This window comes from Marinobacterium profundum (assembly GCF_001528745.1).
Lineage (GTDB): Bacteria > Pseudomonadota > Gammaproteobacteria > Pseudomonadales > Balneatricaceae > Marinobacterium_A > Marinobacterium_A profundum.
On the sequence record NZ_BCNS01000125.1, the window covers coordinates 1 to 53326 of the forward strand.

The window sequence follows — 53326 nt, forward strand, 5'->3', positions numbered from 1 at the left end:
ATTGGCCTGCGACCAATGATGAAGCATCCCTGCTTCATGTTATTAACCCGGGTTAATAACCCAGCCTTACCTGCGATGGTATACGGCCTGCAATTCAACTCAGCTAGTCGCGCCTGGTGAATTCGATTTTCATGCTGGAGGAAGCGTTGGCCGACAATCCGACGCCCATGAACCCGACCTTGCCCTCGGAACTGACCTGGGCGGCGATTTCCACCTTGTTAATCTTGTAGTTTCCGGACACGTCATCGACCTTTTCCAGCATGGATTTGACCGTATCGATGAATCCGGTCAGGCTTTTTTCGATGGCGCTGGAGCTGGCTTCCACGGCTTCCACGGCTTGCGCGGAAGCCGAGACACGGTCTCCTCTCGCCCGCGTGGGCCGAATGCCGTCGATTGTTTGTACATCGGTTATATCGAAAATGACCAGCTTTTTTTCTGACATTACGGTTCTCCTCGAGTTGTCGATACGGATGAGCCCCAGGCTTGAAACCCCGCCCAGAATACCGGTGATTGGAATGGGCACTGAATATCGTACCGGTGACTGTGTAGCCATGTTTTCTGCTGACGCAGGTCCACCAGGGCATCGTCGAAACAGGACTGTTCGTCGGGCGATATGCTGGCTTCTATCGTTTCGATTCTATGCAGCGCCTGTTCGGCGTCGAGCTGGCGCAACCAGTGGCTGGCCCGGTATATCGCCTGCTCGGGCGCGTGTTGGTCCGCGATCAGCCGATGGAACTCGGACATCAACAACAGGGTTGCCAGGTCGTCCACCCGCCAGCAGGGCGCGATGACCTGATGCACCCCGGCCGATTGCAGCAGTGCTGGAAATCCGAAAGGTTCATCGGAATTACTGCGCTGGCTCAGGCCCGACTCGCAGGATGACAGGACTATGAGCTGCCGCTTGATCTGCCCGCTGTCATAGAGCTCCGACAAGGCAATCTTCCCGTCGGCTAGTGCCAGCCACGAACTGAAAGGATTCGCGGGATCGAAAACGCCATGGGTCGATAGCTGGATTCCGCCGGGTTGCGCCAAAGCCTGCCGAAACCTGGCCGTTGTGGCGGCTTGCCCGATATGGGTTGGCCAACCGCTGCCGGGAAGGCCTTCCAGTCTCGCCAGCGGCAAATCCTGCTGCGGGTCGAGGAACATGTCCAGTTGACTGACGGTTCGAGTCACGGTTGCCATCGGCCGGGTGAAAGCAGTGAGCGTATGCGCGATGGTCACCCGCTCGAACAGTTCCGACAGGTATTTGCCGTTGGACAGTCGCGCGTGGGCGAGCGGCAGGGACCGAAAGCATCGGTGGGGAATAAGTACCAGCTCATCTCCGCCAGCGGCGATATCGGGAACGGCCTGGGCCAGCATATTGCCCAACCAGTCGAGCATCAGCTCGCTGACCGCCTGCGCGCTGTTGAGCACCAGTTCCGGTGGCGCGCCCACCTGCAACGCAGCGGATTGCAGACGCGAATCGAGGGCCCAGTCGCTCAGTTGTTCCCAGTGATTGTAGACCCCTGCGCGAAAACGATCGTAGATCGGGCCATCGATCCAGTGACAGTTGGCGCCCTTTTCCGACAGTGAAATCACCGCGATGCCGGATGAACTGCAAAACAGACTGACGAGGTGTTTTTCCCGCCCGGATTCGAGCCACTTCCGCGCCTTTTCGATCGGTTGCCGTTGCGCCGCAGATGAAATCAGGTTCTTCGTCATCTCCTGGTTCGAAAGCTCATTCGGACCGAGCTCCCCAATCATTCGGTAAAGTCTGAACAGGCGGCCTTTCGCGGCTTCGGCGATCGCCAGGCAATGCTCGGCGGGGCATTTGGCCTTCACATAGGCTTCCAGTTGCAAATAATCCAGGCGGCTCCATTCGAACAACATGGATTGCCAAACCGACGGATGGGAATGGCCTCTGGTGATCAGGTCCTGCAATGCGGCTACGGCCGCGTCGGATTTCGCGACCGCGGCTTCGTAATCACGTCGGGCCAGGGTGATACGCATTTCCATGGCCGCGGTCCGCAGGTAGGACAGCGGATCGAGTGTCGGCATCATTGGTCCCTGGCGAGCTCGAGTTCGGCTTCCGCCTCGTCAACCCTGTCAAGTTGCAGCAAGATATTCGCCCGGTTGGTATGAAGCATGGGATTCAGGGAATCTACCTCGTATTCAGCGGACTGCGGTTTGACCTCCAGGGCCTTGTCGATATATTTCAGCGCCTGCTCGAGCTTGTGCAGTTCGCGCATGGCATTGGAATAACAGTTCCAGAATATACACTGCACATGTCGGGATTTGGCATCGATGTGAGGCTCCAGCTGTTCCAGTATTCCGAGTGCAGCTACCGATTTGCGAGCTTCCGTTAAACGAGCTGCCTTTTCGTACAGCAGGTCTAACCGGACCTCCTCGTCTATCGAGTCCAGGTCCAACAGCGAATTTAGCACCTCCAGCGCATCGTCCGGGCGCGATATGGACGACAGGTAGTATTGATAGCGCATGCCTACATTGAGTTGCGCGTCCTTGTCCTCCAATACCCTGGCTGCCCGGTAAGCCGCCTCGATCTCTTCATGGACTTTACCTGCCGCGCCGATTCCCAGTTGAAGGCCGACGGACTGCTGTATCGCGTAATCCAGCATCCTGGCGAGCAAGTCCTGCAGTCGATCGATATCCTTCAGGTTGTTGGCCTCGCGCTTGAGCTCCAGCGCCCGGATATAGCCCTTGAGGGCATCGGGCAGATGCAGATCCTGCGGCCTTCCCGAGCACTGACCCAGGGCCAGCCACAGGTCCGCCTCGGTATCGGGATCGATAGCGACCTCCGTGTTTTCCAGGATCCGGATTCCCCTGCGGGCGATTTTTTTGCCCTTTCTCAGATCTTTGGCACTGGGTTGCTGGTGCCCGGTCACGGACATCGAAAAGCGAGTGAGGAAGCCGATCAAGCCTCGCAAGGCCTGCCGCGCGGCGTCTGAACCGGGTTGGAGTTCGCAAACCCGAAAGACGAATTCCAGCCCGTAGTCCAGCGCATCGGCGGTAATCATGCCGTCGTCCTGCAAATTGGCCCAGTGGCCAGAAAATTCCGTCAACGCCGCATCCAGAATGTCTTCCGCTGCATCGGAAAACAGCCCGCGCGCTTCGGAGATATAATCTTCGAGGGACCATTGCGTGTAGTCGCCGCCCAGTTTTATCGTCTCGTCCGGCAGTGTTTCGTCGGCAGTTACATCTAGCAGCCGGTAGAGGATTTCGCGTAATTGATAGCCCGCTGTGTCCTGGCGGCCGACGGGCCCGACGTCGGCCTCGATACGCTCCTGCAGCGCCTGTACCATCGGATGTTGCAGGTCCCGGGCCAAAGCCTCGTGGAGATAGTCTTTCGCGGCCGCATTGTCGCCCTGATAGCGCGATGCAATCACCGCCTGGTTCCAGTAGAGGTAGGCGATGTCGTCGTCGATGGTAATTGCCTGGTTCAGCTCCGCTACCATGCGCTTGAGACATTCTGGCGGCGGCAGGACTTGCAGCCGATCCGCCAGGTAGATGCGAAATTCGGTGGCACTGCCCAGGCACAGTGCGGCGTGGTGCTTCAGTAATTCGCTATCCGATTCGGCGCGGTAGAGATCGAGGCGATGGAATGCCTGGCGATACATTTTGGCATTTCGCAGGTGCTCAACGCCCGGAGGGAGTTGATGGTTTTCCATGTCCGTTTCTCCGACTGATCCATTGTAAGTATAGGAATAAAAAATGACTCTTTTCCTAAAATCCAGTGGTATTAGATAGGCGTTAAAACAGGTATGGAGTCCGCTGTTGCCGCACTCTATGCACATCTCAATATCGATGTAGAAGACGCGTTTGAGGCGTTGCGCCTAAGGCCGATTTGTTCTGCACATCCATGTGCTTCACCCCTTCGGGGTTTGCACGTTCAATCGCTCCCGGCGATTGAATGAGGCAGTTTTTGGGCACTTTTTAGGCTACAAATCGGCAGAATTGCCGGTTTACACAGCGCTAGCTGCCCACCGGGCAAGCTACAGGGATGTAGCTTGTGAATAGTAGTTCTCTTAGAGCACATAAAATGACCCCTCTTTACCGAAGAGAAGTCGGCGATTCCGCCCGTAGTAGATCAGTGTTAAGTCCGACAGGCTGCTAGAAAAGGTGCCCTACCCAGTGATGCTGGCGGTTGAAGCTTTGTGTAAATACCATTGAGCTGCCGCATACCGCAGCAGAAATTTCGTTGGATTTTGCATCTACTTTGAACTGCCCCAACGCTATGCCGTCCTCACAGGCCCAGGCATTGACCATATGAATGGCGCCATGGTGTCTGGCTCGGGAGCCGCGCACAGTTTTTCCATCGATGGCCACGACACCTGATAGCGGCGTATCTATCAGAATATCCTGAACCCAGGTCGTGAAAAACTCGCGGAACTGCGCAGGATCGAGCAGGGAGAACACCCTGTTGAAGGTGTCGTGTGATGGAATGCCGCCGGGGAGCCGCAAATACTGGCGAAACCAGTCCTCACGCTCGTGGGCGAAGAATTCGATGCCGTTCCAATCATCGGCCCCGCATAGCAGGGCGCAGGTGGTCATGAAAACGACTTCACCCAGGTCGTGGGTGCACTTGGCGGACTGGCGCGGGTCTTTGAGCTGCATGATACGGTCGAGTAAGGGTATGTTGGACATGGGCAAAAGTCCGCAAGCATCACGCTTTCACACGGTTGATGCAAGCTACGACTCGTGCAGCTGTATAAAAAACATTCATGCGTTTGCCCTGACCCCCTAATGTCCTTACCGGGCGTCACGGTGGCTTAGCGTACAAAAAATTCCGTTCCGTGAGGGCTACCCCTATTCGCGGCAGGTCGCCCCGACAGCACCCTCTCCCAGGCCCGTCGGGCCAGGAAGCTCGAAATGCGCCCCGCCGATCTGAAAACTGATGTCAGCCCCCGCGACCAGTTGGTCAAGCACGGATTTCGGGAAGAAAGCATAAGCACTTCTATCCGCCCTGCCCTGCTCGGTCGCTGTCTGGCCCCCGATCCGAAAGTCTGAAACGCCATCTGCCGGTTCGATAGCCACGACGAGCTCGCGGCTTTCCGTGCAGCCAAGCGTTATCACCTGGCCGGCCGTATATGCCACTGATGCGGCCGCCTGTCCCGTGGCAGGCCAGCTATCCACCAGCGACCACTCGTCCCCTTGCGCGCTGTTCTTCTTGCTTGCTCCCGCAAGTCTGCAGTCTTCACGCTGCGCCGCCAGGTGCTCGGCTGCGGCGGTCAGATCAATGATCCCCAAAGGGATGACGCCGTTTGAATCCTCCCATTCCAGTGTGATCTTGCCTGCGCCTTCGAGTGCGGTGACAAAGGCCTCGCCGTCCTGGAATGGCTCCAATGCGATCATGTCACCGGAGCGCATGAGGCCCACCCCAAAGCGCTTTCCGCCGACGTGATTAACTATCCTGCCGCCGCTCACATCTATCGCAGCGAGTGGCTTCAACAGATCGCCTGTGAGGGCCATGCCGGCAATCCGATTATCTCCGGATTGATAGCAGTAAATGTTCGCGCGCGTGGCGCCTGACATGCCCGAAACGTTCAGGCGACCACCGGCCTCGACTGAGCTCCAGCGCCATGTCTCCGCCCTGGCTGTCGCCGGCGTTTCGACCTGGACGTCGCCTCGTAACGCGGCGATGCGTTTGGCATCCAGCTGGGCAATTCTCTGTGCACATGGCGACGCGCCGTCGGCCCACCCCGTTAGCGGCGGGGCGGCCTCGTCATAGCTTTTGGTGTTGGTCTGGTCGTTGTAACGTTCTGGCACCGCGCGCCAGAACTGCATCACCACCGCACGCCGCCCCTGAGATGCGGGCGTTTCGTGAATCACGCACGTGGCCACCACATCCGGCGGCGTCCCCCGAAATGGCGCCTCCAGTGGCATGCCAGAGCGGATCAAGGGCAGTGTCTTTGCTCCGGTAGCGAGCAACGCGCCAGCCGACGCGCCAAGGTCGAGACTCCACACACTGTAGTCCAGGTTCGCCACAAAATTTTCATCGAACCCCAAACCCTGTGATGGGCCATAGAATCCGGTCAACCCGGCTGCAATACTGCTGTTGTCACTGAAAACGAAAAACCGCCCCAGCTCGCTGTCCACTTGGCGCGGAAGCTCTCCGGCCTCACTATCCGTGGGGCGTATCTCGGGAGGCACGGGAAAGCCGGCGTTCACAATGGCATCGATCAACTCTGATATGCCGCTCACACGCGCGCTTCCCGATTGCGCAGCTGATATCACGCCGACGAGCCCCTTTCGAGGATGCACGACAGGCGCCCCGACACTCATCGGATTGAGCACGCCGCTTCGCAGGGTAAAGCCCCGGCCTGATTGTCCGGTCACCTCGGCTGGGTCCAAGGGGCTTTCCCATCCGCCGAGGGCGCCCTGAGTCACAAACTGTACTTGTCGCCCATCTGTCTTCGGATCGAAAACTCCTACCAAGGGTTGCGCGGTGAGCCGCATATCTGAGAATTTGGCCATGATCTCGTCGTTTGGAATACTGACCGCAATCACGGAAAGACCCTCCACGCCGGCCACAGGCCCTCCTTGTCCCGGCAGCACGGGATGGCACGCGCCTTTGTCCCAAGCGCGAAGGCAAATGCCGTCTGTGGTGGTCAACGTAGAGGATGTCAGGTAGAGAGTCCGTCCCGGTTCGCCACCAATGCTTGTGGCAGTGGCCATCGGCTCGCCTCCGGGCCCTTCAACCATGGCGCCGAAGACACTGAGTTCAGTCTGCGCGGTTACCGCTTGTGCCGTAACCAAAGCCAAAACAAGTGCGAGAAATTTCATCGAACCGCCTCCAGCTCGGTGCCGTTCCAACGCCAGTCGATCCAGCATTCAAGCGCGCCCCCGGGGCATGACGGGCGCAGCGCGAGCGTACGCAGCGCGGACTTGCCAAAGGCCCGCTGCAGGATCTGCGGCTTGTGTCCCAAGAGCTGTTGACCCTTCTGTGTTTGAGTAAAGAACACCTCGATCGTGCACATGTTGATGCCACAACGCCCTGCCCCACGCCCTTTGGAAGCGTCGGCACATGACACACCCGCCCAGTCAAGCATGATGTCGGGCTTGTCGTCCCCATCGAGCTGACCGGTTAGTTCAGCTCCTTCCGCGATCTGATAGTCGCCGGCGCATGCCTGTGCAATTAGCGCACCGGTCAGTACGGTCTTGCTGACCGAGTTGCCGCCGACATTGCCGGCTTGGCTGCGACTTACGGGAGCGCAGCGTTCTAATGCCGCATCTATGGCTATGGATGATCCTTTTAGCGGAACGCGCATCGTGGGCTGCCTTACTGGAGTCACATCTGCTATCCGCCCTTTCTTGAGCGCTGCGATCAAATCGGCGGTGGGCGCACCGCTCCAGAGACCATCGGGCGGCGCGTGCTCTCCGGTCACGGTAAAGCTCTGACCGTCAACGACGATCGCGAAACTGTCTTGGCGGTTTGCACCTGGCACGGCAGGATACCCATGGGCAAAGATCAGCGGGTTCCCGTCGACGCAGGTCAGCGCAAGCGATCTGGCACCATCGACCGATACGCCAAACGCAGTCGGACTCTCCAATACCGTATGGCTAGTTGTGGAGAAGTTCCAATCCGCCATCGCGAGTTTCGCGCAGAGCAGAGAGAAAACGAGAAATATCATCCGCAAATACATGTACGTGCTTCCAAAATTTGAAATCGGGTAAAGCGCCCCATTCAGAGGAGAGAACAGGTCTAGCCTTTTGCCTCTCTGATAATCAAGGGAGAGAACACGGTCAGGCCAGAAACTTGCCGATCTCGATGATGGTCTGTGGGTCATTGGCCACTCGCGAATGCTCGCCGGCAATCCTGATTTTATTGACCGCACCTTTGAAGTCGCGAGCAGAAGAGGTAGGCACTGTACCGTCACCGTGCCCTCCATAATCCCTTTTGTTGGTCCAGTAGTCACCGGTAGTGTCACCTCGACTGCCGACCCGTTGGTAGGTAATCGAATCAAGGGTCGGGTCTTCGCTGTCGGACCAGATCACCAGGGATTTGGACGGGACACCCGGTATCGTGAACCCAAGACTGTTTTCCTTGAAGTCCATCGCATTCTGGACATCGTTATGCCATTGCTGAGGAAAGCCGAACCGCCCCCCAAAATAAGTTTCTTGCATGGTGCCGATCCAGCGGTTGTGGCGACCAGAACGGCCTTGATACCAGATGAATTCAAGTGTGAGCCAATCGATAGCGTATTTATCCGGCATCAACTCCCACGCAGCGGGAAAGCTGCGCGCGGCCTCTTTGAGACGGCGCTCAATATCGCGGGAGTCACCGGGGCGGCGGAAATAGTGTTTCCAGGCACTTTCAAGAATCAGGCTTTCCCAGAAGGACGTCATTTGGATGTCCGGATGCAGGACAAAATGCGCTTTGGCTGCACCATAATTTGGCGAGGCAATATAGATTGTCCGATCGATTGGCGCACCCAGTTTATGCGCCATACGTGTCACGAAGCCGCCCATCGAGTGGCAGACCACATCCGCCTTGGTCCACTTTGGATTGGCGGCCACCTTGGCACGAATTTCAGCAGCAAAGGCGGCGCCGCTGACCCGGTTGGACTTGCGCCAGTCGTAGGGAAAAATGAAAAAGTTCCTGTTAATCTCATATCCCAGCCGCTTTATCCCTTCGATCAATGGCGTATAGGCGCCAGGAAACAGGCCGATGGCGTCCACTGTGGATTGTGAAGTCAGGCCATTGACCATTTCTGACAGGATTCCGGCCCGATCCGTCATCAAGGGCAAATCGGGTGGCCAGAATGGCTTGACCGTGAGCTCGCGACCATTGCGCCAGACCTTTTTCGCCAACTGGGAGCCAAGGATTCCGGGCACAAAGAAAAGCGGCGTGTCAGCCAATTCAGGAGTGCCAGATGACGGAGGGGATTTACGGGGAGTGCTTGTAATTGGTTCTTCTGGGGTGCGCATGTTACTCGGAGTCACCTCAGCAGCCGTGCCATCTGCACGACCTTCGCCCGGCGCTTTGAAAGGATCTTCGGCCCGTCTACCCGCACCGGAGTCATCGTTAAAATCGTTCACGAATATTTGCTGCTCGCGATTGTTTCCTTTGGGCAATTCGACGTAGTCGCCTTCTTCGGGTTGCTTGGCGGCTTTTAGCTCTTCGTCGGTCATCAGGGCTTCAATCCCGGCTTCAACTTCGCTGGCCTCGGCCGTCTGTCCCAAATTGATCAGGACCGTGCGGTATCGCACCATCAACGCAGAAATGCCGAACTCTTTTGGCGTGTCCGACTCATCAGCAAGCTCGATCGCAGCCTTTAAATAACCTGCGGCTGCCTCAGGTTGGCCTTTGCTCAAGACATCTTCGGCATTCTGGCGCAATTCATTGACCTTATGAAAAATATCTTCGGAGTTCATAGTTTTACTCAATATCTTGTAAAAAATACGAAACGAAAACGACGTTCCATGCACGGTGCAGGAAGCATAACAAGCCACGCTACTGCCCTACCTGCGACGGAATACGGACTACAATTCAACTCAGGCAGCGTCAGGGATGCAGAAGTACAGGGAGAGACGCATCCAGAGACTCTCCTACATTTTTCAATATAGGTTAATAATTAATCAGATGTAGATTGAGAATCAAAAAACACAGAGCGTGGCGATCGGCCTGCCCCATGGGCCTGCTCACGACCACGCAGCCGCCCCGACGCGGGATCTCGATACGGGTGCTGTAAGTAAGATCCCGAGCAGCCTGCGGCTCTATGCGTAAAAGCAGAACCCCCCGGATGGACAGGGACAAATCGCGGGCTTACTCTTGACGAATACTCCGGGTGACGGCGACCGCTGGAACGCGGATATCGAAGATGCCGTGCTGCGATACGTCAAAGCCGAGGGCTTGCCCCACGACGATCCCAACATCGAGATACTGCTCTCGCTTTTCCCCGACGCGGATTGGGAAATCGGCGCACTGCGCCCACTGAGCCCCACCGAACAGCAACAGATCCTGCAACACATGCAGACCATATTGGATGCCCCTGACGCACACAGCTATCGAGCAGCATTCGCGGAAGCCTTCATGGATATGGGCGTTCGCTTCATGGTTTCAACCTTTGATGTGCTCAGCCACGGCGACGAGCAGCAGCTACAGGGTGTTCTCGAGTGCGAGAAAATCCTGGCGGACTGGTTGTTCGGCGAACGCATGACAGAGCGGGCGGACGAAGACGAACGACGCGCCCTGGTCGCCCGGCAGATTGTCGATCTTGACGACGAACTCAAACCGATGTGGCGCGCGGCTGCTCACGCAATGGCCAAGCTGCCGGACGAGCATCCGCTGCGCGACGTCGATGAAATTCGCAATATTCTGAATGCCTGTCTGCAGGATTCCAGCGCGCAACAGGACATCGAACGCGAAATATTCACGCGCTGTGACTTGGTCGAACTTGATCTGGCGGACGAAGCACAATGTGAACAGCATTTGCAGCGGTGTTTCGAGCTGTTAGCCGATTTTGATGACGAGGAATCGAACCTGCGCTTGCGTACATCGCATGTCTGGTTCTCGTATTTGAGTCATCAGCTCCTGGCGGCAGCAGAGGCCGGCGACGATGGACGGCGCGATCGATTCACAGGTCGAGTTGAGGCTGCGCTTGACGACATGCGCGCCTCGGCTTTGGACCAGGACCTTAAAATGCCACTCTTCGCGCTGGCCGCTGCCTACTCCTGGACTCTTCCTCGCCGCTCCGCCGAGTTGTTCGCCGAGATCCGCGGCAAGCTCGAAAAGGGCAGCGGGTGTTACCATCGACTTGGAGTCTTCGAAGGGGTGCAATGGCTGCGCTGCGACGAGCCCGCCCACGCCATCGACGCACTACTCCCTGCCATGCCGCTGCTGGAGGCCGATTACCTTAGCGCCTCCTGATTACTTATGAGCCTCAGCCACTATATAGCCCAGTATCATGCTCTAATCTTAGTGAACAGGCAGGTACGGCATGATGCGGTAACCAAAGCAGGTTAGTTTTCGCTTTGATACGAGAAATTTAAACAGAAGCTACTTCGTAACCTGTTGAATTTACTAAAGCTAAACTGGCTGGAACATGGCTGAGCTTTGTGGGTAATCAGGTAGCGCGTTATTCGCATCCGAAATAAAAGCCAACGGAAAACGGCTGCGGGATGCGGCCGTAAGCCTTGTGATCTCGCTCGGGCAACTCGATCGATGGGCGGAGGCATTCGAGTACGCCGAGCACTCGAAGAGTTTGCGCCTGCGCTATCGCTCCGCGCTACAGACCTCTTCGGACCGCGAACGACTGCAGGCGCTAGAGCGGGAAATGTACAGACTGCGCCGAGGGGTGCCGAGTGACTCAAGCGACAACTCGCCCCTAGCCATGGTGCTCAATCCTGTATCCAGCGAGGTCACCCGTTACAGTCTGCTGCTGGAAGAGTATCGCCAGTTGCTAAGCGGGGTGCCGGATGCAGAATTGCAGCGAGTCGGCGTACAGCAGGTCGCCGCTCGGCTTCGACCGGACGAAGCGGTACTGTCCGTCGTCGCCGGGCATGAACAATGCCTGGTTATGCTAGTCACAGCTTCGGATTCAGACTCTCCCGCTGTCGGGACCCTGCTGGATGACTGGAATCTCGCAACAGACGCACAGATCAATGACGGCGTCTGTTCCGGATGGCTTTACAGTCTCGCCATTCTGGACCCAGCCTTTGATCGGGCCCCGGCGCTGGACAGCTTCATCGAGAAGTTCGACGCGGCTTTGGCTCCTCGCATAAAAGCGTCGATCGAGGAACACGGAATTCGCCGGCTGACGGTAATCCCGCACGACTTCATGCGCCTGGCGCCATTCTGGGCACTGCCCTGTCTGCGGGACTTGCAGGTGACGCTGGAGATCTGTGCGGCGACCTTTCTCGATCAAGGCGCCAACCTGGCGGCGCGCATCTCCAATGCCGCAGTGGTCAGCGATCCGCTGCTGGACTTGCCCGCGGCGCTGGCTGATACATCCGCTGTTATCGATGCCTTGTCGGCTTTTGGCCTCCCCATAGATCGACTACAGGGTCTAAAGGCCGATCGCAGCAATTTGCAGAGGGTCTTGAAGCAGACCGACTGGCTGCACTATTCGGGGCACGGTCACATACCGCTTACCGACCCGCTGGAAGCCTCATTACTGCTGAATCCAGCCTGGGGTTCGTCGAAACCCGAATCCGCCGACGAATTCTGGTCTATCAGTACGGCGGCCAGCGATGATCCCCCGGTTATGATAGACGGCAAAGGCCGAATCCAGATCGCCGGTATCGGCGTGCTGGAGGAACTGGGCGATGCGGCCTGTCGCGAACGCTTTCTCCACTGCGACGATGGCCGCACGCTCTGGGGTACGGCCGACGAGGCTAAGCGCGGCTGCGTCGCTGATCGCTATTGCGCGGCACAGCTGTTGAGCGATGCCGACGAGCACATGCCGAAGGTCGCCAATCTTGCCACTTGCAGCCTTGGCGCCAGTGGCTTTACCGATGTCGAGGAATGGCAGGGCCTGGTTGCTGCGTTTCATCTCGCAGGTGTAAACTCAATTATCGCCGGCCTCTGGCCGGTCTCGGACGTCGCCGCGGCTGTATTTGTGCAGCTTTTCTACCAGGAAATGCGCGAGTATTCGCGCGACAACGCAGACGGCTCCGTCGATGTCGATCTCTGCGCCGCGTTGAGCGAGGCTTCACATAAAATGAGCACGCTATCGCGCGATTTGAGTGCTAGCCTGCTGCAAAGGGCGGCCCGGCGCGAACGCGCCGCATCTCCCCGCGAAGCGCTGCAGCTTGAGCTGATCGCGGTGCGCATGCGAGAGGCAGACGAGTATCCGTTCACATCCGCTTATCAGCACGCGGCCTTTTATCTGCTTGGGCAATCCCGGGTTACACTGCCGAGGAGACCTTTATGATACCAATCGGCGAAGTTTTGGACCGTCTGAGCGAAAACCTGGATGCGCAGGAATCCTTTATTGTTCCGAATACCGATACGCTGGTCGACGACGATATAGTCGGCCTTGCCGCTTGCTTCGCGTTAGCGGCCGATATCGACGGGGTGGAAATCTGGCGCGACGGGAAACCACGAGGCAGCTTGGCCAGGTCAGACTTCGTTGCAATACCCGGGGTTGCGAACCTGCTCGTCGGCAACAGTTTTCAGGTTCGCGGCATCGGAGCTGCCGACGGACTCCACCTGCCCGGGGATTTGAACGAAGCTCTGATCGAGTTGTGCTGTCCGGAAGACGCTTGCGATCACCATATTTACGCGCGCCGATACAATCCCGACGACGCTCCAGACTGCCCCCATCACCCCGGTAAAAAAGTAGTTCCCTGCGATGGAAGCTGACCCTTGAATGTCGCGAGCTTCCTGACAGACGGCATCGAACGGCTCGGGCTGCGTTTCGTTCGTGTTAACCTGCTTCCCACCGGAACCCTGACGCTCTTCGTCATCGCCCTGGTGAATAGCGGTGCGCCCGGAACCGCGCCTGACTGGCATCGTTTGATGCGGGCGATGCAGGCACTGGACACATTGAACTCCGCCGCTATCGGCTTGCTCATCGTTATCGTGGCGCTGGCTCTCGAGGCCCTGCAAACCCCTATAGTGCGCATGTTTGAAGGTTATTGGGGTGCCGGCAGACTGGCGGGCTACCTGGGCGGGATACGGGCCAGGCATTGGCGGAAAAAACGCGAAAAACTCAGGAAGTTAAGTTACTCCGAGAATCCGGCCGATAAGCATTCGATACTCCATGCGGATCAAAAGCTGCAAGCAGAATTTCCGTCGCACGACCGCGTTCTGCCCACTCGGCTGGGTAATATACTTCGCGCCGCGGAAGACAGCGCCGGCCAAAGATACGGCCTGCAGACTGTTGCCCTGTGGCCGCGACTTTACCCCTTCATCGGCGTAACCCTGCAGGCCGCACTCGGCGACGTGCGCGATCGGCTGGACATGGCGCTGCGCTGGGTCTTCTATCTGCTGATCGGTGCCATCGTCAGCGCGGCACTACTGGCTCAACATCATTACTGGTTGACGCTCCCCGCCGCCCTAAGCCTGCTCGCTCTGGGTGCCTACCTTAGCGCCTGTTTGGCCGCAAAGAGTTACGGCGTATTGCTGGCCACGGCCTTCGATCTGCATCGGTTTGATATGCTGCGCGCGATGCGGTTACCCTTACCGCAGAACGAGTCGGAAGAAAAAACGACTGGCCAGGCACTTTCGGCCTTTCTCACGGGACAAAAGAACAGCCACGGCCTGCCCTACACCACCGATACCGGTGCTAAACCTGCGAACGAAAACACCGCTCTAAGTGGCGGGGACGATTAGACAATGATTTTGCTGAACGCATCCGACCGGCCACAAATATTATTCATGATTTCAATGCATCAAGATTCGGCACGGCTCCAGCTACCGGAGCCGGTCGTCAAGCGCCTGGAGAATGAATGAACAACCGGTTTCAGCATTACCTGCTTATCCTCCTCCTGGGGCTTTTCCCGCTTGGCGCCCTGGCCGCTACGGCACCCGTTGGCCTGCTGGACGGCATGACCTTTGTCGGCCTCAACGGCGAGGCCGGCAAGGAACTTGACCCGGATGAATACGAAGAGATCACCTTCCAGCACGGCCTGTTCACCTCGGTATCCTGCGAGCCCTATCATTTCGAGAGTGCCGAATATGCGACCACCGTAGTGGACAATGCCATTCACTTCACCGCCGTCACCGAAAGCCCGACCCACGGCACCATCAGCTGGCAGGGCGTGGTGGAGGGCAACACTGCCGAGGTCACCTTTGTATGGACCAAGCAACGCTGGTACTGGGATACCCGCCGGGAATACTGGTTCAGCGGCACCTTGAAGGAATAAGCATGCCCTCCCGGGACGGCATATGACAGGCTCGCATCATCAGCCGGCCGGGAATACTCGACTGAGCCGTACCCTCAGGTTCGCCCTGTTGCTCGGCATTGTTATCGCGCTGAATATGGGCGGCAACTGGCTGGCCCGGCAGCTCGACCTGCAGCTGTTTCCCCGGCACGAGGCGCTGATCAGCATCATGGTGCTGGCGGCGGCCTGCCTCTATATCGCCCTGATGGCCATTCCCTTCATGCCCGGTATAGAAATAGGCCTGGCACTGATGATGCTGTTGGGCAGCAAGGGCGCCCTGCTGGTCTATCTGTGTACCCTTGTTGCCCTATCGTTAAGCTTTCTGATCGGCAGGATAATCCCTCCCCCCAGAATTTACCGGCTGCTGAGTTGGCTGCATCTTCATAGAGCCGGCGCTCGGGTCAACCAGCTTGCACCTCTGAACCGGCAACAGCGACTGGCACTGCTTGGGGAGCAACTTCCCAGGGGCATAGCGCCATTGCTGTTAAAATACCGCTACCTGACTGTTGCCGTCGCCCTTAACCTGCCCGGCAATGCCCTGATTGGCGGGGGCGGCGGCATCGGCCTGGCAGTGGGCATGAGCAGGCTCATTCCTTTTCACGGATTTATCACCCTGATCGCCCTGGCCGTGGCCCCGGTACCGATCTGGTTTTTCTTTTTCGGTGGTTAAACATACGGGTGCCAGCACAGTCAGGAGGCACCATGCGGTTAATTGGGCCATGCCTGCGACCTTATTATTCAGGAAATAAAGGTATTATTTTTTTAGTTTCACTACTTGGGTATTGGTTAACCGCTTTCCGTTATAACGGATTACTGCCTCGATATGCTGATGTGATTGCTTTGGTAGTGCATCAGTTTTTAATTGAACGATGAACCTGTCTGTACCTGCCTTTGAAATACTCTGCGATATTGGAATTGAGACTTCCGCATAATCCTGTCCCTGGTACGGGAAGGTGACCTGTGTTTCATATTTCATACTGGAGCTGTCTTCACCCGCAAGCAGTTGATCAACGCCTGAGCCCTCGGATAGCACGTAGACTGCCGACGCGGTATTGAAAGATTGCAGGCCACCCCGCGGTTTATCCTGCCCATAAAATGCAAGTTGCAACTCAACCAGCTGCGATTCCTGTGCCAGTGCATTGCGCACAAGAAAATCCAGGGTTAGGCCGGAAGTGTCTGTCGGTTTTATAAGTCGAAAGTCGTCAATGGAAACCTCTGGTTCTGGCGGGGTCATGCGGGGCGAGAAAAGAAGGATTCCACCGAGAGCCGAGCTGTATAGCAGCCACAAGACGACCAGCCAACGTACCCATACGGAATAAGACTGAAAAAATGGAATCAGATCAACGAAATCTTTCATGATATTATTCCTGCAGTCTGTCGGACTTGACCGATCGTAGCGAGGGAAAGTCCGTTTTGAGGCAGTTTTTGAGCTCTTTTGAGACGAATAGTGGTTCTATTTAACGAAAAATAGCGCGGAAAATGACCAAAATCGGCTTTTCCGCAGCAGATTAGCGTTAAGTTCGGCAGGCTGCTAGCCTAGTCGCCTTTTGGTTTCAGCTATAATCTCTTTCAGACGGGGATATTCGTGGTTTTTCTGCTGCAGTTTCTGGAATGTATAAAGCGCCTGATCGATCCGGTCGAGATTCAAATATGTCAGGCCAAGATTAAACGCAGCTTGTTGGTCTTGAGGGTCTTGGCGTAGCGCCTCACTTAGCAAAATCTCAGCCTGATCGAACCGCTCCTGCATAAAACGCACAGCACCGAGATGGCTCCGTACAAGCGTTGCGCCCGGGTCCAACTCTAAGGCCTGTTGCAAGTTAATCACTGCCGTATTGAAGTCTTCGGACTGGATGTCCAGCAAAGCCATTTGAAACAGGGCTCCAGTATTCTTATGTTGTGCCAGTGACAAAGCGTACTGTTTCCGCGCGGTTACGAAATCACCGGCCCGCGAGGCACGGTTACCGAGATCCAGGTAATACTGCCAGGGCTGATAAAGTGGATCATCAGTGGGCGCATATATATCGCCTTTCCCAGAGCTTGCCGTCACCTTCCCTCCACGGAGCTCACCAACGGACATCAGGTTTGGTGCGCTGCAAGCCGCAGGATAAACTTTCACCTCTGGGCCAAAATTGCCGGCGGCGGCAAAAAACATGGTGTCGCTATGCTGAGTGATCGCCTCACAGAGGTTTTCGAATTCTTTTGTATCGCCACGAAACCCCAAGCTGAGGTTGACGAGTTTGGCGCCTTGCTCCACGACCCAGTCTATAGCCTGGATCACCGCGTCGACGCTGGGTACGCCATATTGATCCGTCACCCTGGCGCTGATAAGCGCTGGATACTCAAATTTTTCCCCTAACAACCCCTGTATTTCAGGGTCAGCATGTAACCTGAGCGTTTGAAGAGCAACCAGGGTGCCATGACCGATGTTGTCTGCCGGATCAGTACCGGCGAAAGACTTCATCGCCACCACTAGATTGCGCAGCTGCGGATGATCAGCTAGAACTCCCGAATCGATGATACCAATGCGAACGGCATCAGCAGAGGGAGTTGGCAATAACTGCGGTACCCCCGGAATCAGCAGTGCATGCCCGGTTACCGGGTTATAGACCTCTTCCAGCGAGGGTGAACCTCCGAGTAAAAAGGCGTTTCGTGCGTCGCCCGAATTTTGCGCGGCCATAACTCCTCCTGCAAAAAATTAGCAAGACCCACTGAAAAATGTCCGTTTTAATCCCTTGTTATAACGGCCGGATAATTTTCACTTAAATTTATTCTCAAGTGTTCCTTTTGGGTTAGGATGTAGGTTAACAAAGTATAAATAAAAATAACTATTCCCAACATTTCGAGAAACTCTTCGCATGTATAAAATATAGAATAAAGAACCCCCTTAGTACCATGTAACTCTGCATGCCATCCCCCAAGCATTTCAAAACCAATAGCACCTAAAACAAACAACCCACCAGACACAAGAAATAACTTCATAATTTTTTAGGCAACACTAATAAAAATTTAAAATATGAAATTAAAAAAACAACCAAAAAAACACCGTAAGGAATAACCCATGCATAATATAACAAACCTGAAGCCCCAAAAAAATCTCTAGTCGGAGTTCCTAAATTCTCATGAATAGATGATATTTCATCTATAGATAAGAATAAAAATATAAACGACAATACTCCCCACAAAAAATAAGGCTCATGTTTATTTCTATGAATAATAGAAATAAACAAAAGTAAGATACTGGCAAAAACCAATGCTATTGACGAGTAAAGTGTTGGAATGTTCTTTTCGGCATTAAAATCAAATAGACTAACCAAACCATAAACATGGTCATGTTCAAAGTATATTCTAGAAATTATCCCCATAACATTCGCCATTAGTAAAAAACTAATAACAAAAACGAACAAACGTAATATTTTTTCGGGTGTTATATCAATAGTCATTATGTAAACCCATTTATGGCATTTTGACTGCAAACGATTTGTATCCTGGCCTCGAGGCCAAATTGCCTGATCCAGTATTGCCTGATGAATTTTCGTCAAAAACGGGGGCAATCGCACACTGGATCTACAAACACGGGTAGACGCCTGAAAAACACGCTACCGCCCTTCCGATAACGGAATACTGCCTCGCAGCCTGTCGGACTTAACACTGATCTACGCGGCTCGGGCATCCTGCACCACGAACCACGAACCATGACGAAAAAACAGCAGCAGGGAGAGACACACCCAGAGACTCCCCCTGCATTGTCTAAATGTAGATTAAAAAATGATCAAAAATAAACCAAAACTCGAAAAACAACCCCGAGCCTGGCGGTCCACCTGCCTGACCAGGCGCTGCGCCACTGGATCAACGGCAGCGGCCAGGGCGGAAAAGGCGATGGGCAGATTGATCCCGGTATGTGGATCACCCAGGCGGTCGATCTTCTCCCGGTGCTGGTCGGCGAGGTTTTTCGAGGTGCCCTATACTCAAATGACACTAGCAGCCTTTCCCTCGCGACGACCGGCCAAGCCCGACAGGCAGCCAGGGAACCCAACTTGGGTTCGACTATCGATTTTTTGTATGAGGTGATCCCAATGCCCCCTCCCTTTTCACAACTCAACCAAGACGAATTCTCTGAACTACTGGCGCAGTTCAGCTTCACCCGGCGTATTAATATGGTGCACGTCCATCATACCTGGCGGCCGAACCATGCTCAGTATCGGGGGCATGCCTCTATAGAAGGCATGTGGCGCCATCACACTCAGACCAATGGCTGGCGGGATATCGCGCAACATGTGTCCATTGGTCCCGAAGGAGCCATCTGGCTGGGCCGCAACTTCAACCTGTCACCGGCGAGCGCTGCGGGGCATAACGGGTCGCTGGATAGCGGCCCTTTTATGATTGAAGTTATTGGTGATTTCGACCTCGGCCAGGATCAGCTGATGGGGTCGCAGCGATCAGCCCTGATCCATGTTATTGCAGCCGTACAAGGGCATTTTAATTTGCCCAGCACGGCCATCATGTTTCATAACATGATGTCGACGAAGAGTTGCCCCGGGACCTCAGTCGTATTTGACGAACTGGTGGGCGAAGTCCAAGCCAAGCAGGCCAGCGCACTGCGCAATAGGCAGATGACAGAGCAGCAGCGGCGTATTGCCGAAGCCTTAACGCAACTTAACAGGGAAGTACCCGCGCCCCGTGGCGACGAATCTCTTGCCGAGCATGACCCCCAGGGTGAGTTTGAACGGGGTGGTTTTGGGTCTTCTTCCGGCCTGAGCAGCGATATAATCGACAGCCTGCGACCGCATGTCATCAACCTGCGCGGAGGGCAATTCTCAAACGACGGCAGCATGACAACCACGCCCCAGGAGGTCGATACGCTCATCGACCAGCATCTAGAGGCGGCTCTCGCTCAGGCCCAGGCACAACAGCAGCCCCTGCGAATTATGCTGTATGCCCACGGTGGGCTGGTGGACGAGAATGCTGGCCTGATGCAAGCCTATAAGCGTCTTGCCTGGTGGAAAAAGAATCATATTTATCCGATCAGCTTTGTCTGGGAGTCCGGCCTTTTTGAAACCATTACCGATCGACTGAAAAAAGCATTGGGCCAAGGTGAGAGGGCCATCGACTTTTTTGCCCCCACCGACTTTATTATTGAGAAATCGGCTCGGGCACTGAAGGTGGACAACATCTGGCGAGGCATGAAGAGTGCGGCAGAAGCCGCCAGTGCCGATGATGGTGGTGCCTTCTACACCGCAAAAAAACTGCAGGGATTTTGTGCTCGGCACGCTAATAACGTTGAATTGCACGCCGTGGGTCACAGCGCCGGATCCATCTTTCACGCCTATTTGCTAACTGCCTGTCAACGTCTTGGTCTGCCAGCCTTTCGCTCGCTACAATTACTGGCCCCTGCCGCTAATATCGACCTCTTCAAGAGTCATATTGTGCCTTTGCTTGGGCACAAACACGGCGTTGACAAGCTCACCCTGTTTACCATGACTCGCCACTATGAGAAGGCGGACCATTGCGCTCATATTTATCGAAAATCCCTGCTCTACCTGGTCTCTGCAGCCCTTGAGACACGGGTAAATACGCCAATTTCAGGTCTGGATGAATCTTTGCGTGCTGATGCCGAAACCGTTGATTTATTCGGCCTGGGGGGCCGCCCAGGGCGCGCGGATATCCACTGGGCCGTATCCAGCACCACGGCGTCCACTTCACACGGTGGATTTGATGATGACACGGCAACCCTGGCCAGCGTGGTACGTAACATTCGGGGTTTAAGCCAAACGGACCCTGTCGTGGATTACCCATTGAAAGATGATGGCAACGCGAAGCGAGGCGCAACAGCCGGCAACCGCTACGCCCTGTGTATTGGTATTAATCAATACTCACGCAAACCCTTGGCTGGCTGCGTGGCAGATGCCCAGGCCTGGGGTACCTGGCTGGGGAGCCACGGCTTTGAAGTCAGCTTTCTACTGGATCAGGAAGCCAGGGCGGCTGCCATTGTGGATGGCATCGATAAATTGCTGTCGAAGGCGACGGCTGAGGATGTGGTGGTCATCCAGTTTGCCGGCCACGGTACTCAGATCGCTGATAATTCTGGCGATGAAGCGGATCAACTTGATGAGGCCTGGGTGCCGGTTGATTTTGAGTCCGGTAACTTCATTATTGATGACATGCTGGGAGACCTGTTCGATCGTCATCGTGACCGAGGCGTAGAACTCGTGCTGTTCACTGATTGCTGCCACTCCGGTACTAGCACCCGTGCCGCATTTGACGCCCAGGCACCAGAGAATCAGAGTAATAGTCGTTTTCTTGACGTCGAACCCGAGCTGCAGAGACAATTCAATCAAAAGCACGCTGCCAGAACACTCGCAACGACCCGAAATGATGCTGTTGGCTGGGAGATTCACTATGCCGCCTGTCAGGATCACCAGTCCGCCTATGAAGAGAACGGACAGGGCAATTTCACCCGGGCCAGCCTTAACATTCTGCAGGCCATAACCGATAACCAGATGACGTACGGTATGCTGGCCGACAACATCATCAAAAGCTTCAGCAACAACCATCTGCAGACACCCAACTTCCGCGCCCGCAGTCACCGACGTGGGCAAAAGCTGTTTAGCGCCCTATCACAGCAGGGCGCCACGCCCAGCAGCCAAAGCACCCATGTGAATATCAGCCATGCCCATACCCCCCCAGAGTACACAGACTCGCTTGAGAGAATAGAGCGCAGACTGGATGAAATTTCCAGCCTTCTTCGCAATAGACCCAGTAACGGCTGAGTAATGATGACCGAGCAGATTCGGTTTGGCGATCGCTTATTTTTACCGGTGCTAATGGCGCCCTATCGCCTTCGCGCCGATGATCCGCCGCAGCGTAAATTGTGGATCTACGTTTTGGATCCGGCCGGTATAGGCCTGAAGAAACCGACTCAATGTGTCGATATTCCCTATGAGCCCCTGGGCGCAGAAGGTATCCGTGGCGCCGTGTTTGAAGTAGAGCACGCGCCCTTGCCGAGTTATCTTCGCAAGCATCTCGATTGGCCTGATCGGCTTATTCAGGAGTTTGAAAATAAACCCTTGCATCTCGATGAACCCAGACTGGCCATGTCTGGGGGCATTGCGCCCTGTACGGGAACTCCCCTGTTTGCGGGTCAGATGGCGTATGCGGTATGCCAACGCGTGTACGAGTCTTTCACCGAGGCCCTCGGCCGCTCTCCAACCTGGGGCCCCTGGGCGGCGCACCGTATTCGTAACGGCGAGGCAGCCACGCTAAGAATACAACCCTTCGCACTTGAAGAGGCCAACGCCTACTATGATGCCGACAGTGGAACACTCAAATTCGGTGTCTTTGAAACAGTGCCTGACGGTTCGAGCAACCTGTTACCCGGTGGGCTCGTGATGACGACCCTGTCCCATGACATTATCGCCCATGAGGTAACCCACGCTCTGCTCGATGGTATGCGCGCCCATTTTCGGGTGAATACACACCCTGATGTGCCAGCCTTTCATGAAGGGTTCGCCGATCTGGTGGCTCTGTTTCAGCACTTTCGGTATCCCAGCCTGGTAGAACAGGCCATTGAAGACCACGGCGGGCTGAACTCAGACATGCTGCTGGAATTGGGCAGGGAATTCGGCGAAGCGCTGAGTGGTGTAGAAGGAAGATCCTTGCGCCACGCCATACAGCAGACGGTTCTGCCTGGCCAGAGTGCAGACAGCCAACCACTGAGTTATACAGACGCACCCGTGAATGAACCGCACAAGCGATCTGGTGTTCTGGTCTCGGCCATATTCTCCGCCTATTTACAGATATACGAAGGCCGCGCGAAAGAACTGCTCCGGCTCGCCAACTTTGCCACCCATGGACAACAACAGCGCGCCTTGCCAAGCGAACTTATTTCTCTGCTGGCAAACGAGGCCACAAAAATAGCCGAGGAGTTTCTCAACGTCTGTATCAGGGCAATTGACTACTGCCCTCCCCTGGACGTGCGCTTCGGTGACTATCTGCGCGCGATCATCACTGCCGACCGGATGCTGAACAAGGAAGACGGTACCGGTATGCGCGAAGCCCTCATACGCGAGTTTCGTCGCCGAAATGTAGATTTGCGTAAAGTGCGCGATTTAAGTGAATATTCACTCGAATGGAACTCACCTTCACCGATAGACAGACCTCAGATACCGGGGCTTGCCTGGTCTCAATTGCGCTTCGCCAATGATGGTTTAACGGCGCAAAGCGTAGCAGAAGTAGAGCAGCAGGCCGGGGCACTTGGAGACTTTCTGTCCTTTCAGTTAGATCAAGGCAGCCAGCTTGTCTCTGAGCTTGGTCTCACGGGTATCAGCGGTGATTTTGGGCCTATAACCATTGAATCGCTTCGTCCGGTTGCCAGGCGTGCTCGAAACGGACGGTTACTGCACGGTATGGTCGCCGAAATTTCACAGTGCTGCAGTACCCCTGACGGCCCCGCCTGGGGTGGCTCCACCTTGGTGCTGACGGAAGAAGGTCAAATAGAGTTCGCCATCCGTAAACGAGTCGATGATGAAGAACGCCTGTCGGCTCAGCGAAAAAACCTGAGAGATTCAGAGGGAAATCCAAACTTTTCATTCAAACATATGCATGGCTTACATGACCAGGGATAAATGGGGTCAGGGATAAATGGGGTCAGAGTACATTTTTATTAGGCCACCCCTTATGTAGCATCACGCATCAATTCACGCCGTATCATTCCGATTGCCGCCATGGGATTCAGACAGGAACGCCGGTATGCCAGCGTTGGATCTTGCTCACGCAGGTACCACAAAGCATCCAAAACCATACGGCTACGAAATTCTTCAGGAAGTGATAACGACTGCATATAAGGAGCATCATCACATTCAGGGTTGTATCGATAGAGCCGGACTTCAAGCATAAATTCCACTACTTAACGAAACATTGCCTTCCTATCGACCCTGCCCCGAATTTGTTATTTTTTTCCATCGGGTCGTTCAGCAAAATGAAGAAGAACACCCGCCGGGTCCCAGACGTGGGTTATGAGTAATCCCCATGGCTTCAGATCTGGCGGTGCCACTTTCGTGCCTTTGAAATTCTCCATTAATTTTATTCTCTCGAAATGGTCGTACCACTCCTGAGCGGAGTTAACCATAAAGTGGAGCATCAGACTGTGAGCGTAGTTATTGTGATTTTTTGGCAAGAGAAGAAATCTATAACCAAAATTCGTGTCAATTTCACAGACCTCCCCATCGTCCCAATTGACGGTGAATCCGATGCATTCATAGAACGCCTTCGACACCTCAAAATCATTCGAAGGAACAAATGGCTTGAAGTCTGTTATCTCACGCATAATTCACAGCTCCGGGATAAATGGGATAGAAGTTATACCGACTCCTTGAATCAAATAGCGTTCCCAGCGGGAAGAATATTTTTGTAGTCTGGTCCTGTCGTGGAATCAGCCCCCGAGGCGGTTGCCAATATGCTTCAGTGGTCCAATCCTAAATTCGTAACGGCCTCGTGAATCGGGACAGCGAAAAGTGAGCTTTGGTGGCGTGGTCTTCCAGGCGTAACTGAGTTGCACGACATAGCTCAAATTTGCGGGGAGTCGGCTAAAACTGAATTCGCGAACATGATTTGTACTTTTTGATATAAAATCCTCTGACACCAACTTCCCATCTGGAGTCAGCAGGAACACTTTCTCAATCTTTTCGGTCTGCCCCCTATCGCCTATGCCCACGAAATTCATCGTCGATGTAACCTGGCCAGTGACGGTACAGTCTCGTTTTGGGCGCGGCACGGGAAGATCCCCGCCAGGCTCCGATGCGCATATCTCGATACCTTGTAACCCAAAGCCCGCTTTACTCTGCAAAGGGACAGCGTATTTAGTGACACTTCGTGGGGACACGCTTTCCACCCGCACGCGCTGTTCTGTTGGGCTACCGCTCGCACCCTTCTTGTAAATCAGTCTAAAAACCAGATCGACACAATCGTAGTGCTGCGCCGAACTATTGGTAATGGTACCAGCGATTCCGCCTGGCGGGGGCAGGCTATTATCGCTACGGAACATGACTCTTAGATCATCCTCGGGGGCTGCAAAGGCCGCAGAACAGAATACGTAAAGAGCTAAACAGAAGCATGCAGATGCAGTATTATGCTTGATTCCAGATCGTGAAAAACGGGATATTTTGGGCACGACAAAGTCAGTCACTTTTTGCTCTAATCCACAGCCCTCATAAGGGGTAACCTTCGGTAAGGCTAGAAAAACTGGCATTGTGAGACCTCCATGGGTTTGAGGGTCATGGATGTACTCTTTGTGAGGCCCATCGAAACTGATTTGTTGCGGCGGATCACGCATCTCCATATTTTGAGTATAGTCCGGGTAAGCGTCCACACAAGTTTCATTCGGAAAATTTGACTCGACAAAAATAGTCTGCAGGGTCTTTCATCATTTCGGCGCGAACTGGATTTTTTCTATATAACGATAAAGATGAAATAGATACTCAGATGCATTAACCAAGAAAGTTTTCCATAAAATAAAAAAAGATTGAGCAGCTTTCAATTTAATGAGATCCAAAGCCTCTTATATCACCGATTATAAAAGTTAAATGTAGCGACTTACTGATTCAGAAAAGAACGAAAATCACCCGATATTTACATTTAAATTCAACACTTTATTTTTCAATCACTACACGGAAATTGACGGATGGCTTTTTTAACTGTAAAGCATTCTTTACAGTTTTTTCCGTGCAGCCGTAAGTATTAACGTGAAAAATGATACAGGTAGAAACTGCGAGCCTGCTATCTGATGACGCTTCGGGCGACAGCTATCGCGCCTGGTACGGCAGTACCATCGTGAGCGGTGGTGTTCTCCAGCAGAAGTCCAGTTACCCCAGTACCACCGAAAGGCGAAATACGGATTTGTAGAATACAGTAAATGTTCTGCTGGCAGATTCGATCCAGTGCGGCTTTCATCTGCCCCCCGTCAAACACCCCATCATGCCACCCTCTGCGACTTGGAGCGCACCAACCCTATTCAAAGCTTCGCCGCGGGGCGCGGCTCCTACGGGTGCGAAGACGTATCGCCATCGGCATATAATTGAACTCTGCACCATTACCACCAATACATCAGAGCGGCTTACATTCCCCTTATGAGCAGAAAATTGCTCCTGCATTTTCTGGCTATCGGCCATCCATGGCCGTATGCCGGCGAGCACTGAGGTCATTCGGCGAATTGGCCCGCAGGGGCGCAACAGGGACTGATGCGCCTCCGATGAGGTACATGGATGTACCGTCAGCGGAGCCCGTCGAATGATCTCAGAGCGCAGCGGAAAGGCTTCTTCGGAGGGCATTCTTCAAGGTAAAAAGTCTGGGATACTTTCTTTGCACGAGCAAAGAAAGTAATGCTACAGCTCTGCAAAACGATCCACCGCCACCGCCTCTGCAATGGCCTTGTCAGCACTGCGCAGTGCCTTCGCCTCCTCCTGCGTAAGCAGCTTCTGCTCCAGCGCCTCGTCAACAGACTCAATGCGGGCATTGTGCAGCCGTGCCCGCAGGGGTTCTGTTGCCACCACCTGCACAAAGGCCTGCTCGACCAGGTCCACCCCCTCCCCCGGATTGCCGGGATAGACTCCCAGGGTAAGGCGGTCGCGCACCGGGCCCGGTGTCAGCAGGCGCTCGGCGCAGGCTGAGGTTAACGCATCGGATGGGCCTGATGCCCAGCGACCGAGCGGAAATACACTCAGGCGCAGCAGCCAGGACACCGGTTTGGATGGGAAGTTATCGATCACTTCGTGCAGGGATTGCTCTATGCGCACCAGACCACGCTGCATGCAGGCATCCAGCAGCACGCGGTCATCCCTGGCACGGCCGTCATCTTCGAAGCGCTTGAGGGCACAACTGAGCAGGAACAACTCTCCGAGTACATCACCAAGGCGGCCCGACAGCATTTCGCGGCGCTTGAGGTCGCCCCCCAGCGTCAGCAGACTGACTTCCGTCACCCAGGTAAGGGCGGCGGAAAAACGACTGAGCTTGCGGTAGTGTGGCGCCAGTTCGGCGGCATCCAGCGGCGCGGCAGCGAGATAACCCAGCGTCGCCCCATGAAAGAGGCTGCGCAGCAGTGTCTTGGTGGCAAAAGCGGCGTGCCTGAGCAGCAGCGGATCAAAAGCGGCGACGGCCTTGGCTTCGTCGGGCTCGGCGGCGGCCTGCATTTCATCCAGCAGATAGGGATGGCAGCGCACCGCGCCCTGGCCAAACACGATCAGACTGCGGGTGAGTATATTGGCGCCCTCCACTGTGATGGCCACCGGTATGGCCCGGTACAGATTGCCGAGGTAATTGCGCGGCCCGTCACACACGGCCTTGCCGCCGTGAATATCCATGGCGTCGTTAATAATCTCGCGCATGCGGGCGGTGGCCTGCACCTTGAGGATGGCGGACACAACCGCCGGCACCTTGCCCTGGTCCAGTGCCTGGGTTGTGGCCAGGCGTGCAGCATCAATCAAATAGAGACTGCTGGCCATACGGCCAAGCGCTTCCTGCACGCCTTCAAAACGCCCCACCGGCACGCCGAACTGATAACGCACGCGGGCGTAGGCACCGGTAGTGCGGGCCGCCAGTTTGCCAGCGCCAACACTCAGGGATGGCAGCGATATGCTGCGTCCGGCGGCCAGCGCGCTCATCAGCATCTTCCAGCCCTGGCCGACGCAGTCCTGGCCCCCCAGCACCCAGTCCATGGGCATGAAGACATCTTCGCCTTCGTTGGGGCCATTAAGAAAGGCTTGCAGGGCAGGATAATGCCGCTCGCCAATATTAATGCCGGGGGTATTTGTGGGCACCAGCGCGACCGTAATGCCGATGGACTCGACATCCCCCAGCAGGTGATCAGGATCATAGAGTTTGAAGGCCAGACCCATCAGGGTCGCTATGGGCCCCAGGGTGATATAGCGCTTGGCCCAGCTGACGCGCATGCCCAGCACCTGCTCGCCCTGGTAGTCGCCATAACAGACAATGCCACTATCCGTCATGGATGCAGCATCGGAACCGGCTTCGGGGCTGGTAAGAGCAAAACAGGGAATCTCCCGGCCATCGGCCAGGCGTGGAAGATAGTAGTCTTTTTGTGCGTCGGTACCGTGGTGCAGCAGCAACTCGCCGGGCCCCAGGGAGTTGGGCACCATAACGGTAACCGCCACGGCAATGCTGCGGGTCGAGAGTCGCATCACCACGGCGGAATGGGCGGAGGCCGAAAAGCCCAGACCGCCAAATTCCTCAGGGATAATCATGCCAAAAAAGCGCTGCTGACGCAGAAAGTCCCAGATGGGCTGGGGCACCGCACGCTGCTCTACGGTAAGCTCCCAATCATCAATCAGGCTGCATAGCAACGTAACAGGGCCATCCAGAAACGCCTGTTCTTCCTCCGTCAGATGCGGTGGCCCCGAAGACAACAACTGCGCCCAGTCGGGCTTGCCGGACAACAGCTGTGCATCCCACCAGAGCCCGCCCGCCTCCAGCGCCTCGCGTTCGGTATCTGAAATGGGCGGCAACAGCGCCTTGATGCGCCGCAGCACAGGCCCGCTGATATAACGCCTGCGCCAGCGTCCGATAACGCCTTGCGTCTGCTGCATGAGCTTGCTCCCCTGCTGCCGAATGTTCAGCTAAGCATAGTCGCAATCCACCGCCATCAGGGGGCTTTGACGGTATACAGGCATCACAGCTATCAGCTGACAGCTTAAGGCTTAAGGCTTAAGCCTTCTCCACCAGCCCCTTAAGCTGCGCAACTATGTGGGCACCGATGGGTATTGCGGATGTGGCCGCAGGCGACGGCGCATTACATACCACCAGCGCGCGCTTCGTATTGACGAACAGGAAGTCATCCACCAGGGCACCATCCGGTGTCACAGCCTGGGCGCGGATGCCGGCGGGGTACGGTGTCAGATCTTCCAGGCGCAGCTGCGGGCAGTATTTCTGCACCAGTTTCAGATAGCCGCGCTTGAACAGGGAGTTTCTGAACTCGGACAGGCTGGCGCGAAAGTTCTTCAGCAATACCCGGCGCAGGCCCGAATAGCACAGCATCTCCAAACTGTCCCTGAGGCTGATATCGGTCTTGCGATAACCCTCGCGTTTGAACGCCAACACCGCATTGGGACCCACGGTCACAGTGCCATCGATCATGCGGGTCAGGTGCACCCCCAGGAACGGCAGATCCGGGTCCGGAATCGGGTAGATCAAATGATTGACGATGCGATTGTGCTCGGGCGGCAGCAAAAAATACTCGCCTCGAAACGGCAGTATCTTGAAGCTCGGTTCAAGCCCCAGCAAACGCACCACGCGATCCGCCATGAGCCCGGCGCAGGCCACCAGATAGCGCCCCCTAAAAGTACCGCCGCTGGTATTCACCTCTACGCCATCGCCGCTTTCATCAATGGCGGTGACTTCGGTGGCAAACTTCAAATTGCCGCCAGCCGCTTCCACCAGAGCACCCATCTGGGTGGTGATTTCGGTGTAATTGACGATACCCGTTGAGGGTACAAAAATGGCCCCCACGCCGCTGATGTTGGGCTCGCGCGCTTTGAGCTGTGTCTCGGACAACACCTCAATCTCGATGCCGTTTTCCTCGCAACGTGACACCAGCGCCAGCATGCGCCGGTACTCGGCCTCATTGGTGGCTACCAGCAGCTTGCCGCAGGTGTCGTACTTGATGCCGTACTGATCACAGAAGGCCCGGGTCGCCACATTGCCCTCGCGGCAGAAACGCGCCTTGAGACTGCCAGGCTTGTAATAGACCCCTGCGTGAATAACGCCGGAGTTATGCCCGGTCTGATGCTGCGCGGGCCCACGCTCTTTTTCAAGCACCAGCACCGACTGGCCGGGATAGGCCTGCTGTAGCTGCCATGCGGTGGACATGCCAAGGATGCCGCCGCCGATGACGATAAAATCATAGTTATTGTTCATGCATTGCCCTGCGTCTGGGTAAAAAGTCCTGCTGCGTAAAGTCCTGCTCCTGCACATCCCTGTGCCCGCAGGATGACCGCCAGGGAGGGCGGAAATACTGAAAATGCAGGAGCGGTATTTCAGTGAAGTACGTCCCTGTACAAACCCTGCTCTCGCACATCCTGTGCCCGCAGGATAAGTACGTCCCTGTACAAAAAGGCCGGGTTCAATGAACCCGGCCTGGCAAGTCCGAAAGGCTGCTAGTTGCCCACTGCCACCGAAACATCAGAGCGGCTCTTGCTTCCCCCTTATGAAGCCGGCGAGCACTGAGGTCATTATGCGATCAGGCCTGAAAGGTTGATACAGGGACTGTATCGACGCCGATTAGCACAGGGATGTGCACTCCCTACCTTGAAGGCCGCCCGCAGAATGGTGTCAGAACGCAGTAAGACGGCTTCATTGGGGCGTATTCTTCAAGGTAAAGAGCTTTGGTTGCTTTCTTTGCGCGTGCGCGCCAGCAAGGCGCAATAAAAACCATCAAATCGCTCCGATACCCCAGCCTGCACAGATTCAAACACAGCCACCTTAATCTCGTCTCAATCATCGAAACCAGATCAAGTTGGCAGCAACCCGCCGCACGACGGAACGCCGCCCGGAGCAATTCGCTTGGGTAAACGGTGCGATTCGCTTCGCTCATCAGCACCCTACAGGCACCCTGCAAAAGCACGTGCCCCGCCCCCCAAATCAGTCCTAATGGGCGGTTGCGGCGGCGCTGATGCCGCGACGGCTATACATAAAGAGCCCAATAAAGACCGCCAGACCCGCCAGATCCACCGACCACATGTCGTGGGGCCAGAGCATGGCCGTACCGGCAGCACCGCAGACCAAGCGCAACGGCAGGTTTAGCTTGCTCTCCAGGTGCCCTTCCATAAAGCCGACAAAGGCATAGAGACCAAAGAGCGCGAACACGAACACCCGCATCACTTCTTCCGCCGAGCCGCCAATCAGGTTGGTGTAGCCAAACAGCAGCGGCACTACATAGAGGCCCTTGGCGATCTTCCAGGCGGTAAAGCCCGTCGCCATCGGAGGCGTCTTGGCAATCGCTGCCGCGGCAAAGGCCGTGAGGCACACCGGTGGCGTAACGTTGGAGTCCTGCGACAGCCAGAAAATGATCATATGGGCCGACAGCAGCGCCATGGACAGCACCACAGGGTCCACCGCCTGGGTCATCAACTGCCCCATAAAGTCCGGTGGTACCAGCGCCAGCAGCGCCTTGGCATCGATCTCCGACATGGGGGATGCCAGCAGCGCCACCTTCTCCGGATCCACCAGCATAAATATCATGCGCGCCGCTTCCGGCAGACCACCGCTGACCATCAGTTCGATCAGCTTGGTTTCGGCAATCAGGTTATAAAGCGCCGGCGCCGACAGGGTCGCGAGCACTATATAAGCTGCAGTTACCGGCAAGCCCATGCCCAATACCAGGGATGCCAGACCCACCAGCAGTATGGTGATCAGCAGGCTGCCACCGGCCCAGTCGGAAATCATTAGCGAAAAGGTATTGCCGATACCGGTCATGGCCACCACATTCACCACCAGGCCTACAGCCACCAGCAGCATCGCCGTGGTCGCCATATTGCGCGCCCCCTGTGCCAGGGCATCAAACACCGCCATGGGGCCCATGGGATTTTTCGACAGCCAGGATGCCACCACCACCGAGATAATCGAGATACCCGCGGCATAGGTCGGCGTAAAGCCGTAGATCAGCAGCCCAACCAGTACGGCCAGTGGCAGCAGGAAGTGCCAGCCTTCTTTCATGACCTCTTTCAGCGGGCGGGTATCCAGCTCCACGGATTGAGCATGACTGCGCATGGCTTCCACACGTACATAGAAACCCACGGACATGAAGTACAGCAACGCAGGCAGTGCAGCCATGGCGACAATGTCGACATAGGGGATCTGGGTGTAGGACGCCATGATAAAGGCACCCGCCCCCATCACCGGCGGCATCAGCTGCCCACCGGTGGATGCGGCAGCTTCAACACCGGCTGCAAAGCGCGCAGGGAAGCCCGCACGGCGCATCAGCGGAATGGTGATGACGCCGGTGGAAACGGTGTTGGCTACCGAGGAACCCGATACCGACCCCATGAGGCCAGAGCCCAGTACGGCGACAAAACCCGGGCCACCGACAAAGCGCCCGGCAGCGCAGCGCGACAGTTCAATAATGAAGTCGCCGGCGCCGGAGCGAACCAGGAAGGCACCGAACAAAATAAACATAAAGACAAAGGTCCATGAAATGCGGGCTATGGAGCCGAACATGCCATCGGAACCGAAATAGGAGCGGTACAGCAGAGTCTCAAGGCTGAGGCCGGCAAAACCGAACATGCCGCCGATAAAGGGGCCCCACCAGAATACATAGGTCAGCGCCACCACAATCAGGCTGGGAATAAACCAGCCAGTGGTGCGACGCGCCATTTCCAGTGCTATACCGATCGCCAGCAGTGAGAACACCCAATCGAGCGTGACAAACTCAACGCCGCGATCATAGAGGGCATCTTCAAAGCGGATCAGGTAAAGCGCACAGGCGATAGCCGCAAGCCCCACCAGAATATCCAGCATCAGCACGGTACGCTGACCTGCGCGGGTCTGACTTTTAAATCCAGGCACCATCAGGGCACAGATCAGCGCAAAGCCGCCGAAATGGACCGCCGACACATAGAGTTCGGACCAGGTACCCAGGGTATTGAAATAGATGTGAATCAGCGAGAATAGTACGCCAATCCAGTATACGACGCGGCCGACTGACGACTCCGCAGGACGCTGAGCCAGTTCGAGGCTCTTGAGTTTGTCCGCGGTTTCCTGATCGGTATCCGGGATTGCTGTACTCATAGGAAGTATCCGTGGGCTATCAACAGAAAAAGAGGGTCTGCCGCAGGTCTGGGCCCGCGACAGAGGTCACATAAGCGCACCGAACCTAGGCAGCCTGTCAAACTTAAGCTGTTCCAGGATCGGTCAAGTTCGAAAGGCTACCAGGCCCAGTGCGACCGCCATTAGTTGGCGATCAGGTGCTCAGGGATTTCGACGCCCACTTCCTTGTAGTAGCGAGCAGCACCGGGGTGCAGCGGAACCGGCAGGCCGGCGATAGCTTTTTCCAGTGCCATGTCCTTGGTAGCCTTGTGGATACCGTTCAGGAAGGCCAGGTTTTCATACACGGTTTTAGTCAGCTGATAGACGTCTTCTTCGGGGATATCATCACGTACCGCCAGAAAATTGGGCTGTGCCATGGTCTGCACATCCTGCGTCTGACCAGGATAGGTATTGGCAGGAATGGTGAAGCGCGTCCACAGCTTGTAGCGGCCATTGGCCTTGGTAATTTCCTCATCGGTGAAATCCAGAATGCGGATATCACTGCCAAGTGCCGCAAAGGCACGGGTAATGGCCGAGGTCGGTACGCCGGACGGAATGTTCATGCCATCCACGGTGCCATTCTGCAACGCATCAGCGGAAGGTCCGTAACCCATGTACGCCATGTCGATCTTGTCCGCATCCAGTCCCAGGTTACCAATGATGGTCAGACCCGAACCTTCAGTACCGGAGTTCTTGGGCCCGATGGAGAACTTGTTACCCTCCATGTTCTTCAGGTCCATGATGGTGCCCTTGGGGGCAAACTCGTTCTTCACCACGAACTGTTCAACGTTCTGCCACAGCATGGTGACCGAGCGCAGGCCTTTCTGCGGGCCGGAATTCTTCAGATCACCCTCGCCTTCCCAGGCCCAGGCGCCGTACAGGCCCTGCAGGATCGCAAACTGAGCTTCGTTTTCGCGCATCAGCTTGATGTTTTCGCCGGAACCGGCCGAGTTGATCGCCGACATGGCCATGCCGATGGCTGGCTCAAGCTTGACCTTGGCCAGGGTGGCCAGGGCCACACCCACGGGGTAGTAAGTACCGCCGGTGGAGGCGGTCGCCAGAATATAGGAGCGATTCTCGGCAGCCTGACCCAGGGTCGCGACAGTGCCCAGAGTACTGGCGACCAGCGCCAGGCCAAAACCTTTCAGAAGCGTGCGTTTTGTCAAACTCATATCTGTGTGTTCTCTTGTCATTATGGGAAAAACGGTTGCCGAATCACTAAAGCAAACATGATGCCAACCATGAAAATAAATTTATATCATTGTAATTAAAGAGATTTCCAGAAGAGGGTAAGCGACCAAAGATCCAATCGGCAGTTTTTTGCTTATTCAGAGCGGCTCTCGTCGGCCATAAATGGCCTACTGCTAACGAAAAGCTAATAAAAGCCGCTCAACAACCCTCTACAACGGCCTGTTTGACCACAGGTACAACAGGTATAGGCAAAAAACCGCCGACTTCCCATGACAAGAAGGAAATCAGCGACTTATAACGCGGTTATTTCTGGTTTATATAAAGCGATGCGTATTGCTCCAGGCGCGGGGCAGGCATCGAAAAATAGCGCAGAGCGGTCAAGCAGGTACAAAGACAGAAGCACAGTGGCCAGCGCTGCCCCTTCAATCTTCGCAGCCACCCTGCACATAATCGCTGCGGTTAAGGCCGTAGCGCGTCATCTTCTGATTCAGGGTACGCCGTGGCAGATCCAGCTCGTCCATCACCGCCTTGATGGAACCGCCATGGCGCTGCAGTGACTGGCGGATAACCTCGGCCTCGAAAGCCCCTACCTGCACACCAAGCGGCTGCGTGCTCAGATTAGCGTTGGAGCCACTACCCAGTGGTTGCCCACCTGAGGCGGAATTAAAGGTGCGCGCAGCCTGCATCGGCGTAATGGCCGGGAACAGCAAATCTGCCAGCTGCACCCGGGCATCGAGCGCAAACCGTAGCGCAATGTTTTTCAACTCACGCACATTGCCCGGCCAGTTGTAGCTCAGCAGTGTACGACGCTCCAGATCCGTTATCCTGCGCGGATCGCGCTCGTGCTGGGCCGCGCAGCGCTCAACATAGTATTCGAACAGCAGCGGTATATCGTCCAGGCGATCGCGCAGCGCCGGGATATGCAGCTGGGAGACATTAAGGCGGTAATACAGATCCTCGCGAAAGCCTTCTTCCACCCGCAGATCCGCCTTGGCGGCGGCCACCAGGCGCAGGTTAACGGCAATGGGGCTGTTTCCTCCCAGGCGCTCGATGACCCCCTCTTGCAGGGTGCGCAGCAGTTTGATTTGAAGATGCGGCGGCATGCTTTCGATTTCATCGAAAAAGAAGGTACCGCCATCGGCATACTCGAATTTGCCGATGCGCTTTTTCACAGCCCCGGTAAAGGCGCCGGCTTCATGGCCGAAGAGCTCGCTTTCTATCAGGGATTCAGGGATGGCGCCGCAGTTAACCGGCACAAAATGATGGCTGCGCCTGTTGCTGAATTCATGCAGACACTGGGCCACCAGCTCCTTGCCGGTGCCGGTCTCACCGTAGATGATAACGTTGGTATCTATGGATGCCAGCAGCAGGATTTCCTGTTTCAGCCGCACAATGGCCGGCGACAAACCAATAAGACGTGCGTCGATGCCCGACTGGGATGCCAGATTGTGCTGCAGGCGGTCATTTTCCAGCATCAACCGACGCTTGTCACAGGCACGCTGCACCGTCGCCACCAGGCGCTCGGGAACAAAGGGCTTCTCGATAAAATCGTAGGCCCCCTCGCGCATGGCCTGGGTCGCCATATCAATATCGCCGTGCCCCGTGACCAGCACCACCGGCAAGCCCGGTATCCGCGACAACGCCTCATTCATCAGCGCCATGCCGTCCATCCCCGGCATACGCACATCGGTAACAAGCACACCCGCAAATCCCGGCTGCAGCTGCACGAGTGCGGCCTCTGCAGCGTTGCAGCTGATAACCTCAAAGCCCGACAGGCGCAACCATTGCTCGGTCGCCTTGCGAACCATTATTTCATCATCAACCAGTAAAACCGTACCTTGTTCAAGCATCAAAAACATCCTGTGTAGCAACCACCAGAGAAGCGCTTTGCGAAGCCCCCTAATTCACCGTCAACCGGCAATATCCACCCCTGCCGAAACATCAAAAACATCCTGTGTAACAAAACGCCAGTAACCACTGTTTGGCAGTCTTTAGATGTTCTATAGCAGCAGTAGATAACGGTATAAGTCTGATACCAACCTAACCCCGAGTTAACGGTATAAAGTATCTGTTCCCCACGCCAGTTCCAGCGCCTTGCGCTCCACCACCTTAAGGCCGCGCACCACCAGGCTGTAGGAATGATCGATCATTCGCTGCACTTCACCGTCCGGCAGCGAGCCATCCAGCAACACCGTGTTCCAGTGGCGCTTGTTCATGTGATAGCCCGGCTGGACCGCTTCAAATACATCCCGCAGCATCTGCGCCTGCACCGGGTCGCACTTGAGGTTAAGGCGCGCTCCGTTTTTGTCCGTGATCAGCAACGCGAACATTTTCTGTTTAATTTTGAACACTGCAGGCCCGGGGCCAAAGGGATAGTCTTCCCAGGCGTCGGGTTTGCCAAGCAGATAATCACGCGTGTGCTGAGCGTCCATGGGTACAAATCCTTGCGTCACGAGCGGTTAAAGTATTTCGATGGACTCGACGTAAATCAGCTCGCAGGCTCCGCGGCCTATATCGTCCCTCGTCAGCGAACTCTTCCAGCGCCAGCCATCGGGGCTGGTTGCCTGTATCAGGTAGCCACTGATACGCACCAGATCACCGGTCCTGACCGACGCAATCTGCCGCTCGACATAAGTATCCGCCGGCACCATATGCATGTTGGCGCTGCTCTGCTCGATCTGCTGGCGTGGAACCGGGAACTGTTCGGTACGCCAGCGATACCAGCGCCCGGACTGGCGAATGTCGATACGATCCAGCACCCGACTATCGGACATAACGCCCCATCCCAGCGCCAGATCATACTTCGACAGATCCGACTCCCTATCCAGCCAGTAGCGCTCCTTGCCGAGCACCCGCGCATTGATTTCGAATTCGGCCAGCGCATCTATGCGATAGCCATCATGATCGAAGGGCGCACGGCTGACCGGCGCCTGGTGCGGTAACTGTTCAACCAGCACGCCGTCGCTCTGGCTGCGCTCGCCCTCCGGGAAAAACAGCACGGCCATCACGCCCAGTGCCAACACTCCCAGTAGTTTGTTTGCAGCCATACTGTCTCTCCGCGCATGCCAACACTATGGTCATTGCACTCATCAATTGCATTCAGTGCACTTTAATCCCAGAGCCTCGTCTAAGGTTACAGATACCTGCGGCAGAAACCAAAACCCTGATGAACACTCAGCATTCTATTACGGTCTACTACGATGGCACCTGTCCGCGCTGCAGGCGCGACCGCGCCCGCTATGAAAAGCTGGCTGGACCTGCGGCGGATACCCTCTGCTGGTTCGATATCAGCGGCCAGGATGCCGAGCTGCTCAGCCTTGGCATAGACCCCTACAAGGCACTCACCGAGCTTCATGTGAAAGATGGGCAACAACGAATTCATAGCGAGCTGGACGCCTACATCCTGCTGATGCGCCGGGTTCCGCTGCTTAAGCCCCTGGCCTGGCTCATTGGCTTGCCACTCATCAGGCCCCTGCTTTCCCACTGCTATCATCGGTGGGTGATGCTCAGACTCAGAAAAAGTCAGCGACTTTGAGGCAGTACCCTGTTGCCAAAAGCAGTACTTTAGTACTGGTTGTTAGGGGCCATGGTAGAATTTTTATCACCCGAAAGGCGCGTTCTAATTGGGCATGAATATAAAAAGCTGGATTCTGCCGCCTCTCATTTGTCTGCCTGTCTCGCTGTCATTGCCACTGTCGGCGGCACAAAGCGAGGCCACCGAGAATAACACCCGGCAGTTTTCCACTGATGACTACCCCAATGCGCAGCATTGCCGCCTGACTCCTGGCAGCATTGACCAGGAAAATACCCGTTTAACAACCACCGCCAGCGACCGGCAGCAGCTCAAAACACACACCCGACTGACCGAGCCAAAACACCGTGCAGCGGTTAAGATAGCGCGAGCAACAGCCACCGGCGCTTTTTAGCCGCAGCCACCACGGCGCTGCCGGATAATAACTATAACGGAGAGACCCCGTGTACAAGATACTGATTGCAGATGATCACCCGCTGTTCCGTGAAGCCATTACCAATGTCATCAGCACCAGTTTTCCGGGGTGCGAAACCATCGAAACAGAGAGCCTTGATAGCGCGCTGGCATTGACACTGGAGCAGGATGATCTGGATCTTATTCTGCTGGATCTGAACATGCCGGGCATGCACGGCCTTAACGGCCTGATTACGCTGCGCAACGAAGCCCCCACGGTACCGGTGGTGATCGTTTCCGCCGAAGAGGACAAGCAGATAGTGCTGCAGGCGATTACCTACGGCGCCGTTGGCTTCATTACCAAATCATCGCCCCGCGATCAGATGACCCAGGCACTGCAGCAGATTTTGGACGGCAACGTCTATCTGCCCTCCGATATCATCCGCTCCAGCAAGCCCGAAAGCCGCCGCCATCGCAATGACGAAAACCGTATCCCGGTGGAGCTGCTGTCTTCCCTGACCCGCCGCCAGCTGCTGGTACTAGAGCGCATGGCCACGGGGGAGTCCAACAAGCAGATTGCCTACAACCTCAATATCGCCGAAACCACGGTTAAAGCCCACGTCTCGGCCATATTGCGCAAGCTCGGCGTACATAACCGCATCCAGGCCGTGCTCTCGGCCGGCAATATCGATTTCGCCCAATACCTGCGTCGTTAATAAAGGAAGGGTGCCGTTAAAAAGGAGCGGCGCCATTAAAAGAACCTGAGTTAAAAGCGCAAACCTTAAGCGACGAACACGCAGCGCAACACTGCATTTCAGTCCCTCACCCTCACCAGCTGTTCATCCCGTCTTTTATCCAGCCCTGGCAACGGCTGTTAGACGTGACCGCAAGGCGTTCAGCCACGGGTGTTCAGCAGATGATTGAGCGTGGTCTTGAGCTTCATGGGGCGAACGGGCTTGTGCATCAACAGATAACCCAGATCGCGGATCTGCTGCTTTAGCTCATGACTGTAGTTGGCGGTGACCATCAATACCGGCAGATCATCGTTGCGCTGGCGCTTGATATCGGCCACCAGGTCGATGCCATTGTCGTCGTTATCCAGGTGGTAATCGACGATTAGCAGATCCACCAGACCATCGGCCACCGACACCTTAAGCTGCAGGTCCGTCAGCGACAGCGCGGTCACCACCTCGCAACCCCAACCCTGCATCAGGGTTGCCATGCCATCACAGATGGCCTGATCGTTATCCACCACCCACAGACGCGCATTGTCGAGCCAGGCCTGGGCTGGCTCACGATGAACCGGCACGCTATCACTGCGGGGTTCGAGGGTTCCCAGTGGCACCTCTACCGAAAACACAGATCCGCGCCCTGGCACCGAGGTCACCGCCACCTGATGCCCAAGAATGCGGGAGATCTTGTCGACGATGGCCAGACCCAGGCCCAGGCCTTTGTCGTGATGACCGCCGCCCTGGGGCAGAATCCGTTTGAACTCCAGGAAAATTTCGGTGAGCTTCTCCTCGGCAATACCGATACCGGTGTCCCACACTTCGATCAGCAGACTGTCGCGGCGCCGGCGGCAGCCAAACAGAATCCGGCCGGTCTCGGTGTAGCGCAGCGCATTGGAGAGAAAGTTGCGCAGTATGCGCGCCAGCAACTGACTGTCGGAGCGAATCACCGCATCACTGCTGACAAAGCGCAGCTGCAGATTTTCCTTGCGCGCCACCTGGCTGTATTCGTTGGCGATATTCTGCAGCAGCTCGCGTACGCAAAAGGCGTTGATATCAGGCGTGATCACACCGGCATCCAGTTTGGATATATCCACCAGAGTGCTAAGCAGACTCTCGACATCGGCCAGGGAATTGCTCACCGACCCCACCAGGCGTGACACCGGCTCCGCCATATCCTGCTCCTGCAGCGCACCGGTAAACAGGCGGGCGGCGTTGAGCGGCTGTAACAGATCATGGCTCACGGCAGCGAGGAACTTGGTCTTGGACAGGTTCGCCTGCTCTGCCTCTTTCTTGGCTTCACGCAGGCGTGCCTCTATGGCAACGCGCTCATGGATCTCCTGGCGCAGCTTGTCATTCAGCGCCGTCAGCTCGGCGGTGCGTTCACCCACCCGATGTTCAAGGTGCTGATAGGCCTGTTCCAGCGCATGGGCGGTACGACGCCGCTCGGTAATATCGCGGATCATGACGAAAATACCCACGGCACGGCCGCTGCTGTCCATATTCGGCACATAGGATTTGAGCATGCAGCGCACTTCGCCGTGCAGGTTTTTCTCGTCGATCTCAAAGGTCACGCTCTCGCCGGCCAGAGCGCGCTCCATATAGGGGCGAATCTTGCGGAACTGGGTTTCGCCCTGAACTTCACTGATCAGGCGGCCATTCAGCTCGCCCCGCGGCCAGCCGTACCACTCGTCATAAACCTTGTTGCTGAACTGGTAACGCAGATCCTCGCCCACATAGCCAATCAGAGCGGGAACATGGTCGGTAATCAGGCGGATCCACTGCTCGCTTTCACGCAGGGTTTCGGCGTAGCGGTGCCGTTCGGTAATATCGGTATAGGTATTAACGTAGCCGCTCGCGGGCATGGGGTGGGTGCGAATCTCCAGCACCCGGCCATCAGGCAGGGTCTGCTCCAGCGCCTGAACACCATCACTGCATTGCAGCGCCGTAATCGGAGCCAGTACGCTAACGTCGCCGCCTGCCACCAATTCTGTGAACAGCCGCTGCTGGGGCACCTGCGCAGGGTCAATGCCGCTAAGTTCGATGAAGCGATGATTCCAGACTTCAAGTTCGCCCAGTCCGTTCACCAGGGCCACACCCTGGGAAAGGTGATCCACAAGGCTTTGCAGTAAACGGGATTTTTGCGCCAGCGCCCGTTCGCGTTTTGCCTCCTCGAAGGCCTTGAGTTCGGTAATATCGGTATAGAGCACCACCAGACCACCGTCACGGGTGACCTTTTCATTAACCTGCATCCAGTGGCCGTTAGCCAGCTTCATCACCGGGCTGCCGGAGCCTGCGCGGGAGCCGCTTTCCTCCAGAATCAGGCCATGTTCGTCGGCCAGGCGTTTAAGGTCAGCAATGGTGGTGCCGTCTTCAATGCGAATACCGGTGCCATGCCAAAAGGCGCGAAAGTGACTGTTGGACAGCAGAATACGGCGGTCGCGATCAAACAGCACAAAGCCATCGGAAATGCTTTCAATCGCATCGATCAGTCGCTGCTGCGACATCTCGGCTTCTTCACTGGCCAGGGTCAGGGCGCGATTGCTGCGCTTGAGCTGCAACAGGGCACTGTTGAGTGCTTCTGTGCGTTCGCGTACCTGTTCGGCCAGCACCACAGAATGTTCGAAGGCGCCGTAGGGGTCGGCACGATGCCCCCCACCGGATTCAACCCGCTCGATCAGGGCGCCATTGATCTTGCGCAGCTTGGCATTATCTCGCTCCAGCTCAGCGATGCGCGCCTGCAACTCAAGCATCTGCTCGGAGGCACTCATGGGCGGCGAGCTCGCAGTGCCCTGTCAGCGCAGCTCATGACGGTAACCTCCGATCGCCACACCGGTGAAGGTCTGATTCAGGTGCATGCCGTTGAACTGCTCTCCATAGGTATTAAAGCCAATAACCCGGTGCGCCTGCAGGTAATCAGATGTGACCCCATCAAGCCCTGTGTACTCGGCCTCAAGGCGACGCAGAAAACAATCGCAGCCAATGACCAGCCGCGGTGTGCCTATGGCCTGCTCTATACGTGCAAACTCGGCGTCCAGGTTTTCCAGCATGGCGCCCGGGCGCATGGCCGTCAGCACTATGCCGTTCTCCACGGCGCAGTAGAACGTCATACTCAGATCAGGATTGACCCGCTGAATGGAACGCACGTAGTAATCGTCACCGATACGAACCGCCACCGGGTTGAGCGCAAAGGCACGATAATCCAGCGCCGTCACCTCGACCCCCAGCACTCTGGCGTACTCCAGAGCCGCGGGCTCGGCATTGAGTTCGGTCACGGTACGGCTGTCCGGATCAGCACCCGTGACCACCATTTTGTCACCGGGGTGTTCTATATGGTGGCTGGAAAACACCTCGAAATCGCAGCGGGTATTGAACATCAAGACCACGGCGGCATCGGTATGAAAACGCCCCTCGAAGAACACATGGGTATTGGCGAGGTGAATATCATCGCCGGCCGAACCACCAAAATTGGGAATGCTGCCCAGCGCCGAATTAAGTGCCACCAGGAAGAGTTCCTCCTGACTCGACAGACCATCAAGCAGCGTAAGGGCAAAGGTATTACGCTTTATCGGCGCCAGGTTGCGGCCACGACAGCCCGCTGTAAGGTTTTCCACCACGGCCTGGGCGTCGGTCAGGGAAAAACGCCCTATCTGCTTCACCAGCTGACCTTCAATGGCAAAACCGCGGCCATCAAAGCCAATGGCGGTTACGCAGCCCTGACCATAGCCCTGGGGGGTAATCTCACCTGCAGTGGTGCAACCAGCCAGGCCAACGCCTGCGAAATCGGCCTGCAGCGCGGCGCCCAGGGCTTCAAGGTCGTATTCGGCGGAACAGAAGAAAAGCACAAAGCCCAAGTGAGGGCTGCGCAGTGAATCGCAAAGTTCACGCGATGCCGTGACAGAGTCGGTGCTGTAGCTCACCGCGGTGGTTGCAGCTGGCTGGAGGTCTTCGAGGGTCAACGCTAGCCTCCCGGGAGTAACAGCGTCAGTGACAGAAAGAAGGTAGATTCTATTGTAGGCGGTACCAGGGTACAGCTTAAATGCTACTTAGGAACAGCCTGCGAACATCCCTTTAAGACACTGATTAATAGCATATTTAAAGTCAACCAGGTATTGAAACCAAGGTAACACCGGCGACAATTCAGTACTTTAGTACTGAACGAAACCACAAATAAAAACGCGGTTGCAGATACTGGAGAAGGGGGTAACCAGTATCTGCAACCGCGTCACCGCGACCTGTTCGTATTACCAGGTCAGTACTGCACCGACTGCGATGGTGTCGGTATCCTCGAAGTCAGAACCACCCACGGCGACTTCGGTACGATTCAATTCTGCCACCAGCTTTAGATTTTCGTTTAGATCGTGGAATACGGCGACGGCTGTGTTGCTGTACTCGGCATCGGCGCCCATCAGCAACGGATCATTGCTGCTTTCGTTCTCACCATAGGACAAAACAAAGCGGTTTGCACCCAGTGTGTAAGAAGCCTGAGTCAAAAAACCCTGCACATCGTTGTTCTCGGACGTCACCAGATTGCTCAATCCTGCCACGGTGCCCAGTCCCTGACCATCAATGGCTGAGGCTGTGAGCGACAGACCACCGAACTTGACGTTCACGCCGCCCGACACACCACGGGAATCTACATTAGCGCCGCCGGACGCCGAACTCTGATAAAGACCACCCACCCAGGTCTTGAAGGAGCCACCATCAAAATCGCGTTTATAGGTCAGCTCGGTTTCAAACCGGGGCATCTCTTCGGACGATGCATCGCCGGTTTTGCTCGGGTCCATGATGCCGCCCGCAAACTGCAGACCCTTGGCCACCGGCGAGCGATAGGTAATCTGTGCCACCGGAAACGGATAAACATAACCGCTACCGATATTGCCGAAGGACACGTTACCGCCATCCACCAGCCCAAGGGTATCGGACACCTGGCCGTGGCCGAGCAAGAGTTCATCGGACAGAATATTGCTACGGCTGAAAAGGCCGAAGTCCTTGCCGATCAGTACCTGACCAAAGTCGCCATCCACTGTGCCGTAGAACTGACGTACGTCTATGCCACTGCGGGTACCAAGGCCTTCAGCGTCGCGATTTAAATCGGTGTCGTTAACTGTCACCCAGAAGGATGAACGGGCGCCGAGTTTAAGTTCGCCCGCCTGCTTGGTCATGTTGAAACCAATCCAGTTAGGCAAAAAGCCCATACGCACCCGGGCCTGGTCTCTATCTCCCAGAGGGCCGCCTTCCACACTGCTCTGGGTATAGAAGACATTGACCAGACCATCGGTACTGAAAGTCGTGCCCTCGTTGTCATAGAGGGTAATCCCGGCCTGGGTCTGGCCTGATAACAGCAGCGCCACCGCGGCTGGCAACAGTTTCACAAGCATTTTTTTATTTTTCATTGTGTTTCCTTGGATTGGGTTTGGCTTAAGGCTTGAGCCATTATCCGTACCCGCAACCCACCAAAACACAGCCTGTTTGGCTATAAAAAACAGTACTTTGGCGCTTGTAGCTAGAGTCGGGTGCAAAGTCGCGGTGTAGCGACGAAAAGCGTGCTACACCTCACCCTCTACCCGCCTGGGGCTTATAGACCCCAACCCGGCCCCGGTCTTAAGTAGTGCTTTATCACGCAGGTGCAACAGCCGCAGCTGCAATCCTTGTCGCAGTAACTTGTCGGTTTCAGCTATTCTGTGGAGGTATCAAAGGCGGGAACGACTGCGGACCCGCTGTTCTAACAGGAGTCGATTGATGAAAAGAATTTTTATATTGCTGATCAGCACCGCCGCGGTGCTGTTCGGTGCTGCGCCCCAGGCATCGGAACTGTCTGACCAGCTGATCAGGGATGCGCGGCAAAGCTGTGCCGCCTATCAGGCGGGCGAACTCGGTTATCAGCCCGGTACCATTCGGGTGATCGATCTCAATCGCGATGGCGTTGAGGATGAAATCATCGACGAAAGTACCTACAGCTGCACCTCGTCAGCCACCCAGTTCTGCGATGCGACCGGCTGCGGCCTCAAGGTTATTGTCAATAATCAGATTCTGGAGCGCCATGTGCGCCAGTGGCAGATCATAGATTGGGACAATGACCGCATGTTGCTGCTGTCACTGCACGGCTCCCAGTGTGGCACCCAGTCAGCCCAGGGCTGCTACGAAGCCATCACCTGGGTCGATGGAGATTTTCGTAGCGTACGTCGCTAGCGAGGCTGTCTTGCAATACCTAACTTACTGCGAACCACCTGAGCTTGGCTAAATAGTGGACAAGACTGAGCCTGAACACCATAACGGCTTCCAGGCTCAGTTCTGTTCTGATGCTAAAGGCCAAGTTCGGTCAGGCCTGGATGATCATCGGGGCGCCTCCCCGAGGGCCAGCGAAACTTGCGCTCAGCCTCGGTGATAGGCACATCGTTGATGCTTGCATGGCGCTGCGCCATCAGGCCATTGTCGTCAAACAGCCAGTTTTCATTGCCGCAGGCACGAAACCAGGCGCCGTTGTCATCCTGCCACTCGTAAACAAAGCGCACGGCGATGCGATTGTCGGTAAAGGCCCAGAGCTCCTTGATCAGCCTGTATTCATGTTCGCGCTGCCACTTGCGCTGCAGCAGGTCGCGTATTTGCTCCCGCCCGGTGACATATTCGGATCTGTTGCGCCAGCGACTGTCCGGCGTATAGGCCATGCTTACTCGATCTGGGTCCTGACTGTTCCAGGCATCTTCCGCCAGGCGGATTTTCTGCATTGCGGTGTCGCGGTTAAAGGGTGGTAGTGGAGGTCTGGGCTGCTCGGTTGTCATTTTTGATCCCCTCTGGGTCTGCTCTCGGGTATATGTTTTTGATCTTCTTTCTGGGTGTTATATCGATTACCGACTCAGTTCACAGGCCGCGAGCTGTGCCCGTAGACGCTGATTTTCTTCGCGCAACGGTTGCAGTTGCTGTTCAATTTCCGGCTGGGTATAGCGCGGCACCAGGTGCTGCGGGCAGTTCCAGTCAAAGGCTTCAATCTGCACGATAAACCCCCGTTCAATACTGGCCTTGTAATCTGGTACGGCGAGCCTGGACAGCGCCTCGCTTTGTGCATCCAGCTCGCGTACCCGACCCAGCAGCTTTAGACGGGCCTTGTTAGGATAATCCATCATGATCAGTGCCACGCGGTCGTCGATGCGAAAGTTGCCGGTGCTGATGTACTGCCGGTTGCCCTTGAAGTCGGCAAAGCCAATATTCCGATCATCAAGCACCCGAACAAAACCTGCGGGTCCACCACGGTGCTGTACATAGGGCCAGCCGGTTTCACCAACACTGGCCATGTAAAAGCTGTCTCTTGCTGCAATAAATTCTGCTTCTCGCGGACCTAAGCGATTGTGATGATCTTCGCCCTGCTCCATCCTGGCATAGCTGGAACGGCTGCCCATGGCCTGCTGCGCATCGCGCACTGAGGCGGTAAAAGCTAACTCGGCGAATCGGTGTCCCATTCTGTACCTCCTGGCTGCCGGACCCTGCAACTTGGTCGGCCTTGCGTTGCTGCGTCGGTGAAAAGTCATGATGACAAATATCACTTGCCAGAAGAATTCTTAGAAAAGACAATTAATTATTCCACCTGAAGGAATAGTCATGGATAAGTTCCACCTCATGAGCGTATTTGTCGCCGTCGCCGAACAGCAGGGTTTCGCCGCCGCCGCCCGCAAACTGGCCATTTCGCCCCCTGCGGTCACCCGTGCCATTGCCGCACTGGAAGAAAACCTGGGTATTCAGCTTTTGCAGCGCACCACACGTATCGTGCGCCCTACCGAAGCGGGTCTGCGTTATCTGGAAGATGCCAGGCGTATCCTGAGTGATGTCGATGCCGCAGCAGATGCGGCCGCTGGCGTCAACGCTCAGCCCCGTGGCCACCTGACCGTGACGGCGCCGGCGCTGTTCGGACGCATTTTCGTGCTGCCGACACTGATCGAGTACCTGGAAACCTATCGCGAAACCCGCATGTCGAGCCTCTTCCTGGATCGCATCGTCAATATGCTGGAAGAAGGTGTGGATGTGGGGGTGCGGATCGGCGAGCTGCCAGATTCCAGCATGCGCGCTCTGCGCGTGGGCTCCGTACGCCTGATGCTCTGCGCATCACCCGCCTATCTGCAGCAACACGGCAGGCCCGAAACACTGCAGGCACTAGAGAGCCACAGCATTATCGCCTCAAGCGCCGGCAGTGGCGCAGCTCTTGGAGACTGGCTATTTCACACCAGCACCGGGCCCCACAGTATTAGGGTGCAACCAAGGCTCAGTGTCACCACCAACGATGCCGCCATAGAAGCGACAGTTCAGGGATTGGGAATTACCCGGGTGCTGTCCTATCAGGTCGCAGAGCATATCAGCAGCGGCGCGCTCGAGATTTTGCTGAGCGACTCAGAGCCGGCACCGCGCCCCATTCATATAGTGCATCGCGAAGGCCGCTACGCCAGCGCCAAAGTACGTGCGCTGGTCGATCTGCTGGCACAGCGACTGCGAGCAAACCCTGCGCTAAGCCACGAATCTTAATTAAGCTTTGGGGCAAGGGGCAAGGGGCAAGGGGCAAGGGGCAAGGGGCAAGGGGCAAAACAAGATAACGGTATAAATTCGAGACAACAAGGAACATATTCAACAGGGAAGCTGGCGATGCCATTAGTGTCTGATTACCACTGCAGCCAACAGCCCCTTTGCTGAAAATATGCCTGCAGCACTTTGTAATCCGGGCAATGGTGTTCCACCAGGCGCCAGAAGCGCGGCGAGTGATCAAAATGGCGCAAATGGCACAGCTCATGAATCAGTACATAATCTGCTGCCTCAGGACGGGCCATGATCAGCCTCCAGTTCAGGGATATCTGGCCACGGCTGTCACAACTGCCCCAGCGGCGGCGAAAGCCGCGAATCGATACCCCTGCGGGATTCAGGCCCGTGTATCGGCCCAGCTCCAGCAGGCGTGGGCCAAGCACTTCCTCGGCCTGCTGTATAAACCACTGCTGTAGCAACATGCTGACCGCTTCTGCCGCAGGCCTGCGAATACGGCGTGACATGGTAACCCTTAACTCATCGCCCTCTATCCTTACCGCAGAAGCCCCCGCCAATTGCCAGTGCAAGCGGTAGTCCTGCCCCTGCCAGGGAATAAGCCCGCCCTCGACGATCTCAATGCCATGGGCTTCCTGGCGTACCTGCTGACGATCCAGATGACTCAGCACCCATTGCCGGCGACTTTGCACAAAGTCATGCACCCACTGCTCACTAACCCATTCGGGCACACGCACCAGCACCGCATCGGCGTTGATCTGTATGGCGGCGCTCTTGCGCTTGCTGCGTACCACTTTATAGTCAAACGGTAGCAGTGCCTGGTTACGACTGTCGGTCATGGGGCTGTGCAGATACTCTGTATTCTAATTTGACGGTGACTCGGCCCAACGCTCTCAACAAAGGCCGGCGGCCATTATACGGAAGAATGGATTATGGAACCGATAACTGCGTTAAATTGTGAGGCCCTGGTGGAGGAAATCCGCCAGTGCCGACACTGCCAGGGCCTGCCGGAATCCGCGCGTCCGATACTGCAGGCGGCCAGCAACGCCAGGATACTGATCATCGGGCAGGCCCCCGGTGCCCGCACCACAATCCAGGGCCGCCCCTTTGATGATGCCAGCGGTGATCGGCTGCGCAATTGGCTCGGACTCACGCGGGAACAGTTCTACGATTCTGGCTGCCTTGCCATCATGCCCATGGGGTTTTGCTTTCCGGGCTCAGCCGCCAGTGGCGACAAGCCACCGCGCAAGGAGTGTGCACCCTTGTGGCATCCGCGCCTGCTTGAATCCATGCCGAAAATCCGCCTGACGCTGCTGATCGGCCAGTATGCCCAGCGCCGCTACGTTCCGGGCAAGTACGCCTCGCTCACTGAAACAGTATTGCACTGGCGTGAACTGCCCGCGGACTGCCTTCCCCTGCCCCACCCTTCGCCACGCAACCAGCGCTGGCTCAAGAGCAACCCCTGGTTTGACGACGAACTGGTGCCAGAGTTGCGTCTGCGGGTGCAGCAGGCGCTGGCATAGCAAGCCGCCGTCGTCACAACTGGCGTACACAGGCACGCACGGCAGCAAGATAGGCTTTTTGTATTCTGGGCTCGCCGCCTTCGGCATAACGCAACTGCTCATACAGCCGTGCCACAGTGCCAATAATCGGTGCCAGATCAGGCCGCGCCAGCGCAATGCGCTGGGCATAGCGCCCCACAGGCTCACCGGGTTTGCGCCCAAGCCCGCGACTCTCGAAACGGCCACTCAGGCGCAGCAAGGCCGCATCCACCGGATCTTTTGTTTTGGGCCTGCGCTGACGCAACAGGCCGAGCGCGACCCAGCCCAGCACCAGACTGAAGGGGATCAGCAGCCCCAGCGCCAGTTTCCACAGCGTGACTTCACCAAGCAGTTTTTGCAGCAGGTCATTCTGGCGCAACTGATAACTAAGCACCCAGCGATGCCAGACAAAGTTCAGTGCATCGGTCCGCATGCGCAATGTATTGATCCAGCTAATATGCCCAAATCGCACTGGCGAAAGCGGCGTATCAGACAGAAATCCCGGCTGACTGGACAGCAGTTGCTCGGCACTTTGTTCGATACGCTCAGGTGCCACAGCTGCGGTTGGGTCGACGCGCACCCAGCCCCGCCCCTGGTGCCAGACCTCAGTCCAGGCATGGGCCTCGAACTGGCGCACCACCAGATAATTTTCATAGGGGTTCCACTCGCCCCCCAGATAGCCCCCGACAATACGGGTCGGCACACCCGCGGCGCGTAACAGGAAAGTCAGACTACTGGCAAAATGACCGCAAAAGCCTTCCTGAGTATCAAACAGAAAGTCATCAATGCTGTCATCACCCAGACGCTCCGGTGTCAGGGTGTAGCTAAATTCCCGCCCATAAAGCGCCAGCGCCCGGGCCACAAGACTTTCGGTTGAGGCATCCTCCGCTCGCCAGGACAGGGCCAGCGCCCGGGCGCGTTCGTTGCCCCGTTCAGGCAGCACCAGATAGCGCTCGCGCTGCGCCGCCGTCAGGGGTTGAAAACTGTCACTGGAAAGGCGTGATGCCAGGGCGAAGTCCACTCGCTGGCGAATCTTGGCCGGCGCCCTTAGCGTCTGATTGGCCTGCATACGCAGCGGCCAGGGAGCCGAAACCGGATAGTCCAGCGCATAGACCCAGGGCTGGCCACTGGGCTCCTGCGTAATGTTATACCGCAGCAAAGTGCCGGACTCAGAGTCTGGTGACTGGAAGAGGCTACGGTCCTTTTCCGCCTCCCAGCGCCGGCCGTCGAAACGGTCATAGGTCAGACCGCGCCAGTATCGACTGGACGGTGGCGGCGGCCTGCCATTGTCAAACTGCACCCTAAAGGCAACTTCACTGGAACCGGTCAGCCGACTCACATCCCCCGGCGACAGCGTATCCGACAGCCCAGTGCGTGCCTCGCCCTGCGCCAGGGGTGCATACCAGATCGGCCCTATGCGCGGCACCACCACAAACAACACCACCATAAGCGGCAATGCCGGCAGAACCAGCCGAATCGATGCACGCAATGGTCGCCAGAAGTCGGGATGGCGCTCGCTCTGGTAGACAGAATTCAGCGCCGCCGTTATCAGCACCAGCACCAGGGCGACATAGAGGGCATGCAACAGGCTCTGACCAAAAAGCAGCTCGGTAGCGGCAAGGAAATAGGCGACATAAATCAGCACCAGTGCATCGCGGCGCTTGTAAATTTCGAGCAGTTTGAGGGAAAAACCCGCGAACAGCAGCGCCACCGCGAGTTCAGGCCCGTTGCCCCGACCGATAGACATGATCACACCGATGCCGGCCGTCACCGCCATCATGAACTTAACGCTCCAGTGCGGAAAGGATGTGCGCCCCAGATACACCCACAGGCGCCAGCCCAGGGCGCCAAACGTCATCAGCGGCAACCACCAGGGCAGGCGCAGACTGTGGGGCAAAAGCACTGCGACCACCATAAGCAACTGCCATAACAAGGCCGGGCGAGTAAGTTGATACACCGCCTTCATGGCGCCGCCCGCCCATGCAGCGCCAGAGCTCGCAGTACCTGATGCCGATGCCGGCCGCCACGCCCTGGCGGGATTTCTCCCCCAGGCAGGCGCAAGCCGTACTGAACCGGCTGGCGCGCCAGTTTGAGCGCCCAGTAACACAGCCGTGACAGCCGCTGTTCAGTGTCCAGCTCTGGCCAGAAAGACCAATCGAGCCAGAGCTGCTCATCGGCGTGATCCACAAACTGCTTGGCATGTAGTCCCTGACCTGCGGCCAGTTGTTTCCAGGCGATATGGCGCGGTGACATGCCCTGCTGGTAGGTTTCAAGGCCGGCGAAGTCCTCGCTGCCGCGCCCGCTGGCCACAGAGCCGCGCTCACCGCTACCAAGTCCCTGGGGCAGGAGGCCGCCTTCGATCGGACGCGGATACGCCAGAGCCTGCAGGTCGGTTTCGAGCCAGGTCCAGGCGCGCAGCAGACCCAGCGGGTACAAGGTTTCAATCAGCAAGGCTCCCGGTCGCCACCAGCCCCGCTCCACAGCCTGGGCATAGAGGCGCACACGCCTTTCACTGTCGTCGATCAAATCACAGCTCACCGGTGTCTGATCCACCCAGGAAAGCTGCAGCGCTTCGTAGTTGCGCCGTCGTCCGGCCCGCAGCAGCAATTCAAACTCGGCGTTTTCTCCGACCAGACAGGGCTTGGCAGAGAGCGCGGTAATAGTGAGGCCGGCAAGGTTGCTGTAGGTATGCAAAATGGACACAACAAAGAGCGACAGCAGCACAAAACTGACCGCATACACCAGGTTATTTTCGTAGTTGATACCCAGCAGCAGGATCACCAGGGCGGCAAACAGAAACCACAGACCGGCCTTGGTCGGGAAGATGAAAATACGTTTTTGCGTCAGCGTCAGGCTTCTGGCAGGCGCATGACGCCCCAGTGCCCAGCGGCGCGCCCGTGCGCCAAGCCTGCGACTCCAGCGCTCAGACATGGGGAACCTGCAACCTTTGCGACGACCGCGGACATGCAGCCTGTCGGGTTTTTCCGCAGGTTAGCGTTAAGTCCGGCAGGCTGCTATCCAACCACATCGACCTGCTCCAGCATCTGCCGGATCAGGGCCTCGCTGCCGTGTCCGCCCACCTGCTCGGCCACGCGCAGTCGATGCCCTACCACTGGCTCCAGCAGGCTTTGCAAATCCTCGGGCACAACATAGTCGCGTCCGTGCATATAGGCCCAGGTGCGAGCACACTGCAACAGCGCCAGACTACCCCGCGGGGACACACCATAGGCAAACTGGGGTGATTCACGGGTGTACTGCACCAGTCGCTGCAAGTAATCGATCAGGCTGCTGGACACCCTCACCGCCTGACACTCGGTGCGAATGGCCTCCAGATCATCCTGATCAATACAGACCGCCAGGGGCGCACGCCTGTGACGACTGTGACCTTCTGTGAGCAGCTTGCGTTCGGCTTCCGGGTCCGGATAGCCCAGTTCAATTCTCATCAAAAAGCGATCCAGCTGCGATTCTGGCAGTGGGAAGGTACCAAACTGGGTGTTCGGATTCTGCGTCGCAATCACAAAAAAGGGCTCCGGCAACGGATGACTCTGACCATCAAGCGTGACCTGGCGCTCTTCCATGGCTTCGAGCAAGGCACTTTGGGTCTTGGGCGTGGTGCGGTTGATTTCATCGGCCAACAGCATCTGGGTGAATACCGGGCCAGGGTGGAAACGAAACGCAGAAGTGCTCTGATCAAAGATGGATACACCGACAATATCCGCCGGCAGCATATCGCTGGTGAACTGAACGCGCTGAAAACTCAATCCCAGTACCTGGGCAAGTGCGTGGGCCAGGGTCGTTTTTCCCATTCCGGGCAGATCTTCAATCAGTAAATGGCCCTGGGAAAACAGACAGGTCAACGCCATTCGGATCTGGCTTTGCTTACCCAGTATCAGGGTACCAACGCTGCTGACGGCGCGTTCGACCTTTTCCCGCAGGGCGACATTCTGTTTGTTATCCGCAGTCGATACCTGCATTGGCATTACCTCAATGACGGACTCCGTAGAAGGACCCCTAATGCTATTAACGGGCTGCTAACCCGCCCCTGCCGGGCGCCCCATCATCTCATTAAAACAGCCGCCTGCAAATTACGGACGCCTTACAGCAAGACACCTGCCGTTGTTACAACGGCAGGTGTCAGTTTCGCGCCACACTCTGGCGCAGCTTCAGAATTTAAGCGGTATCGAATCGCGATGATAATCCATCACAACGCCGGCGCAGGTTTCATCATGGGGCGTAATCTGAACCAGATTGGCTTCGTGTACTCCTGCGCGGTGGCACACATCGTAGGCCTGGGTAACGTTGGCACAGGTGATTACAGCGCCATGATTGTCCTTGATCAGCTCCTTGCCACCCTCATATTCCACTTCAACCACCATGGGGCCACAGCCGGATTCGATAAAATTGACCGCTTTCAGCTTGTGACTTGAAACCAACGTCTTGAACTCGGAAATTTGCATATGCGCCCTCCGCAGATTGCACTGGGCAAGAGCCTGAAGGCAGATAGCCTCTGCCACTTCAGTGCTGTCACCTGATTGCAGCCAGTCCTTGAGCCGACATTTAAAAGCAAAAGCCAACCAATGCCCGTCTGCTGCACCTGCAGTATAGAAGCTTTATGACAACGGCTAGTGTAGTGTTGCACTCTTGGTGGTGCTTTAGAACGCGCTCATTTTTTCGCCAGCCAAGGCGTGAGGCAGAGTCATAGTGGGGCTACGGCGACAACGAACAACGCAGGATGGCGGAAAAAGGGGCCGTTATAAGCTTCATATAGCGTGAAACACTACACTAGGAGGCTG

The 53326-nt window shown here is 56.3% G+C and carries 44 protein-coding genes; 13 read left to right on the forward strand and 31 right to left on the reverse strand.

Features of this window, described 5'->3' with window-relative positions:
• Positions 1 to 103: 103 nt before the first annotated feature.
• The 7 genes from MPRO_RS13975 to MPRO_RS14005 form a co-directional block, all read right to left on the reverse strand.
• Complete coding sequence (locus tag MPRO_RS13975) at positions 104 to 442, reverse strand: Pepco domain-containing protein (RefSeq protein WP_067293698.1); 339 nt, start codon at positions 440 to 442, stop codon at positions 104 to 106.
• Positions 442 to 2037, reverse strand: coding sequence for a CHAT domain-containing protein (locus MPRO_RS13980; protein ID WP_067293701.1), 1596 nt, complete (start codon positions 2035 to 2037; stop codon positions 442 to 444). Before MPRO_RS13980 ends, MPRO_RS13975 begins: the two co-directional genes overlap by 1 nt.
• Positions 2037 to 3665: a tetratricopeptide repeat protein gene (locus MPRO_RS13985; RefSeq protein ID WP_067293704.1), complete on the reverse strand. Its 1629-nt coding sequence runs from the start codon at positions 3663 to 3665 to the stop codon at positions 2037 to 2039. Before MPRO_RS13985 ends, MPRO_RS13980 begins: the two co-directional genes overlap by 1 nt.
• A 442-nt stretch (positions 3666 to 4107) precedes the next feature.
• Positions 4108 to 4641 carry an ISAs1 family transposase gene (locus MPRO_RS13990; RefSeq protein ID WP_067293707.1) on the reverse strand — a complete coding sequence of 178 codons (534 nt, stop codon included), beginning with the start codon at positions 4639 to 4641 and terminating at the stop codon, positions 4108 to 4110.
• Between the two features lie 162 nt (positions 4642 to 4803).
• The gene (locus MPRO_RS13995; RefSeq protein WP_067293711.1) at positions 4804 to 6780 is read right to left on the reverse strand and encodes a hypothetical protein; all 1977 of its coding nucleotides are present in this window, start codon (positions 6778 to 6780) and stop codon (positions 4804 to 4806) included.
• Entirely contained in the window at positions 6777 to 7640 is an 864-nt protein-coding gene (locus tag MPRO_RS14000; RefSeq protein WP_067293714.1) for a hypothetical protein, read from the reverse strand. The genes MPRO_RS13995 and MPRO_RS14000 overlap by 4 nt, the downstream gene beginning before the upstream one ends.
• 100 nt (positions 7641 to 7740) lie before the next feature.
• The gene (locus MPRO_RS14005; RefSeq protein WP_067293716.1) at positions 7741 to 9372 is read right to left on the reverse strand and encodes an esterase/lipase family protein; all 1632 of its coding nucleotides are present in this window, start codon (positions 9370 to 9372) and stop codon (positions 7741 to 7743) included.
• Positions 9373 to 9769: 397 nt separating this feature from the next.
• On the opposite strand from MPRO_RS14005, the gene MPRO_RS14010 reads away from it, so the two are divergent.
• The 6 genes from MPRO_RS14010 to MPRO_RS14035 all read left to right on the forward strand — a co-directional run bounded on the left by MPRO_RS14010 (position 9770) and on the right by MPRO_RS14035 (position 15496).
• On the forward strand, positions 9770 to 10867 hold the full coding sequence (locus tag MPRO_RS14010) for a hypothetical protein (protein WP_067293719.1): 1098 nt from the start codon (positions 9770 to 9772) through the stop codon (positions 10865 to 10867).
• Between the two features lie 406 nt (positions 10868 to 11273).
• Complete coding sequence (locus tag MPRO_RS14015; protein WP_082708780.1) at positions 11274 to 12872, forward strand: CHAT domain-containing protein; 1599 nt, start codon at positions 11274 to 11276, stop codon at positions 12870 to 12872.
• The gene (locus MPRO_RS14020) at positions 12869 to 13303 is read left to right on the forward strand and encodes a hypothetical protein (RefSeq protein ID WP_067293727.1); all 435 of its coding nucleotides are present in this window, start codon (positions 12869 to 12871) and stop codon (positions 13301 to 13303) included. Before MPRO_RS14015 ends, MPRO_RS14020 begins: the two co-directional genes overlap by 4 nt.
• A gap of 3 nt (positions 13304 to 13306) precedes the next feature.
• Positions 13307 to 14275: a hypothetical protein gene (locus tag MPRO_RS26650; protein WP_067293731.1), complete on the forward strand. Its 969-nt coding sequence runs from the start codon at positions 13307 to 13309 to the stop codon at positions 14273 to 14275.
• A 116-nt stretch (positions 14276 to 14391) separates the two neighbouring features.
• Positions 14392 to 14808, forward strand: a complete 417-nt coding sequence (locus MPRO_RS14030) for a hypothetical protein (protein ID WP_067293734.1) — start codon at positions 14392 to 14394, stop codon at positions 14806 to 14808.
• A gap of 22 nt (positions 14809 to 14830) precedes the next feature.
• The gene (locus MPRO_RS14035; RefSeq protein ID WP_067293738.1) at positions 14831 to 15496 is read left to right on the forward strand and encodes a hypothetical protein; all 666 of its coding nucleotides are present in this window, start codon (positions 14831 to 14833) and stop codon (positions 15494 to 15496) included.
• An 84-nt stretch (positions 15497 to 15580) separates the two neighbouring features.
• Here MPRO_RS14035 and MPRO_RS14040 read toward each other — a convergent pair whose 3' ends face one another.
• From MPRO_RS14040 to MPRO_RS25845, 4 genes are all read right to left on the reverse strand, one after another.
• Positions 15581 to 16183 (reverse strand): hypothetical protein, encoded by a 603-nt coding sequence (locus MPRO_RS14040; RefSeq protein WP_067293741.1) that lies wholly within the window; start codon positions 16181 to 16183, stop codon positions 15581 to 15583.
• Between the two features lie 174 nt (positions 16184 to 16357).
• Positions 16358 to 17503 (reverse strand): S8 family serine peptidase, encoded by a 1146-nt coding sequence (locus MPRO_RS14045; RefSeq protein ID WP_067293745.1) that lies wholly within the window; start codon positions 17501 to 17503, stop codon positions 16358 to 16360.
• A 47-nt stretch (positions 17504 to 17550) separates the two neighbouring features.
• Positions 17551 to 17805, reverse strand: a complete 255-nt coding sequence (locus MPRO_RS26705; RefSeq protein ID WP_500778571.1) for a DUF8692 domain-containing protein — start codon at positions 17803 to 17805, stop codon at positions 17551 to 17553.
• On the reverse strand, positions 17802 to 18266 hold the full coding sequence (locus MPRO_RS25845; protein ID WP_158651823.1) for a DUF8692 domain-containing protein: 465 nt from the start codon (positions 18264 to 18266) through the stop codon (positions 17802 to 17804). Before MPRO_RS25845 ends, MPRO_RS26705 begins: the two co-directional genes overlap by 4 nt.
• A gap of 633 nt (positions 18267 to 18899) precedes the next feature.
• Here MPRO_RS25845 and MPRO_RS14050 point away from each other — a divergent pair.
• Both MPRO_RS14050 and MPRO_RS14055 read left to right on the forward strand, forming a co-directional pair.
• On the forward strand, positions 18900 to 21593 hold the full coding sequence (locus MPRO_RS14050; protein ID WP_158651824.1) for a caspase family protein: 2694 nt from the start codon (positions 18900 to 18902) through the stop codon (positions 21591 to 21593).
• Positions 21594 to 21596: 3 nt separating this feature from the next.
• Positions 21597 to 23447 carry a gluzincin family metallopeptidase gene (locus MPRO_RS14055; RefSeq protein ID WP_067293752.1) on the forward strand — a complete coding sequence of 617 codons (1851 nt, stop codon included), beginning with the start codon at positions 21597 to 21599 and terminating at the stop codon, positions 23445 to 23447.
• Between the two features lie 50 nt (positions 23448 to 23497).
• Here the strand turns inward: MPRO_RS14055 and MPRO_RS26560 are convergent, their stop codons facing one another.
• The 10 genes from MPRO_RS26560 to MPRO_RS14100 all read right to left on the reverse strand — a co-directional run bounded on the left by MPRO_RS26560 (position 23498) and on the right by MPRO_RS14100 (position 36869).
• Entirely contained in the window at positions 23498 to 23716 is a 219-nt protein-coding gene (locus MPRO_RS26560) for a 2Fe-2S iron-sulfur cluster-binding protein (RefSeq protein WP_158651825.1), read from the reverse strand.
• A gap of 54 nt (positions 23717 to 23770) precedes the next feature.
• Positions 23771 to 24148, reverse strand: coding sequence for a VOC family protein (locus MPRO_RS14060; RefSeq protein ID WP_067293755.1), 378 nt, complete (start codon positions 24146 to 24148; stop codon positions 23771 to 23773).
• 105 nt (positions 24149 to 24253) lie between these two features.
• Positions 24254 to 25189, reverse strand: a complete 936-nt coding sequence (locus MPRO_RS14065) for a hypothetical protein (protein ID WP_067293758.1) — start codon at positions 25187 to 25189, stop codon at positions 24254 to 24256.
• Positions 25190 to 26201: 1012 nt separating this feature from the next.
• The gene (locus tag MPRO_RS14070) at positions 26202 to 28418 is read right to left on the reverse strand and encodes an acyl-CoA dehydrogenase (RefSeq protein ID WP_067293762.1); all 2217 of its coding nucleotides are present in this window, start codon (positions 28416 to 28418) and stop codon (positions 26202 to 26204) included.
• Positions 28419 to 28536: 118 nt separating this feature from the next.
• Positions 28537 to 29745 carry an L-2-hydroxyglutarate dehydrogenase gene (gene lhgD / locus MPRO_RS14075; protein WP_067293766.1) on the reverse strand — a complete coding sequence of 403 codons (1209 nt, stop codon included), beginning with the start codon at positions 29743 to 29745 and terminating at the stop codon, positions 28537 to 28539.
• 729 nt (positions 29746 to 30474) lie between these two features.
• Entirely contained in the window at positions 30475 to 32613 is a 2139-nt protein-coding gene (locus MPRO_RS14080) for a TRAP transporter permease (protein ID WP_067293769.1), read from the reverse strand.
• A gap of 161 nt (positions 32614 to 32774) precedes the next feature.
• The gene (locus tag MPRO_RS14085; RefSeq protein ID WP_102136311.1) at positions 32775 to 33803 is read right to left on the reverse strand and encodes a TAXI family TRAP transporter solute-binding subunit; all 1029 of its coding nucleotides are present in this window, start codon (positions 33801 to 33803) and stop codon (positions 32775 to 32777) included.
• Between the two features lie 441 nt (positions 33804 to 34244).
• The gene (locus MPRO_RS14090; RefSeq protein WP_067293772.1) at positions 34245 to 35672 is read right to left on the reverse strand and encodes a sigma-54-dependent transcriptional regulator; all 1428 of its coding nucleotides are present in this window, start codon (positions 35670 to 35672) and stop codon (positions 34245 to 34247) included.
• Between the two features lie 201 nt (positions 35673 to 35873).
• Positions 35874 to 36254 (reverse strand): MmcQ/YjbR family DNA-binding protein, encoded by a 381-nt coding sequence (locus MPRO_RS14095; protein ID WP_067293775.1) that lies wholly within the window; start codon positions 36252 to 36254, stop codon positions 35874 to 35876.
• A gap of 27 nt (positions 36255 to 36281) precedes the next feature.
• Positions 36282 to 36869, reverse strand: a complete 588-nt coding sequence (locus MPRO_RS14100; RefSeq protein ID WP_067293780.1) for a hypothetical protein — start codon at positions 36867 to 36869, stop codon at positions 36282 to 36284.
• Between the two features lie 119 nt (positions 36870 to 36988).
• On the opposite strand from MPRO_RS14100, the gene MPRO_RS14105 reads away from it, so the two are divergent.
• On the forward strand, positions 36989 to 37357 hold the full coding sequence (locus MPRO_RS14105) for a thiol-disulfide oxidoreductase DCC family protein (protein WP_067293783.1): 369 nt from the start codon (positions 36989 to 36991) through the stop codon (positions 37355 to 37357).
• Positions 37358 to 37797: 440 nt separating this feature from the next.
• Positions 37798 to 38463 (forward strand): response regulator, encoded by a 666-nt coding sequence (locus MPRO_RS14115; RefSeq protein ID WP_067293790.1) that lies wholly within the window; start codon positions 37798 to 37800, stop codon positions 38461 to 38463.
• Positions 38464 to 38642: 179 nt separating this feature from the next.
• Here the strand turns inward: MPRO_RS14115 and MPRO_RS14120 are convergent, their stop codons facing one another.
• From MPRO_RS14120 to MPRO_RS14130, 3 genes are all read right to left on the reverse strand, one after another.
• On the reverse strand, positions 38643 to 41246 hold the full coding sequence (locus MPRO_RS14120; RefSeq protein ID WP_067293793.1) for a hybrid sensor histidine kinase/response regulator: 2604 nt from the start codon (positions 41244 to 41246) through the stop codon (positions 38643 to 38645).
• 24 nt (positions 41247 to 41270) lie between these two features.
• Complete coding sequence (gene nosP / locus MPRO_RS14125) at positions 41271 to 42434, reverse strand: nitric oxide-sensing protein NosP (protein WP_067293796.1); 1164 nt, start codon at positions 42432 to 42434, stop codon at positions 41271 to 41273.
• Between the two features lie 285 nt (positions 42435 to 42719).
• Positions 42720 to 43871 carry a porin family protein gene (locus tag MPRO_RS14130; protein ID WP_067293800.1) on the reverse strand — a complete coding sequence of 384 codons (1152 nt, stop codon included), beginning with the start codon at positions 43869 to 43871 and terminating at the stop codon, positions 42720 to 42722.
• A gap of 346 nt (positions 43872 to 44217) precedes the next feature.
• Here MPRO_RS14130 and MPRO_RS14135 point away from each other — a divergent pair, with 346 nt between their 5' ends.
• Complete coding sequence (locus tag MPRO_RS14135) at positions 44218 to 44667, forward strand: hypothetical protein (RefSeq protein WP_067293805.1); 450 nt, start codon at positions 44218 to 44220, stop codon at positions 44665 to 44667.
• Positions 44668 to 44780: 113 nt separating this feature from the next.
• Here MPRO_RS14135 and MPRO_RS14140 read toward each other — a convergent pair whose 3' ends face one another.
• Positions 44781 to 45257: a nuclear transport factor 2 family protein gene (locus tag MPRO_RS14140; protein ID WP_067293806.1), complete on the reverse strand. Its 477-nt coding sequence runs from the start codon at positions 45255 to 45257 to the stop codon at positions 44781 to 44783.
• A 66-nt stretch (positions 45258 to 45323) separates the two neighbouring features.
• Complete coding sequence (locus tag MPRO_RS14145) at positions 45324 to 45932, reverse strand: pyridoxamine 5'-phosphate oxidase family protein (RefSeq protein WP_067293809.1); 609 nt, start codon at positions 45930 to 45932, stop codon at positions 45324 to 45326.
• 139 nt (positions 45933 to 46071) lie between these two features.
• Between MPRO_RS14145 and MPRO_RS14150 the strand changes: the two genes are divergently transcribed.
• Positions 46072 to 46986 (forward strand): LysR family transcriptional regulator, encoded by a 915-nt coding sequence (locus MPRO_RS14150; RefSeq protein WP_067293812.1) that lies wholly within the window; start codon positions 46072 to 46074, stop codon positions 46984 to 46986.
• 134 nt (positions 46987 to 47120) lie between these two features.
• Here MPRO_RS14150 and MPRO_RS14155 read toward each other — a convergent pair whose 3' ends face one another.
• Positions 47121 to 47831, reverse strand: coding sequence for a M48 family metallopeptidase (locus MPRO_RS14155; RefSeq protein WP_067293817.1), 711 nt, complete (start codon positions 47829 to 47831; stop codon positions 47121 to 47123).
• Between the two features lie 93 nt (positions 47832 to 47924).
• Here MPRO_RS14155 and MPRO_RS14160 point away from each other — a divergent pair, with 93 nt between their 5' ends.
• On the forward strand, positions 47925 to 48515 hold the full coding sequence (locus tag MPRO_RS14160; RefSeq protein ID WP_067293821.1) for a uracil-DNA glycosylase family protein: 591 nt from the start codon (positions 47925 to 47927) through the stop codon (positions 48513 to 48515).
• Between the two features lie 13 nt (positions 48516 to 48528).
• On the opposite strand, the gene MPRO_RS14165 is transcribed toward MPRO_RS14160, so the two are convergent.
• From MPRO_RS14165 to MPRO_RS14180, 4 genes are all read right to left on the reverse strand, one after another.
• Positions 48529 to 50499, reverse strand: a complete 1971-nt coding sequence (locus tag MPRO_RS14165; protein WP_082708782.1) for a transglutaminase TgpA family protein — start codon at positions 50497 to 50499, stop codon at positions 48529 to 48531.
• Positions 50496 to 51464 carry a DUF58 domain-containing protein gene (locus MPRO_RS14170; RefSeq protein WP_245635101.1) on the reverse strand — a complete coding sequence of 323 codons (969 nt, stop codon included), beginning with the start codon at positions 51462 to 51464 and terminating at the stop codon, positions 50496 to 50498. Before MPRO_RS14170 ends, MPRO_RS14165 begins: the two co-directional genes overlap by 4 nt.
• A gap of 83 nt (positions 51465 to 51547) precedes the next feature.
• Positions 51548 to 52507, reverse strand: a complete 960-nt coding sequence (locus tag MPRO_RS14175; protein ID WP_082708784.1) for an AAA family ATPase — start codon at positions 52505 to 52507, stop codon at positions 51548 to 51550.
• A 189-nt stretch (positions 52508 to 52696) separates the two neighbouring features.
• Positions 52697 to 52990, reverse strand: coding sequence for a DUF6482 family protein (locus MPRO_RS14180; protein ID WP_067293830.1), 294 nt, complete (start codon positions 52988 to 52990; stop codon positions 52697 to 52699).
• Positions 52991 to 53326 lie beyond the last annotated feature (336 nt).

Excerpts from the sequence above, each read along its gene's own strand:
- lhgD (WP_067293766.1), bottom strand. The coding sequence starts at position 29,745 with ATGAACAATAACTATGATTTTATCGTCATCGGCGGCGGCATCCTTGGC.
- MPRO_RS13975 (WP_067293698.1), bottom strand. The coding sequence starts at position 442 with ATGTCAGAAAAAAAGCTGGTCATTTTCGATATAACCGATGTACAAACA.
- MPRO_RS14135 (WP_067293805.1), top strand. The coding sequence starts at position 44,218 with ATGAAAAGAATTTTTATATTGCTGATCAGCACCGCCGCGGTGCTGTTC.
- MPRO_RS13980 (WP_067293701.1), bottom strand. The coding sequence starts at position 2,037 with ATGCCGACACTCGATCCGCTGTCCTACCTGCGGACCGCGGCCATGGAA.
- MPRO_RS13995 (WP_067293711.1), bottom strand. The coding sequence starts at position 6,780 with ATGAAATTTCTCGCACTTGTTTTGGCTTTGGTTACGGCACAAGCGGTA.
- MPRO_RS14095 (WP_067293775.1), bottom strand. The coding sequence starts at position 36,254 with ATGGACGCTCAGCACACGCGTGATTATCTGCTTGGCAAACCCGACGCC.
- MPRO_RS14055 (WP_067293752.1), top strand. The coding sequence starts at position 21,597 with ATGATGACCGAGCAGATTCGGTTTGGCGATCGCTTATTTTTACCGGTG.
- MPRO_RS14080 (WP_067293769.1), bottom strand. The coding sequence starts at position 32,613 with ATGAGTACAGCAATCCCGGATACCGATCAGGAAACCGCGGACAAACTC.
- MPRO_RS14105 (WP_067293783.1), top strand. The coding sequence starts at position 36,989 with ATGAACACTCAGCATTCTATTACGGTCTACTACGATGGCACCTGTCCG.
- MPRO_RS26560 (WP_158651825.1), bottom strand. The coding sequence starts at position 23,716 with ATGCTTGAAGTCCGGCTCTATCGATACAACCCTGAATGTGATGATGCT.
- MPRO_RS14165 (WP_082708782.1), bottom strand. The coding sequence starts at position 50,499 with ATGAAGGCGGTGTATCAACTTACTCGCCCGGCCTTGTTATGGCAGTTG.
- MPRO_RS14130 (WP_067293800.1), bottom strand. The coding sequence starts at position 43,871 with ATGAAAAATAAAAAAATGCTTGTGAAACTGTTGCCAGCCGCGGTGGCG.
- MPRO_RS14035 (WP_067293738.1), top strand. The coding sequence starts at position 14,831 with ATGACAGGCTCGCATCATCAGCCGGCCGGGAATACTCGACTGAGCCGT.
- MPRO_RS14070 (WP_067293762.1), bottom strand. The coding sequence starts at position 28,418 with ATGCAGCAGACGCAAGGCGTTATCGGACGCTGGCGCAGGCGTTATATC.
- MPRO_RS14140 (WP_067293806.1), bottom strand. The coding sequence starts at position 45,257 with ATGACAACCGAGCAGCCCAGACCTCCACTACCACCCTTTAACCGCGAC.
- MPRO_RS14020 (WP_067293727.1), top strand. The coding sequence starts at position 12,869 with ATGATACCAATCGGCGAAGTTTTGGACCGTCTGAGCGAAAACCTGGAT.
- MPRO_RS26705 (WP_500778571.1), bottom strand. The coding sequence starts at position 17,805 with ATGAAGTTATTTCTTGTGTCTGGTGGGTTGTTTGTTTTAGGTGCTATT.
- MPRO_RS14180 (WP_067293830.1), bottom strand. The coding sequence starts at position 52,990 with ATGCAAATTTCCGAGTTCAAGACGTTGGTTTCAAGTCACAAGCTGAAA.
- MPRO_RS14005 (WP_067293716.1), bottom strand. The coding sequence starts at position 9,372 with ATGAACTCCGAAGATATTTTTCATAAGGTCAATGAATTGCGCCAGAAT.
- MPRO_RS14120 (WP_067293793.1), bottom strand. The coding sequence starts at position 41,246 with ATGAGTGCCTCCGAGCAGATGCTTGAGTTGCAGGCGCGCATCGCTGAG.
- MPRO_RS14000 (WP_067293714.1), bottom strand. The coding sequence starts at position 7,640 with ATGTATTTGCGGATGATATTTCTCGTTTTCTCTCTGCTCTGCGCGAAA.
- MPRO_RS14170 (WP_245635101.1), bottom strand. The coding sequence starts at position 51,464 with ATGTCTGAGCGCTGGAGTCGCAGGCTTGGCGCACGGGCGCGCCGCTGG.
- MPRO_RS25845 (WP_158651823.1), bottom strand. The coding sequence starts at position 18,266 with ATGACTATTGATATAACACCCGAAAAAATATTACGTTTGTTCGTTTTT.
- MPRO_RS14015 (WP_082708780.1), top strand. The coding sequence starts at position 11,274 with ATGTACAGACTGCGCCGAGGGGTGCCGAGTGACTCAAGCGACAACTCG.
- MPRO_RS14145 (WP_067293809.1), bottom strand. The coding sequence starts at position 45,932 with ATGGGACACCGATTCGCCGAGTTAGCTTTTACCGCCTCAGTGCGCGAT.
- MPRO_RS14155 (WP_067293817.1), bottom strand. The coding sequence starts at position 47,831 with ATGACCGACAGTCGTAACCAGGCACTGCTACCGTTTGACTATAAAGTG.
- MPRO_RS13990 (WP_067293707.1), bottom strand. The coding sequence starts at position 4,641 with ATGTCCAACATACCCTTACTCGACCGTATCATGCAGCTCAAAGACCCG.
- MPRO_RS14175 (WP_082708784.1), bottom strand. The coding sequence starts at position 52,507 with ATGCAGGTATCGACTGCGGATAACAAACAGAATGTCGCCCTGCGGGAA.
- MPRO_RS14150 (WP_067293812.1), top strand. The coding sequence starts at position 46,072 with ATGGATAAGTTCCACCTCATGAGCGTATTTGTCGCCGTCGCCGAACAG.
- MPRO_RS14045 (WP_067293745.1), bottom strand. The coding sequence starts at position 17,503 with ATGGCCGCGCAAAATTCGGGCGACGCACGAAACGCCTTTTTACTCGGA.
- MPRO_RS14100 (WP_067293780.1), bottom strand. The coding sequence starts at position 36,869 with ATGGCTGCAAACAAACTACTGGGAGTGTTGGCACTGGGCGTGATGGCC.
- MPRO_RS14160 (WP_067293821.1), top strand. The coding sequence starts at position 47,925 with ATGGAACCGATAACTGCGTTAAATTGTGAGGCCCTGGTGGAGGAAATC.
- MPRO_RS14040 (WP_067293741.1), bottom strand. The coding sequence starts at position 16,183 with ATGAAAGATTTCGTTGATCTGATTCCATTTTTTCAGTCTTATTCCGTA.
- MPRO_RS14085 (WP_102136311.1), bottom strand. The coding sequence starts at position 33,803 with ATGAGTTTGACAAAACGCACGCTTCTGAAAGGTTTTGGCCTGGCGCTG.
- MPRO_RS13985 (WP_067293704.1), bottom strand. The coding sequence starts at position 3,665 with ATGGAAAACCATCAACTCCCTCCGGGCGTTGAGCACCTGCGAAATGCC.
- MPRO_RS14060 (WP_067293755.1), bottom strand. The coding sequence starts at position 24,148 with ATGCGTGAGATAACAGACTTCAAGCCATTTGTTCCTTCGAATGATTTT.
- MPRO_RS14090 (WP_067293772.1), bottom strand. The coding sequence starts at position 35,672 with ATGCTTGAACAAGGTACGGTTTTACTGGTTGATGATGAAATAATGGTT.
- MPRO_RS14050 (WP_158651824.1), top strand. The coding sequence starts at position 18,900 with ATGCCCCCTCCCTTTTCACAACTCAACCAAGACGAATTCTCTGAACTA.
- MPRO_RS14030 (WP_067293734.1), top strand. The coding sequence starts at position 14,392 with ATGAACAACCGGTTTCAGCATTACCTGCTTATCCTCCTCCTGGGGCTT.